Raw genomic sequence first — 57,671 nt, forward strand, 5'->3', positions numbered from 1 at the left:
CGCGGTGGCGCCACCGCGGGCACCCCGCGCCGCTCGACCTCCCACGACCGCCGCGCCTCGACCAGTTCCGCCCGCGCCGCCGTCCACCGCCGGTGCAGCAGCACCGCGACCACCGCCGTCGCCAGGAACAGCAGGCCGAGCACCACCGCGAGCACGGACCCCATCACGTCGTCCTCCCTTGCGCCACCACGAATCCCGGCCCCGCGCCCGTCACGACGCCACCTCGCCCAGCCGCTCGGCCAACGGTCCGCACGCCACCCGGTGCAGCCGCGACCACGCGGCGGTCTCGGCCGCCGCGTCGAACCGCCACTCCCCCGGCTGTCCGACCACCGGCTCGTCCCCCGCCGGCGGCGGGTTCCGGGTCAGCGCGGCGGTCAGCACGGCCGGCAGGTCTTCCCACAGCGGGGCCAACGCGCGGGTCAGCACGTGGACGCCGGCCTTCTCGTCACCGCGCCGGCGCAGTTCCGCCAGGGTCGGCCGGGCCGACGGCGCGAGTTCCATCGCCCACGCCGAGCTGACCGGCACCACGGCCGACGCGGCCAGGTCGACGCCCGTCTGCTCGCGGACCCACCGCCACACCGTGTAGTAGAGGTTCCCGTCCGGCGCCGCGCCCCGCCGCTCCACGCCGTCGACCGCGACCACCAGCCGCTCGCCGACCTGCTCGTGCCACCGCCGCGCCGCCGCGACGACCTCGGCCGGCAGCCGGGACCGCCGCAGCACGTCGTAGTCCAGCACCAGCACCGCCGCGAGCGCACCGGGCCACGGTCGCAACCCGTTGTCCAGCAACACGATCCGCGGCCCGCCCGAGGGGACCAGGTGCTCCGGCACGAGCACCGTCAGCGGCCGCCCGGTCACCGCCGCGACCGCGCGCGGCCACCGTGCCCCGCGCCCACCGACCGCCTCCGACACCGCGCGCACGAACTCGGCGACGGCGGGCGCGCCGACGTGCCGCGGTGCGACCTCCCCGAGCAGCCGGCGCAACGCCCCAACCTGCCCGCGGTCCACCACGAGCACCGGCTCGGCGACGCCGGGGTCACCGACGAAACCCACCGGCACCAGGGGTTCGGCCGGCCCCAGGACCAGGAGCGGCCCACCGTTCACCGCGTCGAGCACCGCGGCCGACGTACCCGGCGGCCGCACGAACGCCACGAACACCTCCGCCCGCGCACCACCCACGAGCGCCGCGCAGGCCGCACCCACCTCGCCCGGAACGACACCGGACGGGCGCCCGGGCAGCGGACCGGCCAACGCGTCAGCACAACCGACCGCGAACACCGACCCCGCGTCGCGAGGCAGGGCGCGGAGCGGCTGCCCGGCCGGCACACCGCAGCCGACCGCCGCGCCCGGCCCGACAGCGCCGGGCTGCCCGGGCACATCCCCACCGACGGAACCGACTTCGCGCGGCTCGACGCCGAACGGCTGCCCGGGCGTCCCCACACCCGCCGACCCCGCATCACCCGCCACCGCACCGAACGGGTGTCCGGACAGCGCGCCATCACCGACCGACCCGGCACCACCCGCCACCACGCCGGACAGGCGCTCCGGGCCGACCTCGCCCGGCAGCGCGCCGAACGTCCGCCCGGACACCACCGTTCCACCCGGCACGGCGCCGGACAGGCGCTCCGAGCGGGTCTCGTGCGGCACCACGCCCGACAGCGGCCCGGAGACCACCGCCCCACCACGCACCACGCCGTACGGCCCCTCCGGCCCAGCCTCACCCGGCACGAAGCCGGACAGGCACTCCGGACCGATCTCGCCCGACACCACGCCCGACAGCGGCCCGGACACCACCGCCCCACCCCACGCCACGCCGTACGGCCCCTCCGGCCCGGCCCCACCCGGCACGAAGCCGGACAGGCGCTCCGGGCCGGTCTCGCCCGGCAGCGCGCCGGACGTCTGCCCGGACACCACCGCCCCGCCCGGCAGGGCACCGGGCGCGGGCAGCGGGTCGGGCAGCGGGTCGCCGGCGGACAGGTCATCGCGCATACAGCAGCCGACCCTCCTGCCACGCGCCGCCGTCGCGCCGGTACGCGATCCGCAGCACCCGCAGCACCACGCCCGACTGCTCCGGACCCCGTTGGCGCGCCTGGACCTTCGCGTACTCCCGGACCTCCCGCGCCGGCACCCGGCTCTCCGGGATGAGCAGCTCCACCTCCGCGTCGACGGCCAGTTCGCGGATCACCACCCGCAACTCCTCCAACGTCCGGTGCCACCAACTGCCCTCGGCGGGCAGCGGGTCGTGCACGATCGACCGGAGGTGCTCGTCCAGCGCGATCAGCGCCACCACCCGGTCGGCGGGTGTCGTCTCCCGGCCGAACAGCACCAGCAGGTCCGCCAGCGAGTTGAGGTACCACTTGTACCCCTCGCCCGCGAGGCTGTCCGTGTCGTACTCGCCCATCGACACCGCGTCCTCGCGGTCGCCCGCCTCCAGCGCCGCGCGCACGTCGCCCACCACCCGCGCCACGTCGGGGAACCGCTCGGCGACCGCGGCGAGCCGGCGCGACCAGTCCTCCGGCACCTCCACGGCGAGCGGCGCGCGGTCGGCCTCCGGGAACACCTGCGCGAACCGCTCACCCCACGTCCGCGCGGCGTCCGCCGGCACCCGGCGCAGCACCCGCTCCAACCGCTCCCACCGCCGGCGGTCCGACCCCTCCGGCGGCACGCGCGCGTACTCGGCCGCGACCGGGTCCGCGGCCAGTTCCCGCCACAGCGCCGCGAAGGGGTCGACGGCGGCCACCTCCACCACCCCTTCGTCCACAGTGGACTCCCCCGGAGGAGGAGGGGACGGCGGCGGCCCGGTGTCCGGCGCGAGGCGCGCGCGGTCCATCTCGTCCACCACGCCGTCCCAGAGGTCCCGCCACGCGGCCACCCGGTCCCGCGCCTCGCCGGGGTCGACCTGGGACCACGTCGCGTGCAGGGCCCGGCTCAACTCCACCAGGTGCCGCCGGTTCAACGCGAGCACCTCGTCCGAGGTGCCCGCCATCAGTGCCGTCACGTCGCGCACGTCGTCTCCCTAGTGGACGCCGGTGAACGGCAGCATGGCCGGCCGGGTCGGGTTGGGCGGTTCCTTCAGGCGCACCGACAGCACCGTTCCCGGCACGTTCTGCACCTCCTCCAGGTTGTGCGCGGTGAGGAACGGCAGCTCCCCGCGGTGCACCCGCAGCGCGCCGTCCGCCGTCACCGTCACGTGGTAGCGCGCGGTCCGGCTCGGCCTGCCCGGCGCGGCCAACTCGTCCAGGTACACCTCGCGCCCGTCCGGCAGCACCACGAAGAACCCGTAGGACCGGTGCGCGGACGACGCGGGCGGCAGCGGCAGGTCGAACGCGGGCACGGCGGGCGACTCGGCGTCGTCCTCCGCGTGCACGATCAGCGGGAACACCGACACCGGGTCGGTCAGCTCGGTCGCCTCGCACAGCACGACCTCGACCCCGGACGACGCCGAGGTGCCGCGCGCGGTCCGCGCCACCAGCCGGGGCAGCCGGACGAGTCGGCCGTCCGGGCCGAACTCCACCGACGGCACGCCGCGCAGCGGGATCGCGTGGTCCCGGCTCACGTGGTGCGGCCGGCCGTGGTTGCACAGGTTGAGCCGGGGCGTGCAGGCCTGGTCCAACTCGATCATGGCGGCCATGGTCGGCTCGGAGGACCCGCTCTGCTCCCACACCGCCCGGTCGTAGTCCACGAACCCGGTTTCCTCGGCGTGGTCGCGGAACGTGTACTGCGCCCACAGCAGCACCCGGTCCGGTCCCATCTCGCGCTGCAACTCGAGGGTCTGCGGCAGCGGCAGCCAGCGGTCCGCGCGCACGCCGAGCGTGCCCACCGCGTCCAGCTCGGTGAACGGGGTGCCGATGTCGAGCACCCGGATCGGCAGGTCGTTCTGCAACGCGAAATTGCTCGGCACCGCGGTGAACAGGTTGTCGACGGAGATGTTGTGGAACGTGCGGCCGTTCGCGATCTCCTCCACGTCGGTCTGCGGCAGCACGAACTCGACCACGCTCTGCGCCCAGCACGCGCCCAGCGACGCCGCCTGCTTGGCGAACACCGCCTCCACCTCCACGGTGGGCGGCTTGACCTCCGCGCCCTCCCGGTCCTCCTGGGGCACGTAGTCGCCCGCCCGCCGGCCGAGCCGTTCGCCGACCATCCTCGCCACCAACGGCATCAGGCTGGTCTTGCCGGACAGCATCACCCGGTCGAGCCTGCCGCCGGCGAGCTTCGGCAACCTGCTCTGGGCGAGGTGGTGGGCGAGCTCGACGGCCTGCGCCAGCACCGGTCGCGCCAACCGCTCGAACGACGCCGGGTCGAGCGTGACGCCGTTCTCCGGGATCAGCTGGTCGTACTGGTGCGTGCGGTGGGGCAGCCGGTCGAAGAACCGCTTGAGCACCACGTCGGTGACCACGTGCGCCCGGCCCTGGCCCAGCGCCATCTTCGCCTTCTCCGCCTCGTTCCACAGCACGTAGAACGCGGCCTGCCGCTCGGCCGGGTCGGATTCGGGCCGGTACCGGGTGTCCAGTTTGGACCGCAGCTCGTCGGCCACCGGCTCGGGCGCCGGCGCGCTCGCGTCACCGGACAGCACCGCCTGGGTGCACGGGTTGGGCCGCCTCGGGTCCGGCCGGAACTGCTCGGGCAGGCTCTCCACCAGCGCGTCGCGGGCCGGGCCCTGCCTGCTGTTCGCGGCGAGCGCGTCCAGGATCGCGGCCTTGATCCAGTAGAACACCCGCAGCGTCAGGTAGTCGCCGCCCAGCACCTCGTGCCCGGACGTGCCGAGCACCTCCGGTTCGATCCGGTAGTAGCGGCCCTTCACCTCGGGATCCGCGTGCGGCATGTCCGGCGTGGCGTCCACGAGGTTCAACGCGATCAGCGCGATGTCCGTGGTGCCGGCGCCGATGTCGAGCACCAGCATCACCTGCCGCCACGTCGAGGTGCCCTCGATCCGCCGGGAGTTGGCGCGCAACGTCTCCACGCCCAGCGCCTGCGCGCCCGGACCGCCGAAGTCGCGCATCAGGAAGTACAACCCGGCGGCCACGCCCTCGTCGTAGGTGGTGTCCACCCAGCGGACCCCCAGCGCGTCCTTCAGCAGCCGCTCCAGGCTGGACCTGCGCGCCGGGGTGGTCGTGGTCGGGTAGGTCACCACGAGCCGCGCCACGCTCTCCACCTGCGGCCGCTCCTCGTCGTGCGCGAACTCCTCGGTGCGCCGGACCAGCAGCTCGTAGAACCACGCCACCAGGTGCTCGACCCGGACGTCGCTGCCGTCGGCGTTGCGCATGCCCTCGACGGGAGCGGTGTCGTTGCGGGCGAACCGGCGCTTGAGGTCGCGGAACACCGGAACGGTCGCGGTGCCGGTCTCCTCCTCGATCTCGGTCTCCAGCGGGTCGTGCCGGGTCACCATCAGCGCGCTCGGCACGTCGTAGCGCTGCTGGACGTCGTGGAACAGCACGGGGTGCAGCCGCAGCCCGGACAGCGCGGGCACCCGGAACGCGGTGTCGTAGGCGGCGTGCAACCGGTCGGCGAGCCACGGCCGCAGCTCGCCGCGCGCCGCCCACAGCGCCCGTTCCAGCTCCGCGCACACCGCGTCCAGGACGTCGAGGCGCACCGGGCCGGTCCGCAGCACCAGGGCCAGCTCGCGCAGGGTGGACCACGCCCGGTCCGGGAACGACTTGGCCAGCGCGTTCTCCAGCCGCAGCGTGGCGTCCTTCCAGTCCACCTCGGCCTGGCTGTCCGAACCCGGGGTGTCGAGCAGCGCGTTCGCCAGCGAGTCGGCCAGGCTCGCCGCCTGCGCCGGGTCGAGCAGGTGCCGGCGCGGGTCGCCGCCGTAGAGCGTGACGGTGGACGAGGACGTGCCGAAGTCGACCGCCGCGAAGTTGTCGAGCCACGGCTCGCCGCGGTGCCCCACCGCGACCGTCGTCCACGGCGTGCTCCGGGTGGCCCGGCCCGCGCCCACGGGCGCGAAGTCCAGCAGCACCGACCGGGTGTCGCCGTCGACCGGTCGTCCGGTGGTGTCCGTTCCGGTGACCCGCCACGTGACGCCGACCCGACCCCGGCTGCCCGCGGCCAGGTCGCCGACCGGCAGGCTCGCGTTGACCACCACGGTCGGCACGACGACGTCCTTGGCCACCGGCACGCTCGACACGACGCGCAGCCCGGACGGCTGGGCCACCACCCAGTTGCCGCGCAGCCAGCTGGCCAGCTCGCCCTGCGCGCCGTCGACCGCGATCACGTGCAGCGAGGTGACGACGGCGACGCTGCCGACCGGCACGGTCAGCAGGATGTTCGGCAGCACGTAGCGGCCGCCGGACTCGTGCAGCTTGAACGAGTCCTGCCGGATCATGCTCGCGCCGTGGGTGTTGTCCGCGAAGCGGAGCTGAAGGGTCATGCGCGGGTTCTCCAATCGGCGAGCAGGGCGCGCACGGGCGACTCGGCCGTGATCGCGTCGGGGTCGTCCCCGGTGGGTGTCACCGGCACCTTGTCGGCGTCGGGCAGCTCGCCCTCGACCAGTTCGAGGTACTCGCCGGTCGCGGAGGCCACGACGGCCAGCGCGCGGGCGAGGTGCTCGGCGACCACGTCGGCGGTCGCGTTGGCCACCGCGCGGCGGATCCGGAACACGTTCTGCTGGTGGCGCAGGAACAGGTCGGCGAACCGCTCGCGGTCGACCGGCATGCCCGGGTGCCACGGCAGGAAGTGCGGCACCGGCAACGGGAACCGGTCGCGCGGGTCCACGTCCGGCAGCACGCCGTCGACCAGTTCCTCCAGCTGCGGCGAGAGCAGGTCGAAGCTGAGCGCGTACTGCACGGCCGCGAGGTTGCCCTCCCGGACCACCGCGTCCGAGGCCATCACGTCCAGCGCCCGTTCCAACGAGTCGCGCAGGTCCGGGTCGGCGAACGCGTCCCGCAGCGCGTCGCGCTCCTCGTTGCGGTCGGTCACCCACCGCATCGCCACGTCCCGCACGGCCTGCCTGGCCACGCCCTGGATCTCCACCACCACCGACTGGAACTGCTCGTAGAGCTCCGAGGTCGTGTCTGTGTCCTTGGAGGTCGCCTTGCCCAGCCGCGGCAGCGTGATCGACGTGGGCCGCTCGGACCTCGGCCGGCGGCGCACCACGTGGTCGTCGGCGCGGCTGATGATGTTCTGCCAGTTCGGCCACTGGTACACCCGGCGGACGACCTCCGCCCGGACCGCCTCGGCCAGGTACTGGCCCGGGTCGTGGTGCAGCACCGCGGTGTCGGCGACCAGCACGTCCGGCGCGGTGAACACCGACACCCTGGCGCGCGCGTCGGCCACCGAGGTCGCGACCGAGCGCAGGAACGCGGACAGCCGCTCGGCGTCGGCGCGCGCGGACGCGGACGCGCCGCCCGGCGGGTCCACCACGCGGGCGAACCGCTCCACGGCGGTCACCATGGCGCGGTGGTGGCGTTCCAGCACCTCGGTCTTGAGCCGCAGGCCGTGTTCGCGGGCGTGGTGCTCGATCAGCGCGCGCAGCGCGGCGATCCCGCCGTCCGCGCCGAGCGCGCGCAACTGCGCGGCCCAGGGGTCGCCGGGCGAGTGCTGCTCGATCCGCAGGCCGAGCTCGCCCCACCGCGAGGTGTCCTCGGGCGCGTGGGACCTCGCCTCGTCGATCTTGGCCCGGGTCTCCGCGCTGCCCGCGTCGTAGCGCAGTCCGTAGTGCGCCATGCCCGCCGCGGCCGAGGTGAGCTGGCAGCGCAGCACCGCGTGGTCGGTCAGGTCGCGCACCGCGGTGCGGAACCCGCGCAGGTCCTCCGACAGCGCGGACAGCACGTCGACGTCGACCCGCGCGCCGGAGAGCACCTGGGGCGCGGGCACCCGGTCGAACTTGTTGCCCGCCACCAGGATCGCCTGCGCGAGCGCGGCCCGGTCGCGGCCCGCGCCCTGCATCATGCCGTAGAACCTGGTGGGTCCCTTGGCTCCCGGGTTGTCGCCGGCCAGCACGATCATGATGGTGCTGACGTTCTCCAGCTCGCTGATGCTCAGGTACTCGTCGCGGTTGTGCGAGGCGTCGCTGTTGAGGCCGGGGAAGTCCAGCAGCATCACCTGGTTCTCGTCGCGCAGCATGCTCAGGTCCCACACGCCCGGTGGCACCCGCACCTCGTGCACCACCCGGTGGATGAGCGAGAACGTGCTGCGCAGGTCCTCCGTGGACTGCCGGATGGAGTCGCGGGTGACCACCCGGCCGCGCGGCGCGGGGAACTCGGTCGGGATCGGCCTGCGGTCGCCGAGTTCCAGCGCGGCCTCGGCGTAGGCCACGTCCACGTCGACCTGCTGGCCGATCAGCGACTCGGCGTTGCGCACGGTCTCGTTGAGCCGCATCAGCTCCCACGCGGCGTGCAGCACCTCGGGGTTCTTCTCGCGCTCGCCGCCGGGCGCCCACAGCTGCCGGCACCACGCCTCGACCCGGGCGAAGAACGCGGGCTGCGCGGCGTCGACGGCCTCCAGTGGCGCGGTGTCCAACCCCGGCACGTTGGCCGCGGCCTGGGCGAGCCTGCGCACCATGTGGTCGGCCGCGCCCACCAGCCGGTCCCGGCTCAGGTACTCGATGGTCACCGAGTGCCCGGTTTCGGTGGTCGCGCCGGTGCCGGGCGCCAGCACGAGCGCGGTGATGTTGCCGGTGACGGGTTGCCCCGCGACCGGCAGCAGGTCGGGTTTGCCGAGCAGCGTGCCGATCAGCAGCGACTTGCCCGCGCTGAACTCGCCCACCACGCCGATGGTGATCGGCTCGCGGGCGATGGCGCGTACCTTCACGGCCGCGTCCCGTGCCGCGTCGCGACGGCTCAGGACGGTGGGGTCGTCGCGCAGGCGCTGGTTGTCGATCGCGTCGACCGCCAGGTCCGCGTCGCTCCGCAACTCGGCGATGCGTGCCTTGCTCATCGGGTGTCCGGCTCCTTCCTGGGGTCAGTCGGTGAAGAAGAAGATCTCGGCGCGCACGGTCCCCGGCGGCATCCCGGTGTCGAGGTAGTCCCGGTAGAGACCGGCCTCGGCGGGGAAGATCTCCGGAACCGCCTGGTGGAACAGGGGAATCGCGCCCTTGGCGAACCGGACGCTCGACCCGTTGTCCGACGGGCACCCACCGCACCCGCCGTAGGACCCGAACACCAGCACCATCGCCGCCCGCCGCCCGGCGTAGGGCCTGCTCTGCTCCGCGATCTGCCGCCGGAGGTCGTCGGCGGCGGCCTGGACACCGGCCAACAACCCGCCCGCGTCGCCGTTGACCTGGACGAACCTGCCGGCGGGATCAAGCCCGGGCGGCGGCTTGGACGTGGTCGTGGTTGTCGTAGTGGTGGTGGTGGTGGTGCTGATGGTGGTCGTCCCGGTGAACGCGGCGGGCGACGGCGAACCCAACTGCACCAGGAAGAGCACGAGCAGCAGGTCCACGAACAACCACCCGGCCACCCACACCGCCCGCCGCGCGGTCACGACGCACCGGCCGACCGCGCGCGGCGAGAACGCCCGCGACCGGGAGCCGCCACACGCGCTTTCCGCTGCGCGCCAACGGTTCCGACCGGTCGGCCGCAGTCCGACCGGGAGTCGCCGCAAACCGCGCACACCTCCGCCGTCGCACGCGCTTTCGGTTGCACGCCAACGGCTCCAGCCGCCCCCCATCGCGCTGTCACGACGCACCTCCCGACCGTCGGACCCGGCGTCGAGGCCGGTCGCCGCCCGGGCGGGCGACCTGCGCGGCCCGGCCGAAGCGGTCGACGGCGGTGGTCAGGTCGGACAGGGCGCGGGTGTGGGTGTCGGCCAGTTCGGCCAGTGCGCGGATCCGGGCGTCGGTGGCCGCGATCAGGGCGTCCGCCTGCACGTCGGTCGACTCGGCGAGCACCCGGATCCGGGCCTCGGTGGCCGCGGTGGCGGCGTCGGCGCGCAGGTCCGCCGCCTCGACCACGGCCCGCGCGTGGGCGTCGGTCGACTCGACCAGCGCGCGCACCCCCGCGATCGCCTCCGCCGCGGCACGCGCGTGCGCCTCGGTGGACTCGGCCAACGCCGCCAACCGCGCGTTCACCGACTCGTCCACCGCCCGCCCGTGCACGTCCGCCGACTCCGCGAGCGCCCGTGCGTGCCCCTCGGTCGACCCGACCAACGCCGCCACCCGCGCGTCGACCGACTCGCCGAACACCCGCGAGCACACGTCGGCCGACTCCGCCAACACCTTCGCGTGCCCCTCGGTGGCCTCCGCCAGCGCCCGCAACCGCAGGTCCACCGACTCGCCGAACGCGCGGGCGTGCGACTCGGTCGCCTCGGCCAGCGCCCGCAACCGCGTGTCGACCGTCGCGCCGAACACCTCGGCCCGCGCGTCCGCCGACCCGGCCAACACCCGCGCGTGCTCCTCCGTCGCCTCCGCCAGCGCCCGCAACCGCGCGTCGAGCACCTCACCGAACCCACCGGCCCGCGCGTCCGCCGACTCCGCCAACACCCGCGCGTGCCCCTCGGTCGCGGCGGTCAGCGCCGCCATCCGGGCGTCCAGCGACTCCGCGAGCAGCCGGGTGTGCCCCTGCGCCGCCTCGGTCAGCGACCCCAGGCGGGTGTCGACGGCGGTGCCCAGGACGCGGGCGTGCACGTCCGCCGACTCCGCGAGCCGGCGCGCGTGGTCGCCGGTCGACGAGGCCACCGCGCGGGTGTGCGCCTGGGTGACCTCGGTCAGCAGCGCGGCGTGCCGGTCGACCAGGTCGGCCTGCGCCCGCAGCTGACCCTCGCGATCCTCCTTGAGGGACAACCGAAGCGCGTCCTGGAAGTCGCGCAGCGCGGCCGACATCTCGATCACCGCGCGAGCGTGGTCGTCGGTGGCGCGGCGGGTCCGGTTCTCGTGGCGCTCGGTGACCGCGCGCAGCTCCTCGATCCGTTCCGCCAGCCCGTTGCCGACCTCCACCATCTCCCGGCCCAGCGACGTGGCCGCCGCGGCGACCGCCACCCGGTAGGTGTCACCGATGGCCCGCGCGCCCTCCCGCGCCGCCTCGGACAGGTCGCGGGACAACGTGCCGCCCGCGCCCGACAACAGCTCCGTCGACCCGCGCAACGCCTCGACCGCGTCGTGCGCGGTGGACACCACGCGCGCCAGCACCTCGCCGTGCCGGTCCATCGCCTTGTCCAGGTGCGACTCGACCTGCCGCGCCGTGTCGAGCAGCAACTGCCTCCCGCCCTCGCCGAGCGCCTTGGCCTGCGCCGCGGCGCGCAGGGTCGCGTCCGAGATCCGGTCGACGCCGGCCGCGACGTGCCGGGTCACGGTGTGCTCCAGCGCGGCGGTGGCCTCGCGGGCCACGTCCACCGCGTCCTTCACCGACGTCGAACCCGAGCGCAGCTCGGCGGCCGTCTCCCGGACCGTCACCACCGACGCGGACAGCTCGGTCATGAGCGTGCCGACGCGGTCGACCACGCCGTCCAACCCGGTTTGCGCGGCGGCCGCGCGGTCGAGCATGGTGCCCAGCCGGTCGCCCGCCTTGGCCAGCTCGGCGGTGAACCGGGCCGGCGTGTTCTGCTCCCGCGCCTTCGCCGCGACCTGCGCCCGCACCAGCAGCGGCACGAGGGTCGCGGCGAGCGCGTCCCGGTCGGCCGCCTCGCCGCGGTCGGCCTTGGCCACCACCTGCGCGCCGACGAACGTCGCCACCACCACGCCGACCAGCGCCACCAACGTGTAGACGGCCATCAGGCCGAAGGTGAACGGGGTCGCGAGGTGCCCGCCGAAACCCGACTGCCACAGCTCGAGGAACGACCGCCCCGCCGCGGCCTCGGCGCCGGCGGGCGTCGCGAGCATCTCCTGGTAGGCACCGGTGGCCAGGGCCAACCCCAGCCACGTCACCAGGATCGGCACGAACACCAGCACCGACTGCACCACCTGGACGGTGCGGCTGCGCGCGGACTCGCCCCCGGCGGCCGGACCCGGGTTGCCGAGCGTGCCGACGAGGTCGATCGAACTCCACGGCGCCAACGGCTCGGAGCCCGCCAGCGCGTCGGCCAGCCGGCGGACGGACTCGGTCGCGGGGCGGCCCAGTCGCGGGTCGTCCGCGACCGCGCGCAGTCGACCGGCGAGTTCGGTGTCTGACACATCCGGAGTGGTGGACAAGTGCGCTCCCGACGGTGCGGGTAAATGGTCGGACAACCACCGCATCGCGACCCCGGCGGAAGCCGTTAACAAGTTTTACCAGAACGCGATGACCGGGTGGTTTGCATTGTTGAGCAATACTCGTGTAACAAGTGTGCACAACTCCGCGATGGCCTGTCGGCATTAATGCGGAACTGTCCGGGAATTGTCCGGTAAACGGTCGCGGCGCCCACCGGGACGCGCCCGCGAGCCCGGGGTTGCCCGGCCGCGACCGGTCCGGTGACCGATCATGCGGTGGTGCGATTCGGGCTGGGACTCCGCCGGGACCGGGTGTGGCCGGACGTGCTGGCCGGCGTCACGCTGGCCGCGCTCGCCGTGCCCGAGGTGCTGGGCTACGCCCGGATCGCGGGCATGCCGGTCGAATCCGGCCTGTACACGCTGCTCCTGCCGCTGGTGGTGTTCGCCGTGCTGGGCGCCTCCCGGTACCTGGTGGTCGGCGCGGACTCGGCCACCGCCGCGATGCTGGCCGCCGGGTTGGCCGGGGTCGCGGCGCCGGGTTCACCCGACTACGTGCACCTCGCGGGCGTCACCGCGCTGGTGGTCGGGGTGCTGCTGGTGCTGGCGCGACTGGTGCGACTCGGGGTGCTCGCGGAGTTCCTGTCGAGGACGGTGCTCGTCGGATTCCTCACCGGTGTCGGCGTGAGCGTCGCGGTCGGTCAATTGCCCGAGGCACTCGGGTTGCCCGCCGCGCCGGGGTCGACAATCGGGAAACTCGTCGCGGTCGCGCGCGGTATCGGCGACGTGTCGCCCGGATCGGCCGCGATGGCCGCGGCCGTCGTGCTGGTGGTGCTCGGCGCGAAGTGGACGCGGTCGCCAGTGCCCGGCGCGCTGGTCGCCGTGGTGGCCGCGATCGCGGTGACCAGGGTGTTCGACTGGACCGGCCTGGCCGTGGTCGGACCGGTGCCCGCCGGGCTGCCGCGCCCGACCCTGCCCGTGCCGGACCTGGCCGACCTGCGCGCCGTGCTGCCGATGGCGCTGTCCATGGTGGTGGTGATCCTGGCGCAGAGCGCGGCGACCGCACGGGCCTACGCGGCGCGGCACGACGAACGCCCGGACACCGACCGGGACGTGGTGGGTCTGGCCGGCGCGAACCTCGCCGCCGCCGTCTCCGGCGCGTTCGTGGTCAACGGCAGTCCCACCAAAACCCAGATGGTCGCGGGCGCGGGCGGGCGGAGCCAGGTCGCGCAACTGGCCGCGGCCGGGGTGTCGCTGGTCGCCGTGCTGCTGCTCGCGCCCGCGCTGGCCTGGCTTCCGCTGCCCGCGCTGGCGGCCGTGGTGCTGCTGATCGGGTTGGACCTGGTCGACCTCCCGGCGATCCGGCGGATCCGGGCGGTGCGCGGGACCGAGTTCGCGGTGGCGCTGCTGACCGCGGCCGCGGTGGTCGTGCTGGGCGTGCGGACCGGGATCGTGGTGGCGGTGGCCGCGTCGATCGTGGACCACCTGCGGCACAGCTACTCGCCGCGCAACAGCGTGCTGGTGAAGGCGGACACCGGGCACTGGCACTCGCTGCCGGTCGTGCCGGGCGCGCGCACGGTGCCCGGCCTGGTGGTCTACCGGTTCGGCAGCGGGTTGTACTTCGCCAACGCGTCCCGGCTGGCCGAGGACGTCGCGAAGCTCGTCGGCGACGACCCGCCGCGCTGGTTCTGCCTGGACGCGGCGGCGATCGGCGACGTCGACTTCACCGCGGGCACGGTCGTCGCGGCGGCACGGGCGCGGCTGGACCGGGCGGGTGTGCGGTTCGTGGTGTCCGGCGCGCTGGACCCGGTGCGGGACCAGCTGATCGGGTACGGCGTGCCGGCGGAGGCGTTCCACGAGACCTCCGGCGAGGTGTTGGAGGAGTTCCTGCGCGGTCCGATGAACTAGTTTTCCCGGTGTGGAGTCCGAGGGGTCCTGGGAACTGCCGTCCCGCGGGGCGGGCACGCTGGCCGACGTCGTCCCGGCGCTGTTGCACCGGATGGGCGTGCCGGACGAGGTCGACGTGGTCGGGATGCCCGAGGTCGCGCGGGCGTGCGTGCTGCTGGTGGACGGGCTCGGCTGGGAGCTGTTGCGCCGGCACGAGGAGGACGCGCCGTTCCTCGCCTCGCTCGCCCGCGGCCGGGCGCCCATCGCGTCGGGCTTCCCGTCGACCACGGCGGCCGGCATCACGTCGCTGGGCACCGGGTCGCCCTCGGGCGAGCACGGCCTGGTCGGGTACACCTTCGAGGTCGGTCACGACGAGCTGCTGGACACCCTCGGCTGGCGGCGGCACGGCGGCGGCGAGGACCTCCGCGACCGGTACCGCCCCGAGGACGTGCAGCCGCGCGTGACGGCGTGGGAACGGGCGGCGCGGGCGGGCATCGCGGTCCGCGCGGTCGCGCCGCACCCCCAGCGGGGCAGCGGGTTGAGCCGGGCGGCGTTGCGCGGGGCGGACTTCCGCGGCGTGCTGGGGTTCGGCGACCTGGTGAGCGGCGTGACGGAGGCGCTGCGCCCGGACCGCGCCCTCTGCTACGCCTACCACGCGGACCTGGACTCGCTCGGCCACGTGCACGGCCCCGGCAGCGACCCGTGGCGGCTCCAGCTGACCCACGTCGACCACGTGGCCGCGTCGATCGCGTCCCGACTGCCCGCGGGCGCGGCGCTGGTGGTGACCGCCGACCACGGCATGGTCCGGATCGCCGACCCGGTGGACTTCGACACCACACCCGAACTCCGGGACGGCGTGCGGTTGCTGGGCGGCGAGCCGAGGGTTCGCCACGTGTACGCGGAACCGGGCGCCACCCGGTCGGTGCTCGACGCGTGGCGCGAGGTCCTGGACGACCGCGCCTGGATCCTGTCCCGCGACGCCGCGATCAACGCCGGCTGGTTCGGCGCCCACGTCCCCGACGCCCACCGCTCCCGCATCGGCGACCTGGTCGTCGCGGCCCGGGGTACCTCGGCCGTCGTCCGCACCACCGCCGAACCCCGCGCGAGCGCGTTCCCCGGTCACCACGGATCACTCGACCGCGACGAGCAACTGGTGCCCCTGCTGGTCTTCCGCGCACCCTGACCACCGGAACCGAACCCGCGCCCCGAAGTCACCGGACGCGGGTCGCGCGACCGGACGAGCCGAACGCCGGGCGCGTTTCGGCAACCGGGCGAACCCGGACCGCGCCCGGCGTGGTCGACACGACGTACGCCCTCGGGGCGCCCCGAGTTCCGGCCCTAGCCTCGGCGCAGGTCGGCGCGGGCCCACAGGCGCAAGCGCGGCCAGGACAGCCGGAGTGGGCCCCGGGTCGTGGTCAGCGCTTCCCACAGCTGGCTGCCCGAGCCGCGCGACACCACGGCCCTGGCCACCCGGTCCACCGCCGCGCCGTCGCGCAACGCGCACCGCAGCAACGCCTTGTAGGTCGCGAACGGCGTCCCGCCGTCGTAGCCGTACCCGTGCCCGTCCCGACCCGAGCGCGGCGCCAGCGGCACCGGGTCGACCTTCAGGCCGCCCGGGCCCGGGGTCAGCGCGAGCAGGAAGGCGTTGCCCTCGTTGCGATCGGCGGCCAGCACGGTGGTGTCGGTCCACCCCGCCACCACGTCCAGCGACACCGGCCACTCGGCCCACGCGTCCACCGCCGCGCCGTGCGTGACCACCTGCACGTACCGCCCCTCGCGGTCCCGGTACAGCGGGCCGAGCGCGTCCGGGTCCTGCTCGCCGCGCAACCGCCGCACCCGGCGCAACCGCCCGGCCGCCGCCGACTCCTCGTCGGTCAGCTCGGTCATGCTGTGCCGCCACACCTCGACAGCCGGCCCGTGCCACCCGCCGTAGTACAGCACCACGGCGTCGTCCGCGGCCTGCGGCTGGGTGGTCAGCAACGCGCAGCACGCCTCGAAGGCGCACCCCTCGGGCGCGTCCACGTCGAGATCGGCCTCCAACCGGCGCAACTCGGCCAGTTCGGCGCGCGCCCGGCGCGGGTCGTCCACCGGGTAGGCGACCGAGATCCGCTGCTCCAGCAGGGGCGGCGGCGCGGGACGGGCCGGGCGGACGGCCAGGTGCCAGCCGTCGCCGACCTCGACCAGGCCGGCGTGCACGTCGCGCAGGTGCTCCAACCGCACCGCCGCGTCGGTCGCCAGCGCCGCCCAGGCGGCCGGGAAGCGTTCCGGCAGCCCGCAGTCCAGGGCCGCCTCCAGCCGGCGCTGCACGTCCGGCCAGCCCGTGCAGGTGTCCGGCGCGGTGACCGTCTCCTCGCCCGCCAGCCGCGCGGACTCCTCGGTGAGCGCGCCGTCGACCCACACCGGGAACGACACCCCGAGCGCGGGCGCGAACTCGTCGAACTCCATGCCGGTCACCCACTCGGCCCGGTCGGCGACCAGCCGGTAGAGGTGGGCGGTGGGCACGTCGCCGTCCTCCAGCGCCTGGTGGCACTGCACGACCACGGCCGCGCGACGCCGGTCGGTCGGCTCGACCAGCCGGACCGCGGTCTGCGCGACCAGGTCGGGGTGGTCGGTGCGCACCGCCGACAGGTACACGACGGGACCGCGCTCGGTGCGCCACACCACGGCGTACGTGCGCGCCTCGCCGTCGACCAGGCCCCGCCGCGCCTCGACGGCCGGCGACGACAGCGGCTCGCGGCGCGCCAACCAGAGCTCCCCCACGGTGGACCACGGTAACGGTCCCGGCCAGGGCCGGGTTCCCACGGGGGAGACGTCCGGTTCGCCCGGTTCCACCGGCAAACGCGGCGGGCGGGTGACGTGCACCCCGGAACGTTCACAGCGCATCCGGCGTGTGGCCCGCTCGTTGGCGGGGCAACCAGCCCTTGACTCGATCATGCCGCGGGCAATGCCCTACGGCACAAGGGAAGGAAGCTCTCATGGGCATTCTGGGCTGGATCGTCCTCGGTCTCATCGCCGGCGCCATCGCCAAGGCCATCATGCCCGGCCGCGACCCGGGCGGCATCATCATCACGATCGTCCTGGGCATCGTCGGCGCGATCGTCGGCGGTTTCGTCGGCAGCGCCCTGTTCGGCACCGGGATCGGCAGTTTCTTCGACCTGAGCACGTGGCTGCTGGCCATCCTCGGCGCGCTGATCGTGCTGGGCATCTACCACCTCGTCACCAGCCGTGGCCACCGCGCCCGCGGCTGACCCCGCGCACACCCGAAGTGCCCGACACCCGCGCGGTGTCGGGCACTTCGGCGTTACCGTCCACTGTGGACTAGTCGAGCAGCTCCGGGTACAGCGCGGTCAGGTCGGCCGACAGGCCCGCCTTCACCGCGCGGGCCGCGTCGTCGGCCAGCACCTCGAAGGCGTCGGCCTCGACCCCGTCCACCGCCGCGGTCGCCACGTCGACCGGCGAGACCTTGGGCACGTCGTACGCCGCCGCCATCTCGGTGTCGACCCACCCCACGTGCAACCCGGTGACCACGACGCCGCGCGACCGCAGGTCCAGCCGCAGCGCGTTGGTCTGCGACCACAGGGCCGCCTTCGTCGCCGCGTACGCGCCGCCGTGCGCGAGCCAGGACAGCGCCGAGTGCACGTTGAGCAGGTGACCGCCGCCGTTGGCCTCCAGCACCGGCACGAACGCCCGGGTCAGGTGCAGCGGGCCGTAGAAGTTGACCTCGAACTCGCGGCGGATCTCCTCGACCGGCGAGGTCAGGTAGGACGTGCCGGTCGCGATGCCCGCGTTGTTGACCAGGATCGTCACGTCGGGCGCGGCCTCCGCCAGCGCGGCGACCGACGCCGGGTCGGTGACCTCCAGCGGCAGGCCGACCGCGCCGGACGCGGTGACCGTGCGGGGATCGCGGGCGGTGGCGTAGACCTTCGCCGCGCCACGCGCCAGGAACTCCTCCACCAGGGCCTTGCCGATGCCCCGGTTGCCACCGGTGACCAACACCGTCGAACCCTTGATCGCGGTCATGCCCGCACTCACCCCTCCACGGTGGAAACCGATCTGTTTCCACCACCGTAGACCGATCGGTTTCCGAACCGCAAGCCGCGTCGTACAGTGGGAACCATGACCACGACTCGGGACAGGTTGTTGGAGGCCGCCGCCGACCTGCTGTACCGGGAGGGCGTCAACGTCGGCGTCGACGCGCTGTGCAAGGCCGCCGGCGTGTCGAAGCGGTCGATGTACCTGCTGTTCGAGGACAAGGACGCGCTGATCGCGGCCAGCCTCGACCGCAGCGGGCCCCGGTACACCGCCGCGCTGCTGCCACCCGGGGGCGGCACCCCGCGCGAGCGCGTCCTGCACGTGTTCCGCCGGGTCCAGGAGGTCACCGCCGACCCGGAGCACCGGGGCTGCCCGCTGGTCGCCACCGCGGTCGAGCTGAAGGACCCGCTGCACCCCGCCTCCGCCGTGGCACGGCGGCACAAGGCGACGATGACGGAGTTCTTCCGCGCCGAGGCCGCGGCCGCCGGCGTGCCCGACCCCGACCTGCTCGCCACCCAGCTGACGTTCGTGTTCGACGGCGCGACGACGTGGTCGGTCGTGCGGGCCGAACCGCTGGCCGACCAGGCCGTCACCACCGCGGCGACCCTGCTGGACGCCGCCGGACTGCGGTGATCACGCCGCCGTGAACGCCGTGTCGTCCAGGTCGAACGACGTCGGCCCGCCGCGGTTCTCGCCCGAGGCCCAGCGGAACTTCACCGTCCGACCGGCGTACCGGCCGACGGCGTAGGTCTTGAGCACGTAGCCCGGAGCCGCGTCCACATTGGACAGAAGTGCCAGCCTCTCGTTGTCCGCCAAAACCTCCAGGGTGTCCACCGGGCCGGCCGACGCCGGCTCCTCGGTGCGGATCTTCACGTGGAACGACAACGTGGAGTACGCGCAGTCGGCCGGGATCGCGACGGTTTGCGACACCTCGTCGTCGAACGGGAGCCCCAGTCCGGCGAGTTCGGCGTTCCATGTGCCGGTGCGCGGCGCGTCCGCACCGGTGCCCTGCACGATGATCAGCGTGCGGCTGGACCGCCAGCCGACCTCGCGGCCCTGCTCGAAGCCGGGGTTGGCGAACTTCTGCCCCTTGGCCGCGCAACTCCACGTCGCCGGCGTGGTGAACAGCCGGAACGTCCGGGTGCCCGCCTTCCGGTCCTTGTCCGTGGCGGTCACCGTGACGGCGAGGTTCACCGCGGTGGCGGTCGGCGTGCCGGAGATCGTGCCGGTGGTGGGGTTGATGCTCAACCCGGCGGGCAGCGGCGTCGACGTCCAGGTGTACGGCGCGATCCCGTTCACCGCCGAGTTCGGGATGCTCATCGCGACGCCGATCCGACCGGCGCGCACCCCGGGGTCGGCGACGTACGGGTAGCCCGCGCGGTACCCGGTGTCGACCATCAGCAGCCGGTTCGGCGAGCCCCGCACGTCCCGCACCGCGTTCTTGGTCGAGTCGGCGACCAGCGCCGCGGCCACCTGGGCCGGTGTCGCGCCGGGATCCCGGGCCAGCAGCAGCGCCGCCGCGCCGGCCACGTGCGGTGTCGCCATCGAGGTGCCGCTCAGGGTTTCGGTGGCCGCGTCGTAGCCCGCGCCGGCCGACCGGATGTACTCGCCCGGCGCGAACAGGTCGACGCACGAGCCGTAGTTGGAGAACGACGAGCGCGGGTCGGCGGCCAGGCCGTACTCACTGCTGGACGCGACCGTGATCGCCTCCGGGGTGCGCGCCGGCGAGTGCAGGCACGCGTCGTCGTGGTCGTTGCCCGCCGCGACCGCGGTGACCACGCCGTCCGCGACCAGCCGCCGGGTCGCGTCCTCGACCACCAGGTCGGGCGCGTCGCCGCCGAGGCTGAGGTTCGCCACCGCCGGTCCGGACACGTGGTGCGCCACCACCCAGTCGATGCCGGCCGCGACGCCCTCGCTGGTGCCGGACCCGTCGCAGCCCAACACCTTGACCGACACCAGTTTCACGCCTTTGGCCACGCCGTACGAGGCGCCGCCGAGGGTGCCGGCGACGTGCGTGCCGTGGCCGTAGCAGTCCTCGTCCTTGCCGTCGCCGGTGGTGTTGGCGCCCCAACTGGCCCGACCGCCGAACTCCTCGTGCGTGGTGCGGACCCCGGTGTCGATCACGTACGCGGTCACCGCCGCCGCGTCGGTCGACCAGCGGTAGTAGTCGTCCAGGTCCGGCGAGCGCTGGTCGACGCGGTCCAGGCCCCAGGAGGGCGGGTAGTGCTGCTCGCCGGCCGCCCGGAGCCTGCGGTTGTGCTGCACGTACGCCACCGCCGGGTCGGCCGCGAGCCGACGGGCGTGCGTCTCGTCCATCCGGACCGAGAAACCGTTGAGGGCGTGGGTGAACGTGCGCCCGACGGTGCCGGAGTACCGCGAGGCCAACGACACCGCCGTCGCGGAGCCGGCCGGCCCCTTGAGCACCACGACGTAGCTGCCGTCGACCGCGCCCGGTCCGGCTCCCGGCACGTCCGCCACCGCGATCGGCGCGACGCCGACGACACCGCCCGCCGCCAGCGCGCCGACCGCCGCCCAAGCCCGTGCTCCCACAAGCCCTCCCCCGCTCGCCGAACGACGAGCCGAAGGCTAGGTGCCGCACGCCTTCCCGAACCCGTGTTCGGCGGGGAATTGGGCCGGATGGCCTGGCACGGCGGGAAGACGCACCCGAACGGCGGGGTCAGCAGGCGTCCCGGTAGACGCCCCTGCGCCGCAGTTCGGGCACCAGGTCCCGGGTGATCCGCTCCAGGTCGAGCGGCAGCACGCCCGGTCGCAGCCGGAACCCGGCCAGGCCCAGTTCCCGCCACCCGATCAGCAGGTCGGCCAGTTCGCCCGCGGTGCCGGTGAACACCAGCGCGTCCGACGCCAGTTCGGCGCCGTCCAGCGCGTCCAACCGCTTCTTGCGCTCCTCGGCCGCGCCGGGCGTCTCGTCCAGGAACACCAGCAGGTCCGCGAAGACCTCGAGCGGGGGTCCGGTGCGGCCCACCGCGGTCTCGGCGGCCCGCACCTCGGCGAGGACCCGGTTCACGTCGACCCGCGAGTGCGGCGTCACGTAGGTGATCTCCGCGCCCTTGGCGGCGAACTCGTACGGGATGGCGGCGTGGGCGAGGCTGGTGACGAACGCGCCCTCCCACCGCTCGCGCACCGCGCGCACGAAACCCGCGCCCTCCTCGAACAGCACCCGCAGCCGGGCCGCGATCCGATCGGGGTGGGTGACGTCCTGCGGGCTCAACGCGGGCGTCGTCCGCCGGCCGAAGTGGTCCGCGTCGGCGGCGCGCGCGGAGATCTGCGGCCGCCACCCGGCCCGGCCGCCGCTGACCCGATCGAGGGAGGTCAACGCCTCGGCGACCCGCGCGGGGTCGGTGTGGGTGATGTTGACCGTCGGCACCAGCCGGACGCGCGAGGTGTGCGGCGCGACGGCACCCGCGACCAACACCGCGTCCACCCGGCCCCGCACCTGGTCCACCCGGTCGTCGGGACCGGTGAGCGACGCGGACTGCACGCCCGGCGCGTCCTCGAACGTGACGAGGTCCACCAACCCGGCCTCGGCCTCGCGCACCAGGTCGACCCAGTAGCCGGCGCGGAACAGGTCCGCGGGCCGGGCCGCCGGGTCACGCCACGCGGCGGGATGCCACCCCGCGCCCTCCAACGCCACCGCCAACCGCACACTCACGACGCCTCCAGGAACTCGCGCGACACCGAACCCGCGCCCACGACACGAACCAGCCCCACCGCGCCCGAACGCCCGCGCGAAGCCAAAGCCGCGTACCCGACACCGAGCCAGGCGCCCCGCCCTGCCCTCGAACGTCCGCGCGAAGCCAAAGCCACGCGCCCGACACCGAACCGCTCGCGTCGCCCCGCCCTCGAACGGCCGTGCGAAGCCAAAGCCGCGTGCCCGGCGCGAACCAGGCCGATCCGACCCACCGGTCGCCGACCCACCGGGCGCGCGCTCACGACGCCCCCAGGTGCTCGCGCAAGGTCACGCCGGCGTACTCGGCGCGGAAGGCGTTCTCGGCGCGCAGGCGGCGCACGGTGTCCTCCACCGCGTCCGGCTCCACGACCAGCACGTCCAGGCCCGCCAACGACACCGGCCGCCCCTGCGGTCCGCGCGGCGTGCTGAACCGGCCCACCACGTCGAAGTGCTCGCCCCGGTGGGTGAACTCCCCCGCGCCCGGCCGCACGAACCGGCCCGCGGTCGGGTCGGTGGGCAGGTCGTCGGCGGACCAGCTGTCCCACAGCAGTTCCAGCACCGCGCGGAACTCGGTGGCGCGGGCGTCCGAGGCCAGGTCGGTCCAGCCGGCCCGGCCCGCGCTGAGCAGGTCGAGGGTTTGCAGCCGGCGGGCCAGGTCGTAGGGCTCGTGCCCGGCCGAGTCGACCTCGGCGACCAGGCCGAGGCGCGTGGTGACGGCCGACGCGGCGGCGAGCGCGGTGAGGTCGTCGGACAGGACGAAGTCGAGCTTGGCGCGTTCCGCGGCGCGGGCGACGTCGAGGACGTCGTCACCGGCCGCCCGAACCCCGAGGTGCGTCACGGGCAACCCCCTTCCACCACGGGACGCTAGGAAGATCGACTGGACCCGTCAACGACGCGCACGATGTGGGACCGCGAGGGCCGGCTGTGGTAGCGCGCGCGGCGCGCGGACCCGCTCCGGAAGGCCGATCGGCGCGGCATTGGTCTGCCCGCCGGGTGGGCGTGCGCGTCGGGGCGTTCGGCCGCCCGCCACCCGGCGCCGCACCCGCCCCGAGCACCGCCGCCCGAGGTCGGGACGGGTGCCGGTCGGACTGGCAACGACGGCGCTGACCTGGCGGTTGTCCGGGGTCGGACGACTGTGGCACGGTGTCGGACCGCGTCGTGCCGACGACGTGGGAACACCCGGCCCGAACGCCCGGAGGGGCCTTCGGGGTGGGCGCCGAGGCCGCTGTCCGGCGGGCTGTCCGCCGCGTAGTGTCCTCCGGTGGTCCCCTCGGACGAGGAGGTTCGATGCGCCACACCCGGAGCGGGCCGGTGCCCGCCGATCGCCGGGACGACCCGTTCGCCGTGGCCCTGCGCGCGGCCATCCGGGCCAGGGGCCTGGGCCTGGACCGGATCCAGCAGCGGTTGCGCGGCAGCGGCGCGGCGGTCAGCGTCGCGACGCTGAGCTACTGGCAGTCCGGCAGGCGTCGACCCGAGCGGCCGGACTCGCTCGCCGCGCTCAAGCACCTGGAGGTCGTGCTGGAGGTGCCGCCGGGCTCGCTGACCGCGCTGCTCGGCGCGCCCCGACCGCGTGGCCGGGTGCGGCAGGTCGAACCGGTGCCGCCGCTGGAGCGGATGTGGTCCTCCGCCGACCGGGTCGCGTCCCTGCTCGCCGGGGTGGACGTGCGGTCCGACGACGCGTTGACCCGGATCAACCTGCACGTCGTGGTCGAGATCGCGCCGGACCGCGGTCTGCGCCGGATCACCACCCGCCAGGTGCTCCGGGCCGAACAGGACGGTCCGGACCGCTGGATCTCGGTGCACGACATGGCGGCGTCCGGCGCGCCGACACCGGAGGTGATCCCCCTCCAGTCGTGTGATCTCGGCCGGGTGATCCGGCAACCGGGCGTGGTCGCGGCGGAACTGCTGTTCGACCGGGCGCTGGCCCGCGGCGAGACCATCGTGATCGAGCACGCGTCCGTGCTGCCCGGCCCGCCGTTCCCGCGCGGCGACGACTCGTACTGCCGGGTGTTCCGGCACCCGGTGCGGGACTACGTGGTGGAGCTGCGCTTCGACCCGGCGGCGCTGCCCCGGGCCTGCTACCACTACTCGACCCGGCCGGAGAACCCCGAGCCCCACCACCGCCGCCACATGCCCGTCTCCGCCGCCGGCCACGCGCACGCGGTCGCGCTGGGTTTCGGCCCGGGTGGGTTCTCGGTGCGCTGGGACTGGCCCGACCACCCCTCCGGTTCGAGGGAGACGCACGTCACACCGACTCGGGAACACGGGGACGACCCGGCTCGTTGAGGAGATCGGTCGGTGCGGTCCGTGTCCCCGGGCCTCACCTAGCGCCGTCGCGGAATACCGTCAGGCTGGAGCCGCCACGTGCCACTCGCCGAGAGGCGACCGCCGCGCCGACCCCTTAACTCCCGATTCGCCCACTGTGGACCCGAGTCCCGGCCGCGGTCGTGGATCCGGGTCTACCGGGCGGAGTCGACGCGCCGGCGGCTCGCGGCCAGCACCTCGTCGGCCAGTTCGGCCGGGGTGAGCCGGTCCGAGCGCAGCACGACCGTCCCCTCCGGCTGCCGGGCGCCGGCCGTCGGGTCCAACCGGCTCAGCGCCCAGTCCAGGGGCGACTGACCCGAGACCGGCAGGACCGGGGGCGGCATCCGGTCGCGCAGCCGCGCGCCCAGCACGTCGACGTCCGCGTCCAGGAAGACGTGCAGCACGTCCTCGCCCGCCGCCGCCAGTCCGCCGAGGATCTCCGCCCGGTAGGCGTCGCGGACCAGCGACATCGGCACGATCACCGTGGCCGCGTGGTGCCTGCGCAGCGCCGACGCGGTCGCGACGACCAGCTCCCGCCAGCTCGCCAGGTCCTGGAAGTCGTCGTTGGGCGGCACCCACTTCCACAGCGCGACGCCGAGCTCCTCGGGGTCGAACACGAGCGAGTCCGGCAACCGCCCGTGCAACTCCCGCGCCAGCGTCGTCTTCCCCGCCGCGAACCCGCCGTTGAGCCAGATGATCACCGCCGCACGGTATCCGGCCGCCTCGCGACCTCGCCACCTCCCCCGGAACACCCGCCGCGCCACCCCGGTTCGCGCGCGGCGCCCGCCGGAGGTGGTGGTCACCCGGTGCCACCGAGCCGCGGCCCTCCTCCCGACCCGTTGACGCGGAGCGCCCTCGCCGACTTGGATGGCTCCCGACCAACCGGGGGTGAGCCGCGACACCGTCCCGTCGATCCGCGAAGGGTGTCTTCGGCATGGGAAAACGTCTGCCGGCGCTGGGTGTCGCCGTGCTCCTCGTCGCCGGTGTGACGACCGCGGGCCGGGCCTGGGCGGCGGCGCCCGCGCTGACCGCCGCGTTCGGCCAGAAGTCGGTGTGGGACAAGGGGTACGGCGGTCAGTTCACGATCACCAACACCGGCGACGCGGCGGCGACGGGCTGGGTGGTCGAGTTCGACCTGCCGGCCGGCACCGGCGTGACGGGCTCCTGGAGCTCGGTCCTCACCCGCACCGGGCAGCACTACCGGTTCGCCAACGCGCCGTTCAACGGCCGCGTCGAACCCGGCGGCACGGCGCTGTTCGGCTTCAACGTCACGGGCCTCGGCCTGCCGACCGGCTGCGTGGTCGACGGCAGGCCGTGCGCGGGCGCCGGTCCCGCGCCGGACACCACCCCGCCGACCGCACCCGGCGCGCCCCGGGTCACCGGCGTCACGGCCGGCTCGGTGTCGTTGGCGTGGAACGCCTCCACCGACGACGTGGGCGTCACCGAGTACCAGGTGCTCACCGGCACGACGCTGCTCGCGACCACCGGCACGACCTCGGCCACCGTCACCGGGTTGGCGCCGGCCACCACCTACCCGCTCACCGTCCGGGCCCGGGACGCGGCGGGCAACCCCTCCCCCGGCGCGACCGTGTCGGCCACCACCGCCGCGGGCACCGGCACCGGTTCCACCGTGGACGTGTCCACCGCGGCCCAGCTGAGCGCGGCGCTCGCGGCGGCCGTGCCGGGTCGGACGATCCGACTGGCGGCCGGCGTCTACCGGGGCGCGTTCACCGCCACCACGCCCGGCACCGCGGCGGAGCCGATCACGCTCACCGGACCGGCGGACGCGGTGTTGGTCAACGACGGCCCGTCGGGCGAGGGCCCTGGCTGCCCCGTGCCGACCCCGGGCTGGGACTCCGGCTACGGGTTCTGGCTCTACGGCGCGCCGTACTGGGCGCTGCGCGGGTTCACCGTGCGGGACTCGAAGAAGGGCGTCGTGGTGGACGACTCGCACCACGTCGTGCTCGACGGCCTGCGGGTGGACCACGTGGAGGAGGAGGGCGTGCACTTCCGCCGGTCGTCGGCGGACGGCGTGCTGCGCGATTCCACGATCACCGACACCGGGCTGGTCCAGCCGGGCTACGGCGAGGGCGTCTACCTCGGCTCGGCGGGCTCGAACTGGGCGTGCCACGGCAACTCCGGCGGCGTGGACCGGACCGACCGGGTGCAGGTGCTGGGCAACCGGATCGGGCCGGGCGTCGCGGCCGAGGCGGTCGACGTCAAGGAGGGCACCGCGAACGGCGTCCTGCGCGGCAACACGTTCGACGGCACGGGCGTCTCGGGCCAGAACTCGGCCGACTCGTGGGTCGACGTCAAGGGCACCGGTTACGTGATCGAGGGCAATACCGGGACGTTCTCCGGGCCCGGCCCGTTCGCGAACGGCTACGAGACGCACAACCCGGTCACCACGCCCGCGTTCGCCACCGGCTGCGGGAACACCTGGCGGGACAACAGGTCCGACCTCGGCGGCGTCGGCGGCTACGCGATCCTGATCACCTCGGTGTCGAAGTGCGGCGCGCTGCCGAACGTCGTGCACGCCTCCAACACGGTGACCCGGGCGACCGCCGGGTTGACCAACGTCCCGGTGACGCCCTGATCCGTCCACAGTGGACGGTGTCGGTTCCTCGGGTCAGACGACGTCCTTCTCCAGCGGGGACTGGGCGTGCTCGTACAGCGCGTCCGCGACCTTCTGGCACAGCTCGGCGAAGATGCTCTGCTCGCCCGGCGTCATCGCGGTCGCCGCGACCGCCGCCGCGTCCCGCCTGCTGTCCGCCGCCCGGTCCAGGAACTCGCGACCGGCTTGGGTCAACGTCGTGGTCAGCTCGCGCCGGTCCGGGCCGTCGGCGACCTGGGCGACGAGCTCGCGGTCCTTGAGGAACCGCAACGCCTTCGACATGCTCTGCCGCGACACCCCCAGCGACTCGCTGAGCTGCGAGGGCGTCATCCTCGACCGCAGCCGCAGGTTCTCCAGGATGTCGTACTGCTGCCAGGTGACGTGCTCGGGGTTCGCCCGCGTCCGCCTGGCCACCAGCACGCACTGGAGGTGGGCCAGGGCGTTCTCCAGTTCGCCAGGCTCGACCGAACCGACCTGCCGGGTGTCGCTCACCGTGGTCATGAGGCGCCTCGCAAGTTCCGCCGGCGGCGGGACCGTGCCGGTGTGGTACTGCCTGCGCCGCCCGCATGGTTTCCGGGAGGAAATCATTTTACCACGTGACGTCGGACACCGGTCAGGGGCCGAGGACTCTGTCCGCCCGGTCGGGCGACGTCAGGGCCTCACGCCGGCGGGCGCGCGGCCGAACCACTCGCGGACCCGGCGGACGTGGTCGCGGTCCAGGAGCGGCAGGTCGCGGTGGCCGATCCGACCGCTGCGGGTCAGCAGCCGGCCGGCGAACTCGGGCGCGGGCGCGCCGACGTGCTCGGCCACCCGTTCGAACCAGTCCCGGCTGATCTCGGCGACCCGCTGCATCCGGGCGACAACCGGTTTCCGCTCCGCCTCGTAGGCCGCGAGCGCCTCGGGCACCGCGCCGTGGTCGGACAGCGCCATCGCGAGCGCCAGGGCGTCCTCCATGGCGAGCTTGGTGCCCGACCCGATGGAGAAGTGCGTGGTGTGGGCGGCGTCGCCGAGCAGCACCAGCCCGTCGCGGCTCCACCGCTCGTTGCGCACCGACGTGAACCGGCCCCAGCGCGGGGTGCGGCACACCACCCGGTGACCCTCCAGCAGGTCCGCGAACAGGTCCGCGATCGGGCCCTCCGGCGCGCGGTCCGGCGCGTCCAGGCCGCTGCGGGCCAGCACCGCGTCGGTGGTCTCGACGATGAACGTGCTGCGGCCGGGCGCGTAGGGGTAGGCGTGCACCTGCATGACGCCGTGCGGGGTTTCGACCACCCCGAAGGTCAGCGCGTCGAACTCGCGGTCCGTGCCGAGCCAGAGGAACCGGGAGTCGCGCGGGGTCGACTCGGTGCCGAAGTCGTGCGCGGCCCGGACCTCCGAGCCGACGCCGTCGGCGGCCACCACGAGGTCGAACCCGGACCGCAGCTCCTCGACCGGCGGCGCGGACCGTCCGAAGTGGAGGGTAGCGCCGACCGCGCGGGCCCGTTCCCGGAGCAGGCGCAGCAGCGTGCGCCGCTCGATCGCGGAGAAGCGGTAGCCGTCCTGGGACACGGTCTCGCCCCGGTAGCGCACGTCGACCCGCTCCCACCGGGCGAAGTGGTCGGCGATCGAGGCGGACAGCGCCGGGTCGGCCGCGCCGATGCCCCCGAGCGCGCCGTCGGAGAACACGACGCCGAAGCCGAACGTCTCGTCCCGCGCGCCGCGTTCCCACACCATCACCTCGTGCGCCGGTTCGACCTGCTTCACCAGGGCGGCCAGGTACAGCCCTCCCGGTCCTCCGCCGACGACCGCGACGCGCATGTGGTTGCCTCCTGGCTGGTCGTGGTGCTCCGGATGCGATTCCCCCTGAAGTCGTTACCCTCGGAACGGCGGGCGAAAACACCGCGCGAACCCGAGGACGGAGACCCACCACCCCGATGCCCGACGCCCTGCCGACGCGCCTGACCGCACCCGACCCACCGCCGTTCGCGTTGCTGCACCGGGGAAACCGCGCCGTCGAGGTGCTGATCGGCTCCGTCGTGACGGTGGACGCGGTGGCCGACATCCCGGTGGGACCGTCCGGTTCGGTGGCGCTGCTGCCCTTCCGGCAACTGGCCGAACGCGGGCTGCCGTGCCACGACGACGGCACGCCGCTGCGCGTCCTGGTGGCCGACGAACGGCACACCGTCGACCTGGAGTCCTTGCCGCACCCGACCTCCGCCCCGGTGCGCGACGCCGGGTTCACCACGACCGACGCGGCGTACGCGGACCTGGCCCGCCGGGTGCGGGACGAGGACCTCGGCGTCGACGTCACGCACTGCCTGCTGCGCCGCGACTTTTCCGCCCGGCTGGAACCCGGCGCGGCGGTGGGCCTGTTCGCCGCGCTGCTGCGCGCGGAAACCGGCGCGTACTGGACGTTCGCGGTGCACGACGGCACCCGGGCGCTGGTCGGCGCGACGCCGCAGGGCCAGGTCCGGCTGCGGGACGGCGAGGTGGTGCTGCGCCCGACCTGCGGCACGTACCGGTACCCGCCGTCCGGACCGGAGGAAGCAGGCCTGCTCGCGTTCCTGGCCGACCGCAAGGAGTCCGACGAGCTGACCGCGACCGTGGACGCCGAACTCGCGCTGCTGTGCGCGCTGGAACCCGACGCGATCACCGTGGACGGACCGCTGCTGGTGCCGATGGGCACGCTCGCGCACACCGCGTGCGTGCTGCGCGGCCGCGGCGGTGTCGACGCGCACCGGGCGCTGGCGGGCACCATGTTCGCCTCCACGGCGATCGGCGCGCCGCTCGCGGGCGCGCTGCGGGTGATCGAGGCGCGCGAACCGACCGGCCGCGGCTACTACGGCGGCGCGGTCGCGCTGTTCGAGCCGAACGGCGACCTGGACGCGGCCACCCTCATCCGCACCGCCGACCTCGACCCGTCGGGACGGCTGACGCTGTCGGTGGGCGCGACGATCGGCGCGGACTCCGACCCGGACGCCGAGGCCCACGAGACCCACCACAAGGTCGCCGGCCTGGTGCGCGCCCTGCAAGGCCCCTCGCACGCCCGGCCGGCCGGCGGCGGATCCTCCGCGGCGACGCGCGACGCCACCGAACCCGACCACACCGGCACGCCGCCACCCGCCGTGCCGCACAGCCGTACCGGGACACCGGCCGCACCGCGCGGCGACGTCGGCGCACCCGGCACCACCCCGCACCCGCGGCAGGTGTCGGGCGGCGCGCCCGTGCCGCCCTCCACCCTGCGGGTTGCCGAAGCTCTGGCGCGCCGTCGTGAGGAGTTCGGCGCACAGTGGACGACACCGGCCGGCCCGGTGCCCGACCTCGGTCCGCTCCTGGTCGTGGACCTGGGCCACCCGGCCGCGTGGACGCTCGCCCACCTCGCCCGTCGACTCGGCTGGCGGGCGACGGTCGTGCGCGTCGCGGACGTCGACCCGGCACGACTGCCCACGACCGTCCTTTGTGGACCGACCACGGACCCGCGGTCGCGCGTCGCGCGGGACCGGCTGCGGGCGGTCGCCGAGCGCCGGGGGTGCCGCGTGCACCAGGTCGACGCCGGGTTCCGCCCCGACGCGGTGCGCGCCGACCCGGACGCGCTCGCGGAACTGCTCGGGGCCCGCTGACCCACCCCGGCGCGCCCGCCGAAATCACGCCGCCAGATGGTTTCCCCAGGGACATCATCCGGCGGCGCTTTCATTGCTGATCCATTACCGGCGCAGCACTCGACGCCCTCTCGCACCCAACCCGCCGGCACCATTTTGGCGATCGGCGAATCACCGGTCAGTACCACCGGAAACTCCGGCCTTCACCCTCGCTCCTACCCCCTGAACTCGGCTTTCACACCCGAAGACGACTTTCTTGCGCGTTTTTCGGCGAAGTGCCACCAAGCGGCGGACGGGGCCTCCCGCACCTGGTGCAACAGTGCAACGAATACCCGCAGCACCCGCTCCCCCGTGTTGACACCTCAAGTCGGAAGCAGCAGACTGATTTCTGCGTGACAACCAGCTCGGGCCGACGAGGAATACCCCGCACACGGGGGCCGGCGGTCCGGGCGGTGCACGCGACTGGGGTCCACACCACTTCCCCGCCCGTGCCGGCGGCGCGCTCGTGCTCGCGGTGGCCGCGCCGCGTCCGAGCAGCAGGAAGGACAATCTCACGTGCCACGACGACATCAGCACACCCTCGAACCGACCCTCACCGCCCGCTTCGCCGACGCCGCGAGGGAGTTCGCGACCCGCACCGCGCTCGTGGAACGGGACCGCGTCACCACCTACGCGGAGTTGGACCTGCGGTCCGGCCGGGTGGCGGGCGCGCTGCGCGACCGCTGGAACGTCCGCCCCGGCGAACCGGTGGGTGTCCACCTGGGCCGGTCGACGGAGCTGTACGTGGTGCTGCTCGGCATCCTCAAGGCCGGCGCGTGCGTCGTGCCGCTCAACCCCGAGCACCCGGAGCGGTTCCTGGCCCGGGTGGTCGAGGAGTCCGGGCTGCGCCTGCTGGTGCACGACGGCGACCAGGCGTTCGACGCCGACGTCGTGCCGCTGGAGGAACTCCTGACCACCGACGCCGAACCGCACGAGTCCGAAGTGGACGGTGAGGACGTCGCGTTCCTGATGTTCACCTCCGGCTCGACCGGCCGCCCCAAAGGCGTGCGGATCGCCCACCGCGGCCTGGCCAGGCTCGGCCCGGACCAGGGCGCGCCGGCGGTCACCGAGCAGGACACCCTGGTGCAGCTGGCCGCGTACTCCTTCGCCGCGTCCACCATCGAGATCTGGCTGAGCCTGCTGCACGGCGCGACCCTCGTGGTGCTGCCCGCGGGTCTCCCGTCGTTGCCCGCGCTGCGCGAGGCGGTGCTGGCCAACGGGGTCACCGTGATGAGCCTGCCCGGCGGGTTGTTCAACCTGGTCGTGGACGAGGAGCCGGACGTCCTGCGCGGGTTGCGGGTGGTGCTGCTCAGCGGCGACTTCCCCTCGCCCGCGCACCTGGCCCGCGCCGCCGCGACCACCGAAGCGACGATCTACAACGGCTACGGCTGCACGGAGAACTCCTCGATCTCGCTGCTGCACCCGATCCGGACGCCCGCGGACGTGCACGCGCACGATCGGGTCCCGGTCGGCACACCGCTGCCGGGCGTGGTGGCCGAGGTCCTGGACGAGGACTCGAACCCGTGCGCGCCGGGCGAGGTCGGGCAGCTGTGCATCGGCGGCTCGGGGCTCGCGCTGGGCTACCTCGACCCGGAGCTGACCGCCGAGCGCTTCGCGCCCGGCCCGGACGGCACGCCGCGCTACCGCACCGGCGACCTGGCCCGCACCACCGGCGAAGGCGACGTGGTGCTGGTGGGCCGCGCCGACAGCATGGTGAAGGTGCGCGGGTTCCGGGTCGAGATCAGCGAGGTGGAACTGGCGCTGCGCGACCACGACGCCGTGGCGCAGGCCGTGGTGAAGGCGTTCGGCGAGGACGTCGAGGAGAAGCGGCTCACCGCGTTCTACTCCACCGCGGACGGCGCGCCGCGCGAGCCCGACGAGCTGGTCGCCCACCTGTCCGCCCGACTGCCCCGCTACGCGGTGCCGTCCGTGTTCCACCACCGGGACCGGTTGCCGCACAACGTGAACGGCAAGATCGACCGAAGCGCGCTGACCGATCCGTCGGCGATCCGAACGACCGCGAAAGGTGACGACATGAGCGACGCGACCACCCTCCTCGAGCCGGTGATCCTCCAGGCCTGGAAGGACATCTCGGGCAACCCGGAATTCACCGCCACCGACTCCTTCCTGGGCCACGGCGGCAACTCGCTGCACTTCGTCCAGCTGGCCAACCGGCTGCGCAAGATCTTCGCGGTGGACGTGGAGACCGAGGACGTGTTCCGGCACGGCACCGTCGAGCAGCTGGCGGGCTTCATCGCCTCGCTGCGCGACGAGGAGTCCGTGCCCCGCTGAGCCCGTTCCCGACCGCACCACCGGAAAGGAGGCGACCGGAATCGTGGATCCCACGCTGGAATCCGCCGTGCTGGACCTGGCACGCGCGGTCACCGGCACGACCGACCTGACCGCGACCGACTCGCTGTCCGCGCGCGGCGTCGCCGATCTGGGCCCGTCCGTCCGCGCGGTGTTCGGCCCGGCCGAGCTCGACGGGTGCGACACGGTCGCCGACCTGGCCGCCGCCGTCGGGAAAGCCCGCGGCGGCGGGGATTCCGAGCTGCGCGCCGGCCTCGCCGACCGGGACCGGATGCCGGCGTCGGCGGGCCAGGGCGGCCTGTGGCTGGCCGACCAGTACGCGCCCGACTCGACGGCGTACAACGGCCCGTTCCACCTCCGGCTCCCCGAGGAGCTGAACCCGGACGTGCTGCGCGAGGCGGTGCGCCGGGTCGTGCGGCGGCACGAGGTGCTGCGCACCACCCTGGAGCTGCGCGACGGCGTGCTGACCCAGGTGGTGTCGCCGCACGCCCGGTTCCGCTACCGGGTCGAGGAGTACGCGGACGACGCCGCGCCCGCGCGGTTCGCCGCCGAGGTGGCCCGGACCAGGCTCGACCTCACCCAGGGTCCGGTCGTGTCGGTGCTGTGCGCGCGACGGTCGACCGCGCCGGAAACCACCGTGGTGTGCAACATCCACCACGCCGCCTCGGACGCCGCGTCCGCCGGGGTGTTCCTGACCGAGCTGCTGGCCCGCTACGACGAGGTGGCCGCCCACCTGCCGACCGCCGACCGCCGGGACCTCCCGCAGTACGCGGACTTCGCGCGGTGGCAGGAGTCCCGCGCCGACGAGGCCGCGCTCGCGCACTGGGCCGAGCACCTCGGCGACGGGCTGCCCGCGCTGGACCTGCCCACCGACCGACCGCGCCCGGCCACCCGCCGGTTCGCGGGCGACGTGCTGCCCTTCGAGGTGCCGGCACCGGTGGTGGACCGGTTGCGGGAGCTGGGCGCGGCCGAGGGCGTGACGCTGTTCATGATCGCGCACGCCGCGTACGCGCTGACCCTGGCCAGGTACGCGCGCCAGGACGAGGTCGCGGTCGGCACGCCGGTGTCGTTGCGCGACCCGGCCGAGGCCGAGGACCTGATCGGATACCTGGTGAACATGGTCGTGCTGCGGCACCGGCTCGAGGACGGCACGACGGTCCGCGAACTGCTGCACGCGGTGCGCGCCGAGGCCTCGGCGGCCCTGCGGCACCGCTGGGCGCCGTTCGAGAAGGTCGTGGAACGGGTCGCGCCCCGGCGCGGCGGCGGCTACTCGCCGCTGATCCGGACCATGCTCGTGCTGACCCCGCCCGGCGCGGCGCGGGTCGTGCGCGGCGACCGGGCGCTGCGGATCGAACGCGATGTCGGCCACGGCGCGAAGTACGACCTGTCCCTGGTGCTGCAACCGGAGGACGACGGCTCGCTGCACGCCGTGGTCGAGTACGACACGGACCTGTTCGACGCGGACACCGTGCGCGGCCTGGGCGACCGGCTGGTGCGGGTGCTCGACGCGTTCGCCGCCGCGCCCGACGCCCGGCTGGGCGAGGTGCGGCTGCTGACCGACGCCGAGGAACGCGCGCTGCTGGACCGGGACGACCGGGTGGCGCTGCGCGAGCCGCCGCGCCCGACCACCGAGCTGTTCGAGGAGCAGGTGGCGCGCACGCCGGACGCGATCGCGGTGCGCCCCGACGGGCTGACCTACGCCGAGCTGAACACGCGGGCGAACCGGCTGGCGCACGCGGTGCGGGCCGGGGGCGTCGGGGTCGGCGACCGCGTCGGCCTGTTCCTGCCCCGGTCGGCGGACGCGGTCGTGGCGCTGCTCGCGGTGCTGAAGTCGGGCGCGGCGTACGTGCCGGTGGACCCGGCCTACCCGGGCGACCGCGTCGCCACCATGCTGTCCGACGCCGGCGCGAAGCTCATCCTCACCGCGTCCGGGCTCGACCTGCCCGCCGGGGCCGACCGGCTCGACGTGGACCGCGAGGACTTCTCCGCCCACCCGGCCGGGAACGTGGGTCGGGTCAAGGAGCCGGGCGACGACGCCTACGTCGTCTACACCTCCGGCTCGACCGGCACGCCCAAGGGCGTGGTGATCAAGGACGAGACGGTCGCGAACCTGGTGCGCTGCCAGCACGAGCTGTCGCCGGTCGGCGCGCAGGGCCCGACGCTCCAGTACATGTCGCTGTCGTTCGACGTGTCGGTGATGGAGATCCTCGGCACGCTGTGCGCGGGCGGCTCCGTCGTGCTGGTCGACGAGGACACCCGCAAGGACCTGCACGCGCTGGCCGGTCACCTGCGCACCCACCGGGTGGCCCGGGTGTACCTGCCCTACGTCGCGCTGCAAGGACTCGCCGCGATCGCGGTGGACGCCGACGTGCGGCTGCCCGACCTGCGCGAGGTCGCCTCCGTCGGCGAGCAGCTGGTGATCTCCCCGCAGATCAGGGAGTTCTTCGCCCGGCACCCGGACGCGCGCCTGCTCAACATGTACGGCCCGTCGGAAACCCACCTCGCCACGTCGCACACCGTCGCGGGCGATCCGGCGAGCTGGCCGGACGCGCCGCCGATCGGCGCCGGCATCCCGGGGTTGCGGCTGGTGGTGCTGGACCGGCGCGGCGCGGTCGTGCCGCCCGGCGTGCCCGGCGAGCTGCACCTGGGCGGCCCGGTGCTCTCGCCCGGCTACCACGGCCGGCCGGACGAGACCGCGCGCCGCTTCCGACCGGACCCGTTCCACCCCGGCGAGGTGCTCTACCGCACCGGCGACCTGGTGCGGTCCGACCGCGAAGGCGTGCTGTCCTATCTGGGCCGGGTGGACGACCAGCTCAAGATCCGCGGGTTCCGCATCGAGCCGGCCGAGGTGGAGGCGGCGATCGACGCGCTCGACCTGGTCGAGGCGGCGGCGGTGACGGCGGTGGACGTCGGCGCGGGCGACCGCAGGCTGGTCGCGTTCGTCGTCGGCGGCCCGGACGACCCGGCGGACGTGCGCCGGGCGCTGGCCCGCACGCTGCCGGACCACCTGGTGCCGGCGCACGTGGTGCCGCTGCCGCGGTTGCCCGTCGCGCCCAGCGGCAAGGCGGACCGCAAGGCGCTGCCCGGCCTGTTCCGGCCCGAGCACACCGACCGGGACACCGAGCCGCCCGCCACGCCGCTGGAGGAGGCGGTCGCCCGGCAGTGGGCCGACCTGCTCGGCCGCGAGGTGGGCAGGCACGACGACTTCTTCGCCGTCGGCGGCCACTCGATCATGGCGACCGAGCTGGCCTACCGGCTGCGCCGGGAACACGAGGTGGAGCTGCCGCTGCGACTGCTGCTGGACAACCCGACCGTCGCCGGGATGGCGGACCGGATCGGCGAGGTGCTCGCGGGCGGCGAGGCGGGTGCCCGCGCGATCGACCTGACCGCCGAGGTGCGGCTGCCCGACGGGTTCGCGGTGACCGGCGAGCCGACACCGGACGACCGGGTGACCGACGTGCTGCTGACCGGCGCGACGGGCTTCCTCGGCGCGTTCCTGTTGCGGGACCTGGTGCGCACCACGCCGTGGCGGGTGCACTGCCTGGTCCGCGCGGACGACGCCGACCACGCCTGGCGGCGGTTGACCGACACCGCGACCCGGTACGGCCTGGCCGACGAGCTGACCCCGGACCGGGTCACCGCGGTGCCGGGCGACCTCGGTGAAGTCCACTTCGGACTGTCCGAATCGGACTACGACGCGCTCGCCGACCGGGTGCACGCGGTGTACCACGCCGCGGCGCACATCAACTTCGTGCTGCCGTACCCGTCGGTGAAGGCGACCAACGTGGACGGCGCGCGCCGGGTCGTGGGTTTCGCCGCGCACCGGACGGTGAAGCCCCTGCACCACATGTCCACCATCGCGGTCTTCTCCCCCGCCGAACCCTCGCCCGTGCTGGACGAGGCGTCGACGCCGAGCGCGCCCGAGGCGTTGGGCATCGGCTACACGCAGAGCAAGTGGGTCGCCGAGCGGATCGTCGTCGCGGCCCGCGCCGAGGGCCTGCCGGTCACCGTCCACCGCATCGGCCGGATCTCCGGCGACAGCACGACCGGCGCGTGCCAGCCGGACGACTTCCTGTGGCGCCAGGTCAAGAGCTTCATCCAGCTCGGCTCGGCGCCGCCCGGCGACACGCTCGCCACCGACCTGCTGCCGGTCGACTTCGTGGCCCGCGCGGTCGTCGCGCTGTCCCGGCACGAGCCGGCGCGCAACCGCGAGCTGCACCTGTTCCACCCGCGCGGCGCGGACTTCGACGTCGTGTACCGGGGCATCCGGGACACCGGCCACCGGGTCGACGTGGTGCCGGAGGACCGCTGGTGGGCCGAGCTCGCGCGGTCCGACGACAACGCGCTGGCCGCCACCGTCGACCTGTTCCGCGAGGGCGCCCTGGAGCTGGGCGACAACACCTACCGCAACGAGGCCACCGCGACCCTGCTCGACCGGCTGGGCCTGGGTTTCCCGGACATCGAGCCGGGATCCGTGTCGCGCCTCATCCGCTACTTCGAGCGCACCGGCGAGCTGGACCGGGCCGGCACGCCCGTCGGCTGAACCGACCGCGCACCCCCCGCCGACCGCAACCGCCCGGCGCACCCCGCCGGGCGTGGGAGGAACCACGATGACCACCCACACGACCCCCGTCGCACCGCTCGGGGAAGTGCTGACCGCCGAGGCGCTGCCCGCGCGGCAGCAACCCGAGTGGAGCGATCCGGTGCGGCTGGCCGAGGTGCGCACCCGGCTGTCGGTCGCCGAGCCGATCGTCGACCACGAGTCGGTCCGCGAGCTGGGCGGGCTGCTGGCCCGCGCCGCGGCGGGCGAGCTGTGCGTGCTGCAAGCCGGCGACTGCGCCGAGGACCCCGCAGAGTGCGGCGTCGAGGACGTGCGGCCCAAGGTCGAGCAGCTCGACGTGCTCGGCGACATCATGCGCGTCGGCGCGGGCGCGCCGGTGCTCAAGGTCGGCCGGATCGCGGGCCAGTACGCCAAACCACGCTCGAACGCGTTCGAGGAGCGCGAAGGCGTGCGGCTGCCGGTGTACCGGGGTTCGATCGTCAACGCGCCGGACCCGTCGCCCGCCGCCCGCAGGCCGGACCCGGACCGGGTGCTGCTCGGTCACGTCGCGGCCCGCCGCACGGTCGGCGTGATCGACGGCCTCGGCCGCGGCGCGGGCGCGCGGGACCGGGTGTGGACCAGCCACGAGGCGCTGCTGCTGGACTACGAGGTGCCGCAGGTCCGCGCGGCGCCGGACGGGCGGCCGTACCTGGCGAGCACGCACTGGCCGTGGATCGGCGAGCGGACCCGGCAGCTGGACGGCGCGCACGTGGCGCTGCTGGCCCTGGTCGCGAACCCGGTGGCGTGCAAGGTGGGCCCGTCGATGACCGAGGACGAGCTGCTCCGCCTGTGCACCGCGCTCGACCCGCACCGCACGCCGGGCCGGTTGACCCTGATCCCGCGCTTCGGCGCGTCCGACATCGACGCCCTGGCACCGCTGGTGCGGGCCGTGACGCGGGCCGGGCACCCGGTGCTGTGGCTGTGCGACCCGATGCACGGCAACACGGTCGTCGGCGCGCACGGCCTGAAAACCCGCCGGCTGACCGACGTGATGACCGAGATCAGCCGCTTCGTCGCGGTGGTGGCCGGCAACGGCGGCACACCCGGCGGCCTGCACCTGGAGGCTTCGCCCGCCGACGTGAACGAGTGCGAGGGCGCGGGCGCGGTGGTGGAACGCGGCGAGCACTACCGGACCCTGTGCGACCCGAGGCTGAACGCGACCCAGGCGGTGGCCGCGGTGGCCCACTGGCACCGCGACCCGACGCGGGTGGTCGCGTGACCCGATCACCGCGGGACACCACCGGCGGCCGCGCCGCGCCGATCGCTCCCGACGGCCCGCGCCGCACCACCCGTCCCGCGGCGATCCCGAGCGGCGGCAGGCGGTCCGGCACCCGGAACCACGCCGACCCCGTCCCCACCGACGGCCCCTTCGCGCTGCTGCACCGGGGCGGCGGTGAGGTCGAGGTGCTGGCCGGGCCGGTGCGCGCCCACGCGGAACTGGCCGAATTGGACCTCGACGGGCCGCGGCCGAGCCTGGTGCTGCTGCCCTACCGGCAGATCCGCGAGCGCGGGTTCGCCTGCCCGGACGACGGCGAGCCCCTGCTGTCGATGGAAGTCCTGTCCCACCACCGTGTTCCGCTCGCCGACCTGCGGGCCGCGCTGCCCGCCCCCGTGCCGCCGGTGACCGACCTCGGGTTCGACCTGGACGACGAGGCCTACGCGAGCGCCGTCCGCCGGATCGTGCGGGAGGAGATCGAGGCGGGCGAGGGGTCGAACTTCGTGCTGGCGCGCAGTCTTCGCGGTCGGTTCGCGGACTTCGACCGGGACACCGCGCTCGCCGTGTTCCGCGGGCTGCTGACCGGCGAGCAGGGCGCCTACTGGACGTTCCTGGTGCACACCGGCGACCGGTTCCTGGTCGGCGGATCGCCCGAGCGGCACGTGCGGGTGCGGGACGGCGAGGTCGCCATGAACCCCATCAGCGGCACCTACCGGTTCCCCGCGCGCGGCGCGGACACCGGCGGGCTGCTGCGGTTCCTGCACGACCCGAAGGAGGTCGACGAGCTGTACATGGTCGTCGACGAGGAGCTGAAGATGATGGCCGCGCTGTGCGACCGGGACGTCGCGGTGTCCGGGCCGACCCTGACCTGGATGTCGCACGTCGCGCACACCGGCTACCACCTGACCGGCCACTGCGCCCGGCCGCTCGCGGACGTGCTGCGCCGCACCATGTTCGCGCCCACCGTGACCGGGAGCCCGGTGGAGAACGCGTGCCGCGCCGTCGCCGCGCACGAACCGCACGGGCGCGGCTACTACAGCGGCGTGATCGCGTTCGCCGGCGCGGACGGTCCCGGGTCGCTCGACTCGGCGATCCTGATCCGGATGGCGGACATCGCGGCCGACGGCGCGTTCCGGCTCACCGCCGGCTCCACGATCGTCCGGCACTCGGACCCCGCCGCCGAGGCGGCCGAGACCTCGGCCAAGGCCGCCGGTCTGCTCCGGGCGCTGAGCGGCGAGCCCAAGTCCACTGTGGACGTACCGCCGCCGCGCGACGGCGAGGTGGCCGACGTGCTGCGCGCCCGCAACGACGGCGTGTCGGAGTTCTGGCGCACCGGACCGAGCAGCGGGCCCACGTCGCGCGGCACGCGGGTGGTCGTGGTGGACGCCGAGGACGACTTCACCTCCATGCTGGCCTACCAGCTGCGCGCGCTGGGGTGCGCCGTGCGGATCACGCCGTGGCACCGGGTCGAGCAGGACGCCGACGAGGTGCTGCTGCTCGGACCCGGTCCCGGCGACCCGACCGACCTCACCCGGCCGAAGATGGCGGCACTGCGCCGGATCGCGGCCGACGCGCTGGCGCGGGGCGGTCCGCTCGTCGCGGTCTGCCTGGGCCACCAGGTGGTCTGCGACCTGCTGGGCCTGCCGCTGACCCGGTTGCCGCGCCCCAACCAGGGCCGGCGGATCCGGGTCCGGTGGCGCGGCCGCGAGCAGTGGGCCGGTTTCTACAACAGCTTCGTCGCCCGCGCCGCCGACGACGTGCTGCCGGGCGGGGTGCTGGTGGACCGCGACCCGGACGGGGCGGTGCTCGCGCTGCGCGGCCCGGGCCTGGCCACCGCCCAGTTCCACGCCGAGTCGTTCCTGACCGAGGACAGCCCGTCGATCCTGCGCGCGATGCTCCGGGACGCGCTGACCTCGCCGCCGATCCGAGAGGAGCACGTCCATGCCTGACCCGGCGACCGTCGAACCGCCCGTGCTGCGCGGTTTCCTCGGCAACTTCCCCACCGGCGTCACGGTGGTCACCTGCCGGCGCGGCGACGTGGTGCACGGCGCCACCGTCAACGCGTTCACGTCGGTGTCGCTGGACCCGCCGCTCGTGCTGACCGCGCTGGACCGCCGCAGCCGGGCCTGCGCGCACCTGGAGTCCGGCGCGTTCGTGGTGAACGTGCTCGGCGAGGGGCAGCGGGACGTCGCGATGCACTTCGCGGGCCGGCCGATGGCCGAACCCGTGCCGTGGCGGGACGAGGACGGCGAGTTCCCGCGGCTGGCCGACGCGGTGGGCCACCTGTTCTGCCGGGTGTGGCGCAACTACGACGGCGGCGACCACGTACTGCACGTGGCCCGCGTCGAGGGGCTCGACCTGCGCGGCGGGCGGCCGCTGCTGTTCCACCGCGGCGGGTTCCCGCGATTGGCCGACCGCGATCCGGTGTGGGAGTTGACCCTCGACGGGCACGCACCGCTCTTCACCACCAACCAGTAGGGAGGAACGCCGCATGACCGAACAGGACAGGCGCGTGACCAGGCCGCTGACCGGCGACGAGTACCTGGAGAGCCTCCGGGACGGCCGGGAGGTGTGGGCCTACGGCGAGCGCGTGGACGACGTGACCAAGCACCCCGCGTTCCGCAACACCGCGAGGATGACCGCGCGGCTCTACGACGCGCTGCACGACCCGGAGCACCACGACGTGCTGACGGCGCCGACCGACACCGGCAGCGACGGCTTCACGCACAGCTTCTTCCGGGTGCCGAGGTCGGTCGAGGACCTGGTGCACGACCGGGAGGCGATCGCCCGCTGGGCCCGGTTGTCCTACGGCTGGCTCGGCCGCAGCCCGGACTACAAGGCGAGCTTCCTGACCACGCTGGGCGCGAACCCGGACTACTACGGGGAGTTCGCGGGCAACGCGCGCCGCTGGTACGCCGAGGCGCAGGAGAAGGTGCTGTTCTGGAACCACGCGGTGATCAACCCGCCGGTGGACCGGAACCGGCCGCCGGACGAGGTGGACGACATCTTCGTGCACGTCGAGGAGGAGCGCGACGACGGCCTGGTGGTCAGCGGCGCGAAGGTGGTCGCGACCGGGTCGGCGTTGACCCACTTCAACTTCATCGCCCACTACGGCCTGCCGGTGAAGAAGAAGGAGTACGCGCTCGTCGCCACGTTCCCGATGGACTCCCCCGGCCTCAAGCTGGTGTGCCGGCAGTCCTACGAGCTGGCGTCGGCGACCATGGGCAGCCCGTTCGACCAGCCGCTGTCGAGCAGGCTGGACGAGAACGACACGATCTTCATCCTGGACAAGGTGAAGATCCCGTGGGAGAACGTGTTCATCTACGGCGACACGGCCAAGGCGGGCACGTTCCTGACCCAGTCCGGGTTCACCCACCGGCTCACCTTCCACGGCGTGACGCGGCTGGGCGTGAAGCTGGACTTCCTGGCGGGCCTGCTGCTCAAGGGCCTGGAGGTGACCGGCACCAAGGACTTCCGCGGCGTGCAGACCCGGGTCGGCGAGGTGCTCACGTGGCGGAACCTGTTCTGGGGCCTGGGCGACGCGATGGCGCGCACGCCGAACGACTGGCACGGCGACGCGGTGCTGCCGAACCTGGACTACGGCATGGCCTACCGGTGGTTCATGACGCTGGGCTACCCGCGGGTGCGGGAGATCATCATGCAGGACCTGTCGAGCGCGCTGATCTACCTGAACTCGCACGCGAAGGACTTCCGGGAGCCGGAGCTGCGGCCGTACCTCGACCGCTTCATGCGCGGCTCGGGCGGGTACGACGCGGTCGAGCGGGCCAAGCTGATGAAGCTGATCTGGGACTCCGTCGGCACCGAGTTCGCGGGTCGGCACGAGCTGTACGAGCGCAACTACTCGGGCAACCACGAGAACGTGCGGATCGAGCTGCTGCTGGCGCAGACCGCGTCCGGGCAGGTCGACTCCTACACCGGGTTCGCCGAGCAGTGCATGTCCGAGTACGACCTGGACGGCTGGACCGCGCCGGACCTGGTCAACCCCGGTCGGGTCTGACGTGGCCGCGAGGCCGGGGCCGGGCGGCGGCACGTCGGCCGCCGCCCGCCCTCCCGGTCACCCGGTGACCAGGGCGAGGGTGAACCCGTCGTGGCCCTTGACGCCGACGGTCTGCAACGACGTCGCGTCCACCCTGGTGTCGTGCGCGAGGCCCTCCAGGAAGCGCCGCACGCCCCGCACGCCGCGGTCCGGGTGGTCCGGGTCGGCGACCGCGCCGCCCTGCACCACGTTGTCCACCACGATCACCGAGCCGGGCCGGGTGAGCTTCAGCGCCCACTCGAAGTACTCGGGGATGTCGGGCTTGTTGGCGTCGACGAACACCAGGTCGAACGGCGCGGCCGGGTCGGCGGTCAGGCCGGGCAGGATGTCCAGCGCCCGGCCGACCTCCTGCCGCACCCGGTCGGCGACACCGGCCCGCGCGATGTTGGCGGCGGCGGCCTCCGCGAAGGACTTCTCGTACTCGATGGTGACCAGCGTGCCGTCGGCGGGCAGCGCGCGGGCCAGCCAGATCGTGCTGTACCCGCCGAAGGTGCCGATCTCGAGGATGTTCCGGGCGCCCCGCACGCGGGCCAGCAGGTTCAGGAACCGGCCCTGCGCCGGCGACACCGCGATGTCCGGCAGGTCGAACCCGACGTTCGCGCCGGCCGCCGCGTCGAGTGCCGGGTCCGGTTCGCCCGCCACGCTTTCGAAGTAGTCGTCCACTGCTTTCCAGCGCTCTTCGGTCATGCTTCCGAGAGTACCCGGAAAAATAGTCGCAGCCAACCGTCGAAGATATTTTTCGACCGCCGTCACACCGGCGCTGAGCTGCACATATCTGGCTGACGCCTGCCCATTTTCGGAATTCACGGAAATTCTCTCACGAATTGACGGAACAGCCGGGCCGTGCTTAGCATCGAATTATTCCAACACCTTCGAACACACACCGGGAGGACCAGCCGTGACCGGACCCACGACCACGCCGACCACGACCAGGCCCGGGTTGCCGCCCGCGCCGCGCATGCACCACGTCGGCGTGCAGACCCGAGACCTGGCCAACTCGCTCGCCTGGTACCGCGACTTCTTCGGCTGCGCGGAGAACTGGAGCCTCGAGGAGTTCTCCGACCTGACGCGCAGCAGGCTGCCGGGCATCACCCGGCTGACCGAGGTGGTGGTGGGCGACCTGCGCTTCCACCTGTTCGAGCGCGCCGACGACGCCGGCGACCCGCCCGCGGGCGACCAGGTCCAGTTCCAGCACGTGTGCCTCGCGGTGTCCTCGGCCGACGACATGCGGCTGTGGCGGGACCGCTGGCTCGCGCTGCGCGCGTCGGGCCGCTACCGCTTCGCCTCCGACGAGGGCCCGACCGACGTGGTCGAGGACGCCGACGGCGTGCTGAGCTGCTACGTGCTCGACCCCGACGGCCTGGAGTTCGAGCTGACCTTCGTCCCGGGCGGTGACCGGTGACCGCGGACACCGCCGTCGTCTCGGCGCTGCCGACGCCGCGCGGCTGGGACTTCGGCGACTTCCCGTACGGCCTCGAACCCCTGGTGATCCCGCAGCCGCTGCGCGAGGACGAGCGGGGCGGCCCGGCGGAACCCGACCACGAGGCGGCCGAGGTGCAGCGCGAACTCGGCTCGCTGCCCCGGTGCGAGCGCAGCGCTCCCCCGCCGTCGGACGGCGAGAAGGCGCACCAGCTGTTCTGGTTCCGCTGGATCACCGGCCACCAGGTGACCTTCGCGGTGTGGCAGTACCTGGCGCGCGCGTTCCACGACGCCAACGCCGACCCGGCGCAGCCGCGCCACCCCGAGGTGATGGCCGAGCTCACCCGCGCCTACACGGCGATGCTGCTCTACACCAGCTCGTGCCCGAACGAGGTCTACCACGAGGTGATCCGGCCGAGCATGTTCTTGCAGCACCGGGGTTTCAGCGGCACCTGGGCGCCGGACTTCGTGCCGGTGCGCCGGTTGCTGCGCGGCAAGACCTACGAGTGGTCGGACACGCCGGCGGGCGCGGAGGTGCACCGCCGGGTGCGGACCTACCACGACGTGCACGCGGGCATCGCGGCGAAACTGGTGCCCGGCGGCCGTTCGCTGCTCCAGCAGACCGCGACCGAGACCAAGCTGCTGCACCCGGAGATGCGGTCGGTGGTCTACGACAACTACTTCCTGACGCTGCGCGCGCCGGTCGGCCAGGACGAGGTGGCGCGGCAGTTGGTGCGCAGGCTCAAGGCGATCGCGCTCGACGTCACCGAGAACGGGCTCTACCCCGGGCAGGACGCGGATTCCGCCGACCTGCCGAGGGAGTTGCGGCTGCCCGAGGTCGTCGAGTGCGAGCGGCGGTTCACCGACGTGGTCACCGGACTGGCCGCGCTGGTCACCGGGGTCGCCGCGGGCGGCGTCTGAGATCCGAGAGGAGGCAACGCGGTGCGACACGGAGTGGTGATCCTGCCCGAACAGCGCTGGGCTCAGGCCCGGGAGCGCTGGCGGCGGGCGGAGGAGTTCGGGTTCGACCACGCGTGGACCTACGACCAGCTGATGTGGCGGTGGCTGCGGGACCGGCCGTGGTTCGGCACGGTGCCGACGCTGACCGCGGCGGCGACCGCGACCAGCCGGATCGGCCTGGGCACGATGGTGGCCACGCCCACCTACCGCCACCCCGTCCCGTTCGCGAAGGACGTGATGACGCTGGACGACGTGAGCGACGGCCGGTTCACCTGCGGCCTCGGCGCGGGCGCCGGCGCGGCGGACGACCGGGTGGTGGACCGCGCCGAGCGCTCGCCCCGGCAGCGCGCGGACCGGTTCGGCGAGTTCGTGGACCTGCTGGACCTGTTGCTGCGCAAGCGTTCCACGACGTGGTCGGGCGAGCACTACGAGGCCGAGGACGTGTGGAACGCGCCGGGGTGCGTGCAGGACCCGCGGGTGCCGTTCGCGATCGCGGCGACCGGCCCGCGCGGGATGCGCCTGGCCGCGCGGCACGCCGACACGTGGATCACCGCCGGCCCGCCCGCGACGTTCGACGCGCGTCCCTACGCCGAGGCGCTGCCGGAGATCGCGCTGCAACTGCGCAAGGTGGACGACGCGTGCGCGGCCGTCGGCCGGGACCCGGGGACGTTGCGCCGCCTGCTGTTGACGGGCGCGGCCGTGGGCGGCGTGCTGGAGTCGGTGGAGGCGTGGCGGGACGCGGCGGGCCGGTTCGCCGGGATCGGCGTCACCGACCTGGTCGTGCACTGGCCGCGCGCGGACTTCCCGTACGCGGGCGACGAGCGGGTGCTGGAGGACGTCGCGGGCGACCTCGCGGGCGCGGCGGTGGGCCGATGACCCTCCACAAAGGACAGCCGGTTCCCGGCAACCCGAACGCACCCCGCCGGGCCGAGCACGAGAGGGCCGGCGGCACGGGCGAGCGGGACACCGACCGCGGTGGACACCGGAAGGTCGGGCACGCCGCCGGGCCGACCACCGACGGCATCCGGCACGAAGCGCGCGGAACAACCACCGACCACCAGGCGCGAGCGAGCGGGCCGACCACCGACGGCCTCCGACACGAAGCGCACGGGACAGCCACCGACCACATCCGGTACGAGGTGGTCGACATGTTCGCCGACCGCCCGCTGACCGGGTGCGCCCTCGGCGTCGTGCCGGACGCGTCCGGGTTGTCCGACGAGGACCTGGCCGCGGTGGCCGCCGAGCTCAACACCTCGGAGACCGCGTTCGTGCTGCCCGCCACCGCGCCCGGGGCCACCCACCGGGTGCGGGTTTTCACACCGACCGGCGAGTCCCCGTTCGGCGGCCACTCCGCGATCGGCACCGCGGCGACGCTGGTGCGGCTCGGCGTGCTGCCGGCCGGACGGGTGGTGCAGGAGTGCGGCCCGAAGCTCCAGCCGGTGGACGCGACGGCGGACGGCGGCACGCTGTCGGCCACGAACCCGTTGGACAGCGAGGAGTTCGACCCGACCGGTCTGGCCCGCGCGTGCGGACTGCCGGCCGACCTGCCCTCCGCCACGGCCGCCGGTTTCGGCCCGGCCTTCCACTTCCTGCCGGTGTGCCCGGACGCGCTCGCCGACGCGCGGCTGCACGCCGACGACCCGGTGTGGGCCGACCGCACCGACCTGTTCGCCTTCACCTGGGACCCCGACACCCGCACCGCCCGCGCCCGGATGTTCGCGCCGGGCTACCGGATGCCGGAGGACCCGGCGTGCGCCTCCGCCGGGCTCGGCCTCGGCGTGTGGCTGGTGTCGGCCGGCCTGCTGACCGACGACGGCACGCACCGCTTCACCGTCCACCAGGGAGTCGAGCTCGGCCGTCCGTCCACTCTGGACTGCACCGTGACGGTCGAGGGCGGCCGCGCGGTGGCCGGCTCCGTCTCCGGCGTCGTGCGCCCCGCGCTCGACGGCCGGATCGCCCTGTCCTGACCCGCTCACCGGAAGGGGAACCCCACCGTGCTGCTGCGTCCCGAACTCCTCGGCACCCAGGCCGCCGTCTCGTCCACCCACTGGCTCGCCTCGGCGGCGGGCATGGCGATGTTCGACCTGGGCGGCAACGCCTTCGACGCCGCGACCGCGACCGCGTTCGTGATCCAGGTGGTCGAACCGCACCTCAACGGACCGGGCGGCGACGTGCCGATCCTGGTGCACCGCGCGGGTTCCGGCTCGGTCGAGGTGATCTGCGGGCAGGGTCCGATGCCCGCCGGCGCGACGCCGGAGTTCTTCCGCGACCGCGGACTGTCCGCCATCCCCGGCTCCGGTCTGCTGAGCGCCGTCGTGCCGGGCGCGTTCGGCGCCTGGCTGCGGCTGCTGCGCGACCACGGCCGGCTGCCGCTCGCCGACGTGCTGGCGCCGGCGGTGCACTACGCGGAGCACGGCTACCCGATCCTGCCCAAGGCGGCGGAGATGATCGGCTCGCTGGCGGAGCTGTTCCGCGACGAGTGGACCGAGTCCGGTCGCACCTACCTGGTCGGCGGCGCCGTGCCGACACCGGGTCGACGGGTGACCAACCCCGCGCTCGCGGCCACCTACCGCAGACTGCTGGCCGAGTCGCAGGCCGCCGGCGGCAACCGCGAGCACCGGATCGAGGCCGCGCACCAGGCGTTCTACGGCGGTTTCGTGGCCGAGGCGATCGACGCGTTCAGCACCGGCGCGGAGATGGTCGACGCGACCGGGCGGCGCAACGGCGGCCTGCTCACCGCCGACGACCTCGCCGGGTGGCAGCCGACCGTCGAGGAGACGCTCTCGCTGGACTACCGCGGCCACGAGGTGCACAAGGCCGGCCCGTGGTCGCAGGGTCCGGTGTTCCTCCAGCAGTTGGCGCTGCTGGAGGGGTTCGACCTGGCCGCGATGGGCGCGGGCAGCGCCGACCACCTGCACACCGCGGTGGAGTGCGCGAAACTCGCGTTCGCCGACCGCGAGGCCTGGTACGGCGACCCGCTCCACGCCGACGTGCCGCTGAAGGCGTTGCTGGACCGGGGTTACGCCGACGAACGCCGCCGACTGGTCGGCGACCGGGCCTCGGGCGTGCTGCGGCCCGGCTCGCCGGACGGGCGCGAGCCGTTCCTGCCGCCGCTGCCCGGGCACGCCGGCGTGCCGGAGGACCCGTCGTGGCTGGCGCAGCTGGACGACGGCGTGCCGGCCGTGGTCAAGCGGACCGCGGCCAAGGGCGACACGTGCTGCCTGACGGTCACCGACGCGGAGGGCAACGCGGTCGTGGCCACGCCGAGCGGCGGCTGGTTGAAGAGCTCGCCGGTGGTGCCCGGCCTCGGCTTCCCGCTGGGCACCCGCGGCCAGATGGCGCTGCTGGTCGACGGCCACCCGAACACCGTCGCACCCGGCAAGCGCCCGCGCACCACGCTGAGCCCGACGATCGTGCTGCGCGACGGCCGGCCGCACCTGGCGTTCGGCACGCCCGGCGGCGACCAGCAGGACCAGTGGACGCTGAACTTCTTCGTCAACCACGTCGACTTCGGGATGAGCCCGCAGGAGGCGATCGAGGCCACCGGGTTCCACACCGACCACGTGCCGTCGTCGTTCACGCCGCGGGTGGCCAAGCCGCTGTCGCTGGTCACCGAACGTGGTCGCGACGAGGCGGTGCTCGCCGAGTTGCGCCGGCGCGGGCACGAGGTCGGCGAGGTGGCGCCGTTCACGCTCGGCAAGGTCTGCGCCACCGGCCGTACCAGCGACGACCTGCTCCTGGCCGCCGCCAGCCCCCGGGGAGCGCAGGCGTACGCGATCGCCCGGTGAATCAACCCGGCTTGAACCGGGTACTCCAGGGCCTGGCAGCGCCAACCGGCGAGATCAAGTCCACTGCAATATGGTTTCCGGTGAGAAACCATATGAGTGCGGGGAGGGACAGGATGAGCAGCCAACGCGGGGTCCGCTCCGGCGGTCACATCGTGGTCGGCAACGCCAGGGAGAACAACCTCAGGAACGTGTCGCTGCGCATCCCCAAGGGCGAACTCACCGTGTTCACCGGGGTGTCCGGCTCGGGCAAGTCGTCGGTCGTGTTCGGCACGATCGCGGTCGAGTCGCAGCGGCAGCTCAACGAGTCGTTCCCGTCGTTCATCCGCAACCGCCTCCCCCGCTACGAGCGGCCCGACGCCGAGGTGATGGAGAACCTGTCGACCGCGATCGTCGTGGACCAGAAACCGGTCGGCGGCAACTCGCGGTCGACCGTGGGCACCATGACCGACATCCACCCGGTGCTGCGCGTGCTGTTCTCCCGGCACGGCAGGCCGAGCGCGGGCGAGTCGACCCGGTATTCGTTCAACGACCCGCAGGGCATGTGCCCGGAGTGCGAGGGCCTGGGCCGGACCGTGCGCCTGGACCTCGACCGGCTGATCGACGGGTCGAAGTCGCTCAACGACGGCGCGATCCGGCACCCGGCGTTCGCCGAGGGCACGTTCCAGTGGCAGCTCTACGCCGAGTCCGGCCTGTTCGACCCGGACCTGCCGGTCGGCCGCTTCACCCAGGCGGACCGGGAGAAACTGCTCTACGGCACGGGTTTCAAGGTGGACCGGTCCGGCCGCAACGGCGTCTACAAGAACGAGTACGAGGGCGTCGCCGTCCGCTTCGGCCGCCGCTACCTCAAGAAGGGCCTCGACTCGCTCGGCGAGAAGGAGCGCGCCGCGGTCGAGGAGGTCGTGACCACCGGGCCGTGCCCGGAGTGCGGCGGCGACCGGCTCAACGCGGCGGCCAGGCGGACGAAGGTCGGCGGCCACACCATCGCCGAGCTCACCCGGCTGGAGGTCGACGAGCTGGTCGACGTGCTGGCGGGTCTCGACGTCCCGGCCGCCAAGCCGATCGTGGACGCGGCGTTGGCGTCGTTGCGCCGGGTGTCCGACATCGGCCTGGGCTACCTGACGCTGGACCGGGAGACGCCGACGCTGTCCGGCGGCGAGAGCCAGCGGCTCAAAACCGTGCGGCACCTGGGCAGCAGCCTCACCGACCTGACGTTCATCTTCGACGAACCGAGCGTCGGTCTGCACCCGCGCGACGTCCGACGGCTCAACGAGCTGCTGATCGCGTTGCGGGACAAGGGGAACACCGTGCTGGTCGTGGAGCACGACCGGGACGTGATCGAGATCGCCGACCACGTGGTGGACATGGGACCGGGCGCCGGCACGGCCGGTGGCGAGGTCGTGTTCGAGGGCACCGTGGCGCAGCTCAAGCGGGCGTCGACGGTGACCGGCAGGCGGATGCGGTCGGTGCCGGGCCTCAAGGAGCACTTCCGGCCGTGGGACGAGGTGCTGACCGTGCGCGGCGCGGACCTGCACAACCTGAAGGACGTCACGGTCGACATCCCGGTGGGTGTGCTGACCACCGTCACGGGCGTCGCGGGCTCGGGCAAGAGCACGCTGATCTCCGGCGTGCTGCCGCGGCAACTGGCGGACGTCGTGGTGGTCGACCAGTCCTCGATCGGCCTGTCGCCGCGCTCGGTGCCGGCGACCTACGTGGAGATCATGGACCCGATCCGCGCGCTGTTCGCCCGGGAGAGCGGCCAGGACGCGGGTCTGTTCAGCTTCAACTCGACCGGCGCGTGCCCGGTGTGCAAGGGCCGCGGCGAGATCAAGACCGACCTCGCCTACCTGGACCCGGTCACCACGCGCTGCGAGGCGTGCGACGGCGGCCGGTTCCGACCGGAGGCGCTGGAGTACACAGTGGACGGTCGGACCATCGTGCAGGTGCTGGCGCTCACCGCGGACGACGCGGCGGGGTTCTTCACCGACGAGCGGATCCTCGAGCGGCTGGCGCTGTTGTCCGAGGTCGGCCTCGGCTACCTGACGCTCGGCCGACCGCTGTCCACGCTGTCCGGCGGCGAGCGGCAGCGCCTCAAGCTGGCGGACCGGTTGCGCGACACGGGCCGCGTGTACGTGTTCGACGAGCCGACCACCGGCCTGCACATGGCCGACGTCGACCGGTTGCTGGCCCTGCTGGACCGGCTGGTGGACGCGGGCAACACGGTCGTGGTGATCGAGCACGACCTGGACGTGGTCCGGCACTCGGACTGGATCCTCGACCTGGGGCCCGAGGCGGGCCGGCACGGTGGCGAGGTCGTTTTCCAAGGCACGCCGAAGGACCTGGTGAAGGCCAAGGGTTCGCACACCGCGCGGTGCCTGGCGGCGGACCTGCGGACCTACTCCTCCGGGAGGCGGGATGGCTGACGACGTGCTGATCCCGATCGGCCGGGTGGCGAAGTGGTTCGGCATGCGCGTGTCCGCGCTGCGGTACTACGAGGAGGAAGGGCTGCTGACCACGCAGCGGCGCAACGGGCGTCGGCACTTCAACCACGCCGACCTGCGCCGGCTGATGCTGGTCCGCACCTACGTCGAGGGCGCGATGCTCAGCCTGGACGAGGTGAGGGGGTTGCTCGCCGCGGACTCCTCGCCGGGCCGTCGATCCCTGGTCGAGGAACGCGTGCCGCGGCTGGAGGCGCACATCGACAGCACGTGCGCCGCGCTGCGGTTCCTGCGCCACCACACCGACCACGAGCACCGCGACCAGTTGACCTGCCCGCGCTGCGAGCGCGAGCTGAGGGACCGCGTCGCCCGGCTGGCCGGGCGCGACCGGACCTGGTGACCGGAAAGGGGAATCGAGTGCCGCAGATCCACGTGACCGTGCTGCGCGGACGCAGCCGGGAGCAGATCGCCGACCTGGGCGCGGAGCTGACCGCCGCCACCGTGCGCGCGCTGGGCGTGCCGGCGGAGGCGGTGAAGGTGGTGGTGACCGAGGCCGAGCCGGAGCACTGGTTCGTCGGCGGCGAGTCGATGGCCCGCCGCCGCGCCGAGGGGCGCTGACACCGCCGTACGGAGGGAGAGCGTGATGCGTGAGCCGACCCAGGCGCAGGTGCGCCGCGAGTTGGAGGACGGGCTGCCGGGGTTGCGCCCGCCGGGCCGGGTGGTCGTCGTCGGCGCGGGACTGGCGGGGTTGGCGACCGCCTACGAGCTGTCCCGGCGCGGCTCGAAGGTCACCGTGCTGGAGGCGCTGGACCGACCCGGCGGGCGGGCGTACACGTTGCGACACCCGTTCGCGGACGGCATCCACGTCGAGGCGGGCGCGATGACCGTGACACCGCACTGCCACTACGTGCTGCACTACGCCCGGGAGTTCGGCGTCGGGCTGGACACCGCGGACCTGCTCGACACCACGTTCGGCTACTTCATGGGCGGTCGGCACTTCGGTCCCGACCAGGCGTCGATGGCGGCGTCCGGGTTGGCGCTGACCGAGGAGGAGACCCACCTCGACGTGCCGGGGATGATCAAGCGGTACGTGTCGTCGCTCGCCGACGACCTGCAACCCGACCTGGGCGCCCCGCAGTGGCGCGCGACCGACCGGCTCCGGCCCTACGACGAGCGCTCGGTGTACGACGTGCTGCGCGAGCGCGGCGCGTCACCGGCGGCGATCGACCTGATGGAGCCGATGTTCCTGGAGATGCGCGGCGGCGACCTGCGCTCGGCGTCCGCGCTGGCGTGGCTGCGGCACGAGGCGAGCCCGCACTCGCTGTCGCACGCCGACCCCCGGTGGTCCAAGATCGCGGGCGGCACGGACCGCCTGCCGCACGCGTTCGCCGACCGCCTGCGCGACCGGATCCACTACCGCAAGCCGGTGGTGCGGATCCGGCAGGACGACGAGTCGGCCGAGGTGACGTTCCTGGAGCACGGCCGGCCGCGCACGATGACCGCGGACCACGTGGTGGTCACGGTGCCGTTCAGCGCGATCCGGCACATCGACCTCGGCGAGGCGCGGCTGCCGGCGGACAAGGTCGAGGTGATGCGCCGGCTGTCGTACTCCTCGATCGTGCGGGTGTACCTCCAGGTGCGGCGCCAGTTCTGGGCGGGACGCGCGGTCAGCTTCTCGACCGACCTCCCGGTCCGCTGGCTGCGCGACGCGACCCCGCACGGCCCCGGTCCGCGCAAGGTGCTGGAGTGCCTGCTGACCGGCTGGCGGGCGCGCATGGCGGCGGCCATGACCGACGAGCAGCGACTGCACTTCGCGCTGGACCAGGTCGAGCAGGTGCTGCCGGGCGCGCGCGAGCACTTCGAACTGGGCACGTCGGTGGTGTGGGACCAGGAGCGCGGCATCGAGGGCGCGTACATCCTGCCGGAGGTGGGCCACGAGCGCCTGATGCCGGTGATCCGCCGCCCGGAGGGTCGCCTGCACTTCGCGGGCGAGCACGCGGGCTTCGAGCCGAACGGGGGCTCGATGACCTTCGCCCTGGAGTCCGCCGCCCGCACCGTGGTCGAACTGGGCCACACCTCCTGACCCGGGCACCGGCAAACGCCGTGGTGCGCGGCCGGAACCGACCGCCTCGGGGCACCTTCCGACCGAACACCGGACCGACCTCATCCGCTCGACCGAGCCCATCGCCCCCGGCATCGGTCGAGCCGGATGGCCTCACGCCGCCGCGGCCGGCTGCACCCGCCTCCCAGGGCACCGACCGAGCCGGGCGGGCCGCACCCGCTCGAACGGCCTCATTCCCCACCGCCACAAGGCATCCGCCGAGCCAGGCGCCCCCGACCGACCGGCCCGCCGTCACCACCCGCCCAAGACACCGGCCGAGCCGTACGGGACCCGTGTCCGTCGCGAGCACCCGTGGCGACCGACCGCCGTCACCAGTCGTCGCGGGGCAGCGGCCGGCCGAACACGTGCGTCGGCCGGTGTTCGGCGACCAGCCGCGTCACCGACGCGGTGTCGCGGTGGGCGGTGAGGATCAGCGTGCCGCCGAAGCGGCACAGGGTGATCGCGGCCCCGAACGACGTGGCCAGGGGTTCCAGGACCAGGTGGCGCGCGGTCGGCGAGCGGTGTTCCGCCCGACCGCCGATGGCCAGGTGCGAGTAGCCGACCGGCGCCGTCCCGACCACGATCCGCGCGGTCGTGACCGGGTCCACCGCCACCGGGGTCCAGGCCCGGCAGCGGGCCGACGGGGTGATCACGCCGGGCGCGCACTCGTCGCCGAGCACCGCCGCCAGCCCGCACGGGCGTCCGCCCTCGAAGGCCAGTGCCGCCGCGCCGACCGCCGCCACCGCCAGTTCCGCGATCACCGCGTCCCGACCGTTGGGCAGCCGGATGCCGACGACGTCACCGGGCGCCACCCCGCGCGCGGTCAGCACGCCCGCCAACCCGCGCACCTCGACCTCCAGCCGCGCGTAGTCGAGCGCGCCCCGGTCGTCCACCACCGCCGGGTGCAGCGGGCGTTCCCGGGCGTGCGAGCGGAACAGGGTGTGCAGGTCGGTCACGTCGGCCGCCGACCCAGCACCGAGTAGAACACCGACGAGGACGCCCGGAACCGGTCGTCGTCCAGCACCGCGCGCACCGCGGCCAGCTTGTCGTCGTTCATGCCCTCCGCGACGAGCGGGTCGCGCAACTCCACCGTGTGCAGCCGGAGCAGCCGCACCGCGGGCGACCCGGACGTCCACGGCTGCACGACGGGCATCGGGTCCACGTCGACCAACCCGGCGGCGGTCATCGCACGGGCCACCTTGCGCCCCCACGTGTGGTCGACGCCGGCCGCCGAGAACATCCGGTCCCGCGCCGCGAGGTACTCCTCGTACAGCGCGGCGGAGTTCCGGTCCGGCGCCAGCAGCACGGGCGCGTAGTCGTTGTCGAACTCGTCCACCTGGAGCCACCCCCCGGGCTTCAACGCCCGCACCAACCTCCGCAGCACGTCCTCCCGGTTCGGCAGCTGCCGCAGCACCAACCGCGCGTGCACCAGGTCGAACTCGCGTTCCGCCAACGGGTCCCGGGCCAGGTCGTGCCGGGTCACGGTCAACCCGCGCGCGGGCGGCACGAACCGCGGCTCGAGGTCGGTCGCCAGCACCGTCCCCGGCGGCGCGACCCGCGCGGCCAGCCAGTGCGCCACGCTCCCGCCGCCGGCGCCGACCTCCAGGCACCGCCACCCCCGCCGGACACCGGTGCGCGCCAGCCGGGCGAACGTGATCGGGTCGTACGCCGCCGCCAGGAACCGGTGCTGCTCCGCACTGGCGCCGACACCGCCCCGGTGGATCCTGCCGCACCCCGCCACGCGCACCTCCGCCTCCGGTCGACCCACTCACCGCCCGCCACCCCGGGCGACACCGCCCGCTCAGGTCCGACCCGCGAAGCGGCAGACCTCGTCCGCGACCTGCTCGGCCTGCGCGTCGGTGAGCCGGTGGTGCAGGGGCAGCGCCAAGTGGTGCGCGGTGGCCCGCTCGGCGGCCGGCCAGTCGCGACCGGGTGTGGCGAGCGCGACGAACGCCGGGTGCCGGGGCAGCGGCACGGGGTGGTGCACGTGGGTGCCGATGCCGCGGGTCGCGAGGTGCTCGCGCAACGCGTCCCGGCGTTCGGCGAACACCGCGTACACCGCGTGGAACCCGCCCGCGGACGGCGCGGGCCGCACGCCGGTCAACCCGGAGAACCGCCCGGTGTAGTACTCGGCGATCCGCGCCCGCCGGTCCCGCAGCCGCGGCCACAGCGGCATCCGGTGCAGCTGGAACGCCGCCATCACCTCGTCGAACCGCGACCCGGCGCACGGACCGCCCGGCGCGAACAGCGCCCGCACCGCCCGGCCGAGCCCGGGATCCGACGTGACGACCGCGCCGCCCTCGCCCGGCATGCCGCACACCTCCGACCACGCGAACGAGAACATCCCGACGTCACCCCAGGTGCCCGCGGGCCGGCCGCCGAGCACGCCGCCGTGCGCCGACGACGCGTCCTCCAGCAGCCGCACCTCGTAGTCCGCCGCGATCCGGCGCAGCGCGGGCATGTCCGCCATCACCGCGAACACGTGCGCCGCCGCGATCACCCTGGTCCGCCCGGTGACCGCCTTGTCCACCTCGACCGGGTCCACCACGAGCGTCCACGGGTCCACGTCGGCGAACACCGGCACCGCGTCGAGGTGCACGCACGCCGACGCCAGCGCCGCGCCGCCGAACGCGGGCACCACGACCTCGTCGCCCGCCCGGACCCCGAGCGCCCGCAACACCGGCGGGAAGCCGCCGCCGCAGGCGATCACGTCCACCGCGCCGACGTCCGCGCGCAACGCCTCCTCGAACGCCGCCGTGCGCGGTCCCGGCACGAGTTCGGGTGACATCCCGACCCGGCGCACCGCGTCCAGCAGGGCCGTGCGCGACTCGCCGAACAGGTCGAGGGGCAGGTAGGGGATCTTCACGCCGCCCACCCCGCCACCACGTCGCACACCCGGTCCACCTGCGCCGCGGTCAGGTCCGGGTACAGCGGCAGCGCCACCACCCGGCGGGAGGCGCGCTCGGCGTTGGGGAACGCGCCGGGGCCGTGCAGCGGGTGGGCGTGGGCGGGTCGCAGGTGGGCGGGCACCGGCACGCACACCCGGGCCACGACGCCCGCGTCCGCGAGGCCAGCCACCAGCCCGTCGCGGTCGGCCACCTCCACCACGTACCGGGCGAACACGCCGCGCAGCCCGCCCTTGCGCGGCGGGTCGGCCACCACCCGCACGCCCGGCACGTCGGCCAGCCGCCGGTGGTACTGCCTGGCGAGCGCGGCACGCCTGCGGATGTCCGAGTCGAGCCGGCCGATGCCCGCCAGCAGCACCGCCGCCTGCACGTCCGACATCCGGCTCGGCGCGCCGACGACCGGGTAGCCCGACCGCTGGTGCCGCAGCGCGCCCACCACCTCGGCCACCGCCGGGTTGTTGGTGATCACCGCGCCCGCGTCGCCGAGCGCGCCGAGCGTGCGGCCGGGTGCGAACGACAGCGCGCCGCCCGCGCCGAGCAGACCCGCGTGCCGGCCGCCCCAGCGCATCCCCAGGGCCCACCCGGCGTCCTCCACGACGGTCAACCCCAGCCGCGCGGCCACCTCCGCCACGCCACCGAGGTCGGCCGGGCGGCAGAACAGGTGCACCGGCAGCACGAACCGCGTCCGCTCGCCCGCGACCGCCTCGACCGAGGCGGCTTTGATGCCGTAGCCCTCGGGCTCGATGTCGGCGAATACCGGGCGACCGCCCGCGAGCACCACCGCCGCCGCCGACTCGGGTGGCGAGAATGCGGGCACGACCACCTCGTCGCCAGACCGCAATCCTGCGGCTTTGAGCAGCAGCACCAAGGCGTCCACACCGCTGTTCACGCCGACCACGAATTTGGCGCCGGTGTACGCGGTCAACGCTTTTTCCAGCTCCAGAACTTTGCGGCCGTCCGCGAACTTCCCCTGGTCCAGCACGTCGGCGACGTGCTGCCGGGTAATAGGCCACAACTGGGAAAATGTTCCCGATTGCGCGAAGAAAGGCACCGTCGGCATGCTCACCTCCGCTGGTCGAGAACCGTGTCGAAGCCTATGACAAACGATCTTTGTGCCGGGAGGTCGAACCCGAGTTCACTCTTCCTGGTCAACTCGCGCGGCCCGTGTTGACAACGAGTGGCCGACTGGGACAACGTCCAAAGCGATCAATTCGATCACTATTAGGAACTTGCCGGCACAACAAACAGACAGGGCTCAATGGTGCGGACTCTTGTCGTGGGACTCGGCCGAGCCGGGGCGGGCCTGCACATTCCGGTGCTCGCACGGGCGCGGGCCACCGCCCGCCAGCTGTTCTCCACCGAACCCGTGGTGGCGTGCGAACCGCGGCACAACGCCACCCGGCGGCCGGGCCTGGTGACGACCACCAGCCTCGCCGAGGCGGCCGCCCAGCTCTCGCCCGCGGACACCGTGGCGCACGTGTGCACGCCGCCGACGGTCCGCACCGAGGTGATCTCGGAGCTGGCGGCGCTGGGCTTCCGCAACATCGTGGTCGAGAAGCCGCTGGCCGCCGACACCGACGAGCTCGCCCGGATCATCCGGTTGCGCCGCAAGCACAACCTGCGGGTCGCGGTCGTCGAGCCGTGGCTGACCAGCTCGCTCACCGCGGCCCTGGCGAACCTGGTCC

42 protein-coding genes (1 of these 42 running past the window's edge) are annotated in these 57,671 nt (G+C 74.1%); 23 read left to right on the forward strand and 19 right to left on the reverse strand.

The genetic code is table 11. From position 1 onward, the window contains the following. Nucleotides 1–210: 210 nt before the first annotated feature. From AB0G50_RS19720 to AB0G50_RS19745, 6 genes are all read right to left on the reverse strand, one after another. Nucleotides 211–1,986 (reverse strand): hypothetical protein, encoded by a 1,776-nt coding sequence (locus AB0G50_RS19720; protein ID WP_360110326.1) that lies wholly within the window; start codon nucleotides 1,984–1,986, stop codon nucleotides 211–213. Beyond that, on the reverse strand, nucleotides 1,976–3,004 hold the full coding sequence (locus AB0G50_RS19725) for a hypothetical protein (RefSeq protein ID WP_360110329.1): 1,029 nt from the start codon (nucleotides 3,002–3,004) through the stop codon (nucleotides 1,976–1,978). Before AB0G50_RS19725 ends, AB0G50_RS19720 begins: the two co-directional genes overlap by 11 nt. A 9-nt stretch (nucleotides 3,005–3,013) precedes the next feature. Beyond that, on the reverse strand, nucleotides 3,014–6,367 hold the full coding sequence (locus AB0G50_RS19730; RefSeq protein WP_360110332.1) for a hypothetical protein: 3,354 nt from the start codon (nucleotides 6,365–6,367) through the stop codon (nucleotides 3,014–3,016). Beyond that, a complete protein-coding gene (locus AB0G50_RS19735; protein WP_360110335.1) occupies nucleotides 6,364–8,874 on the reverse strand; it encodes a hypothetical protein in 2,511 nt (836 codons plus the stop codon). Before AB0G50_RS19735 ends, AB0G50_RS19730 begins: the two co-directional genes overlap by 4 nt. Before the next feature lie 24 nt (nucleotides 8,875–8,898). Beyond that, nucleotides 8,899–9,420 carry a hypothetical protein gene (locus tag AB0G50_RS19740; protein WP_360110338.1) on the reverse strand — a complete coding sequence of 174 codons (522 nt, stop codon included), beginning with the start codon at nucleotides 9,418–9,420 and terminating at the stop codon, nucleotides 8,899–8,901. Nucleotides 9,421–9,613: 193 nt separating this feature from the next. Then, nucleotides 9,614–12,043: a hypothetical protein gene (locus tag AB0G50_RS19745; RefSeq protein WP_360110341.1), complete on the reverse strand. Its 2,430-nt coding sequence runs from the start codon at nucleotides 12,041–12,043 to the stop codon at nucleotides 9,614–9,616. 294 nt (nucleotides 12,044–12,337) lie between these two features. Between AB0G50_RS19745 and AB0G50_RS19750 the strand changes: the two genes are divergently transcribed. Both AB0G50_RS19750 and AB0G50_RS19755 read left to right on the forward strand, forming a co-directional pair. Next, nucleotides 12,338–13,963 carry a SulP family inorganic anion transporter gene (locus tag AB0G50_RS19750; RefSeq protein WP_360110344.1) on the forward strand — a complete coding sequence of 542 codons (1,626 nt, stop codon included), beginning with the start codon at nucleotides 12,338–12,340 and terminating at the stop codon, nucleotides 13,961–13,963. A gap of 10 nt (nucleotides 13,964–13,973) precedes the next feature. Then, nucleotides 13,974–15,125 (forward strand): alkaline phosphatase family protein, encoded by a 1,152-nt coding sequence (locus AB0G50_RS19755; RefSeq protein WP_360110347.1) that lies wholly within the window; start codon nucleotides 13,974–13,976, stop codon nucleotides 15,123–15,125. Between the two features lie 155 nt (nucleotides 15,126–15,280). Here the strand turns inward: AB0G50_RS19755 and AB0G50_RS19760 are convergent, their stop codons facing one another. Next, nucleotides 15,281–16,702 (reverse strand): hypothetical protein, encoded by a 1,422-nt coding sequence (locus tag AB0G50_RS19760; RefSeq protein ID WP_360110350.1) that lies wholly within the window; start codon nucleotides 16,700–16,702, stop codon nucleotides 15,281–15,283. A 215-nt stretch (nucleotides 16,703–16,917) separates the two neighbouring features. On the opposite strand from AB0G50_RS19760, the gene AB0G50_RS19765 reads away from it, so the two are divergent. Further along, on the forward strand, nucleotides 16,918–17,190 hold the full coding sequence (locus AB0G50_RS19765; protein ID WP_360110353.1) for a GlsB/YeaQ/YmgE family stress response membrane protein: 273 nt from the start codon (nucleotides 16,918–16,920) through the stop codon (nucleotides 17,188–17,190). Nucleotides 17,191–17,260: 70 nt separating this feature from the next. Here AB0G50_RS19765 and AB0G50_RS19770 read toward each other — a convergent pair whose 3' ends face one another. Continuing rightward, nucleotides 17,261–17,974 (reverse strand): SDR family oxidoreductase, encoded by a 714-nt coding sequence (locus tag AB0G50_RS19770; protein WP_360110356.1) that lies wholly within the window; start codon nucleotides 17,972–17,974, stop codon nucleotides 17,261–17,263. An 84-nt stretch (nucleotides 17,975–18,058) separates the two neighbouring features. Between AB0G50_RS19770 and AB0G50_RS19775 the strand changes: the two genes are divergently transcribed. Continuing rightward, on the forward strand, nucleotides 18,059–18,607 hold the full coding sequence (locus tag AB0G50_RS19775; protein WP_360110359.1) for a TetR/AcrR family transcriptional regulator: 549 nt from the start codon (nucleotides 18,059–18,061) through the stop codon (nucleotides 18,605–18,607). On the opposite strand, the gene AB0G50_RS19780 is transcribed toward AB0G50_RS19775, so the two are convergent. From AB0G50_RS19780 to AB0G50_RS19790, 3 genes are all read right to left on the reverse strand, one after another. Further along, on the reverse strand, nucleotides 18,608–20,524 hold the full coding sequence (locus AB0G50_RS19780; RefSeq protein ID WP_360110362.1) for a S8 family peptidase: 1,917 nt from the start codon (nucleotides 20,522–20,524) through the stop codon (nucleotides 18,608–18,610). 127 nt (nucleotides 20,525–20,651) lie between these two features. After that, nucleotides 20,652–21,644 (reverse strand): LLM class flavin-dependent oxidoreductase, encoded by a 993-nt coding sequence (locus AB0G50_RS19785; protein ID WP_360110365.1) that lies wholly within the window; start codon nucleotides 21,642–21,644, stop codon nucleotides 20,652–20,654. 277 nt (nucleotides 21,645–21,921) lie between these two features. Then, nucleotides 21,922–22,500 carry an LLM class flavin-dependent oxidoreductase gene (locus AB0G50_RS19790; RefSeq protein ID WP_360110368.1) on the reverse strand — a complete coding sequence of 193 codons (579 nt, stop codon included), beginning with the start codon at nucleotides 22,498–22,500 and terminating at the stop codon, nucleotides 21,922–21,924. A gap of 449 nt (nucleotides 22,501–22,949) precedes the next feature. Between AB0G50_RS19790 and AB0G50_RS19795 the strand changes: the two genes are divergently transcribed. Continuing rightward, a complete protein-coding gene (locus AB0G50_RS19795) occupies nucleotides 22,950–23,948 on the forward strand; it encodes a hypothetical protein (protein ID WP_360110371.1) in 999 nt (332 codons plus the stop codon). Between the two features lie 173 nt (nucleotides 23,949–24,121). On the opposite strand, the gene AB0G50_RS19800 is transcribed toward AB0G50_RS19795, so the two are convergent. After that, nucleotides 24,122–24,667: an AAA family ATPase gene (locus tag AB0G50_RS19800; protein ID WP_360110374.1), complete on the reverse strand. Its 546-nt coding sequence runs from the start codon at nucleotides 24,665–24,667 to the stop codon at nucleotides 24,122–24,124. A gap of 233 nt (nucleotides 24,668–24,900) precedes the next feature. On the opposite strand from AB0G50_RS19800, the gene AB0G50_RS19805 reads away from it, so the two are divergent. Then, nucleotides 24,901–26,562: a cellulose binding domain-containing protein gene (locus tag AB0G50_RS19805; protein ID WP_360110377.1), complete on the forward strand. Its 1,662-nt coding sequence runs from the start codon at nucleotides 24,901–24,903 to the stop codon at nucleotides 26,560–26,562. A gap of 33 nt (nucleotides 26,563–26,595) precedes the next feature. On the opposite strand, the gene AB0G50_RS19810 is transcribed toward AB0G50_RS19805, so the two are convergent. Together AB0G50_RS19810 and AB0G50_RS19815 are read right to left on the reverse strand one after the other, a co-directional pair. Then, on the reverse strand, nucleotides 26,596–27,081 hold the full coding sequence (locus AB0G50_RS19810; RefSeq protein ID WP_360110380.1) for a MarR family transcriptional regulator: 486 nt from the start codon (nucleotides 27,079–27,081) through the stop codon (nucleotides 26,596–26,598). A 150-nt stretch (nucleotides 27,082–27,231) separates the two neighbouring features. After that, nucleotides 27,232–28,374 carry an FAD-dependent monooxygenase gene (locus tag AB0G50_RS19815; protein WP_360110383.1) on the reverse strand — a complete coding sequence of 381 codons (1,143 nt, stop codon included), beginning with the start codon at nucleotides 28,372–28,374 and terminating at the stop codon, nucleotides 27,232–27,234. Between the two features lie 116 nt (nucleotides 28,375–28,490). On the opposite strand from AB0G50_RS19815, the gene AB0G50_RS19820 reads away from it, so the two are divergent. The 7 genes from AB0G50_RS19820 to AB0G50_RS19850 all read left to right on the forward strand — a co-directional run bounded on the left by AB0G50_RS19820 (nucleotide 28,491) and on the right by AB0G50_RS19850 (nucleotide 42,338). After that, entirely contained in the window at nucleotides 28,491–30,176 is a 1,686-nt protein-coding gene (locus AB0G50_RS19820; protein ID WP_360110386.1) for a chorismate-binding protein, read from the forward strand. Nucleotides 30,177–30,710: 534 nt separating this feature from the next. Continuing rightward, on the forward strand, nucleotides 30,711–32,486 hold the full coding sequence (locus AB0G50_RS19825) for a non-ribosomal peptide synthetase (RefSeq protein WP_360110390.1): 1,776 nt from the start codon (nucleotides 30,711–30,713) through the stop codon (nucleotides 32,484–32,486). Between the two features lie 43 nt (nucleotides 32,487–32,529). Then, nucleotides 32,530–37,047, forward strand: a complete 4,518-nt coding sequence (locus AB0G50_RS19830) for an amino acid adenylation domain-containing protein (RefSeq protein WP_360110393.1) — start codon at nucleotides 32,530–32,532, stop codon at nucleotides 37,045–37,047. Between the two features lie 67 nt (nucleotides 37,048–37,114). Next, nucleotides 37,115–38,323, forward strand: coding sequence for a 3-deoxy-7-phosphoheptulonate synthase (locus AB0G50_RS19835; RefSeq protein WP_360110396.1), 1,209 nt, complete (start codon nucleotides 37,115–37,117; stop codon nucleotides 38,321–38,323). Beyond that, nucleotides 38,320–40,269 carry a chorismate-binding protein gene (locus AB0G50_RS19840; protein WP_360110399.1) on the forward strand — a complete coding sequence of 650 codons (1,950 nt, stop codon included), beginning with the start codon at nucleotides 38,320–38,322 and terminating at the stop codon, nucleotides 40,267–40,269. The genes AB0G50_RS19835 and AB0G50_RS19840 overlap by 4 nt, the downstream gene beginning before the upstream one ends. Then, nucleotides 40,262–40,798 (forward strand): flavin reductase family protein, encoded by a 537-nt coding sequence (locus AB0G50_RS19845; protein ID WP_360110402.1) that lies wholly within the window; start codon nucleotides 40,262–40,264, stop codon nucleotides 40,796–40,798. The genes AB0G50_RS19840 and AB0G50_RS19845 overlap by 8 nt, the downstream gene beginning before the upstream one ends. Nucleotides 40,799–40,811: 13 nt before the next feature. Then, complete coding sequence (locus tag AB0G50_RS19850; protein ID WP_360110405.1) at nucleotides 40,812–42,338, forward strand: 4-hydroxyphenylacetate 3-hydroxylase N-terminal domain-containing protein; 1,527 nt, start codon at nucleotides 40,812–40,814, stop codon at nucleotides 42,336–42,338. 57 nt (nucleotides 42,339–42,395) lie between these two features. On the opposite strand, the gene AB0G50_RS19855 is transcribed toward AB0G50_RS19850, so the two are convergent. Next, complete coding sequence (locus AB0G50_RS19855) at nucleotides 42,396–43,064, reverse strand: O-methyltransferase (protein ID WP_360110408.1); 669 nt, start codon at nucleotides 43,062–43,064, stop codon at nucleotides 42,396–42,398. A gap of 211 nt (nucleotides 43,065–43,275) precedes the next feature. Here AB0G50_RS19855 and AB0G50_RS19860 point away from each other — a divergent pair, with 211 nt between their 5' ends. The 9 genes from AB0G50_RS19860 to AB0G50_RS19900 all read left to right on the forward strand — a co-directional run bounded on the left by AB0G50_RS19860 (nucleotide 43,276) and on the right by AB0G50_RS19900 (nucleotide 53,062). After that, the gene (locus tag AB0G50_RS19860) at nucleotides 43,276–43,779 is read left to right on the forward strand and encodes a VOC family protein (protein WP_360110410.1); all 504 of its coding nucleotides are present in this window, start codon (nucleotides 43,276–43,278) and stop codon (nucleotides 43,777–43,779) included. Next, nucleotides 43,776–44,717 carry a hypothetical protein gene (locus tag AB0G50_RS19865; RefSeq protein ID WP_360110411.1) on the forward strand — a complete coding sequence of 314 codons (942 nt, stop codon included), beginning with the start codon at nucleotides 43,776–43,778 and terminating at the stop codon, nucleotides 44,715–44,717. The genes AB0G50_RS19860 and AB0G50_RS19865 overlap by 4 nt, the downstream gene beginning before the upstream one ends. Before the next feature lie 21 nt (nucleotides 44,718–44,738). After that, nucleotides 44,739–45,632: an LLM class flavin-dependent oxidoreductase gene (locus AB0G50_RS19870; RefSeq protein WP_360110413.1), complete on the forward strand. Its 894-nt coding sequence runs from the start codon at nucleotides 44,739–44,741 to the stop codon at nucleotides 45,630–45,632. Then, a complete protein-coding gene (locus AB0G50_RS19875; protein WP_360110416.1) occupies nucleotides 45,629–46,723 on the forward strand; it encodes a PhzF family phenazine biosynthesis protein in 1,095 nt (364 codons plus the stop codon). Before AB0G50_RS19870 ends, AB0G50_RS19875 begins: the two co-directional genes overlap by 4 nt. 27 nt (nucleotides 46,724–46,750) lie before the next feature. Beyond that, entirely contained in the window at nucleotides 46,751–48,544 is a 1,794-nt protein-coding gene (locus tag AB0G50_RS19880; protein ID WP_360110419.1) for a gamma-glutamyltransferase family protein, read from the forward strand. A 113-nt stretch (nucleotides 48,545–48,657) separates the two neighbouring features. Then, nucleotides 48,658–50,964: an excinuclease ABC subunit UvrA gene (locus AB0G50_RS19885; RefSeq protein ID WP_360110422.1), complete on the forward strand. Its 2,307-nt coding sequence runs from the start codon at nucleotides 48,658–48,660 to the stop codon at nucleotides 50,962–50,964. Further along, nucleotides 50,957–51,379 (forward strand): MerR family transcriptional regulator, encoded by a 423-nt coding sequence (locus tag AB0G50_RS19890; RefSeq protein ID WP_360110425.1) that lies wholly within the window; start codon nucleotides 50,957–50,959, stop codon nucleotides 51,377–51,379. Before AB0G50_RS19885 ends, AB0G50_RS19890 begins: the two co-directional genes overlap by 8 nt. 17 nt (nucleotides 51,380–51,396) lie before the next feature. Further along, a complete protein-coding gene (locus AB0G50_RS19895; protein WP_360110428.1) occupies nucleotides 51,397–51,597 on the forward strand; it encodes a 4-oxalocrotonate tautomerase family protein in 201 nt (66 codons plus the stop codon). Between the two features lie 25 nt (nucleotides 51,598–51,622). Next, a complete protein-coding gene (locus AB0G50_RS19900) occupies nucleotides 51,623–53,062 on the forward strand; it encodes an NAD(P)/FAD-dependent oxidoreductase (protein WP_360110431.1) in 1,440 nt (479 codons plus the stop codon). Nucleotides 53,063–53,409: 347 nt separating this feature from the next. Here AB0G50_RS19900 and AB0G50_RS19905 read toward each other — a convergent pair whose 3' ends face one another. Genes AB0G50_RS19905 through AB0G50_RS19920 form a run of 4 tightly spaced genes read right to left on the reverse strand, consistent with a single transcriptional unit; the run spans nucleotide 53,410 to nucleotide 57,046 of the window. Then, the gene (locus AB0G50_RS19905; protein WP_360110434.1) at nucleotides 53,410–54,036 is read right to left on the reverse strand and encodes an AMP-binding protein; all 627 of its coding nucleotides are present in this window, start codon (nucleotides 54,034–54,036) and stop codon (nucleotides 53,410–53,412) included. Continuing rightward, nucleotides 54,033–54,848, reverse strand: coding sequence for a methyltransferase (locus tag AB0G50_RS19910; protein WP_360110437.1), 816 nt, complete (start codon nucleotides 54,846–54,848; stop codon nucleotides 54,033–54,035). Before AB0G50_RS19910 ends, AB0G50_RS19905 begins: the two co-directional genes overlap by 4 nt. Nucleotides 54,849–54,881: 33 nt before the next feature. Beyond that, complete coding sequence (locus AB0G50_RS19915; protein ID WP_360110440.1) at nucleotides 54,882–55,946, reverse strand: DegT/DnrJ/EryC1/StrS family aminotransferase; 1,065 nt, start codon at nucleotides 55,944–55,946, stop codon at nucleotides 54,882–54,884. Beyond that, nucleotides 55,943–57,046: a DegT/DnrJ/EryC1/StrS family aminotransferase gene (locus AB0G50_RS19920; RefSeq protein ID WP_360110443.1), complete on the reverse strand. Its 1,104-nt coding sequence runs from the start codon at nucleotides 57,044–57,046 to the stop codon at nucleotides 55,943–55,945. Before AB0G50_RS19920 ends, AB0G50_RS19915 begins: the two co-directional genes overlap by 4 nt. A 216-nt stretch (nucleotides 57,047–57,262) precedes the next feature. On the opposite strand from AB0G50_RS19920, the gene AB0G50_RS19925 reads away from it, so the two are divergent. Further along, a protein-coding gene (locus AB0G50_RS19925) for a Gfo/Idh/MocA family oxidoreductase (protein WP_360110445.1) crosses the window boundary here: on the forward strand, nucleotides 57,263–57,671 show its beginning. 605 nt of this gene lie beyond the right edge of the window; only the first 409 of its 1,014 coding nucleotides appear in the window; the start codon lies at nucleotides 57,263–57,265; its stop codon lies beyond the right edge, outside the window.

This window comes from Actinosynnema sp. NPDC020468 (genome assembly GCF_040642015.1).
Classification (GTDB): Bacteria; Actinomycetota; Actinomycetes; order Mycobacteriales; family Pseudonocardiaceae; genus Actinosynnema.

What these genes read in the sequence shown, in the direction of transcription:
- AB0G50_RS19720 (WP_360110326.1), bottom strand. Translation starts at nt 1,986, where the DNA reads ATGCGCGATGACCTGTCCGCCGGCGACCCGCTGCCCGACCCGCTGCCC.
- AB0G50_RS19730 (WP_360110332.1), bottom strand. Translation starts at nt 6,367, where the DNA reads ATGACCCTTCAGCTCCGCTTCGCGGACAACACCCACGGCGCGAGCATG.
- AB0G50_RS19735 (WP_360110335.1), bottom strand. Translation starts at nt 8,874, where the DNA reads ATGAGCAAGGCACGCATCGCCGAGTTGCGGAGCGACGCGGACCTGGCG.
- AB0G50_RS19765 (WP_360110353.1), top strand. Translation starts at nt 16,918, where the DNA reads ATGGGCATTCTGGGCTGGATCGTCCTCGGTCTCATCGCCGGCGCCATC.
- AB0G50_RS19775 (WP_360110359.1), top strand. Translation starts at nt 18,059, where the DNA reads ATGACCACGACTCGGGACAGGTTGTTGGAGGCCGCCGCCGACCTGCTG.
- AB0G50_RS19795 (WP_360110371.1), top strand. Translation starts at nt 22,950, where the DNA reads ATGCGCCACACCCGGAGCGGGCCGGTGCCCGCCGATCGCCGGGACGAC.
- AB0G50_RS19805 (WP_360110377.1), top strand. Translation starts at nt 24,901, where the DNA reads ATGGGAAAACGTCTGCCGGCGCTGGGTGTCGCCGTGCTCCTCGTCGCC.
- AB0G50_RS19810 (WP_360110380.1), bottom strand. Translation starts at nt 27,081, where the DNA reads ATGACCACGGTGAGCGACACCCGGCAGGTCGGTTCGGTCGAGCCTGGC.
- AB0G50_RS19815 (WP_360110383.1), bottom strand. Translation starts at nt 28,374, where the DNA reads ATGCGCGTCGCGGTCGTCGGCGGAGGACCGGGAGGGCTGTACCTGGCC.
- AB0G50_RS19820 (WP_360110386.1), top strand. Translation starts at nt 28,491, where the DNA reads ATGCCCGACGCCCTGCCGACGCGCCTGACCGCACCCGACCCACCGCCG.
- AB0G50_RS19835 (WP_360110396.1), top strand. Translation starts at nt 37,115, where the DNA reads ATGACCACCCACACGACCCCCGTCGCACCGCTCGGGGAAGTGCTGACC.
- AB0G50_RS19845 (WP_360110402.1), top strand. Translation starts at nt 40,262, where the DNA reads ATGCCTGACCCGGCGACCGTCGAACCGCCCGTGCTGCGCGGTTTCCTC.
- AB0G50_RS19850 (WP_360110405.1), top strand. Translation starts at nt 40,812, where the DNA reads ATGACCGAACAGGACAGGCGCGTGACCAGGCCGCTGACCGGCGACGAG.
- AB0G50_RS19855 (WP_360110408.1), bottom strand. Translation starts at nt 43,064, where the DNA reads ATGACCGAAGAGCGCTGGAAAGCAGTGGACGACTACTTCGAAAGCGTG.
- AB0G50_RS19875 (WP_360110416.1), top strand. Translation starts at nt 45,629, where the DNA reads ATGACCCTCCACAAAGGACAGCCGGTTCCCGGCAACCCGAACGCACCC.
- AB0G50_RS19885 (WP_360110422.1), top strand. Translation starts at nt 48,658, where the DNA reads ATGAGCAGCCAACGCGGGGTCCGCTCCGGCGGTCACATCGTGGTCGGC.
- AB0G50_RS19890 (WP_360110425.1), top strand. Translation starts at nt 50,957, where the DNA reads ATGGCTGACGACGTGCTGATCCCGATCGGCCGGGTGGCGAAGTGGTTC.
- AB0G50_RS19900 (WP_360110431.1), top strand. Translation starts at nt 51,623, where the DNA reads ATGCGTGAGCCGACCCAGGCGCAGGTGCGCCGCGAGTTGGAGGACGGG.
- AB0G50_RS19920 (WP_360110443.1), bottom strand. Translation starts at nt 57,046, where the DNA reads ATGCCGACGGTGCCTTTCTTCGCGCAATCGGGAACATTTTCCCAGTTG.